54 protein-coding genes, 1 tRNA gene and 2 pseudogenes (1 of these 57 running past the window's edge) are annotated in these 55,472 nt (G+C 64.8%); 33 read left to right on the top strand and 24 right to left on the bottom strand.

From position 1 onward, the window contains the following. The 6 genes from CWO91_RS10005 to CWO91_RS43695 form a co-directional block, all read left to right on the top strand. Positions 1-220 carry the 3' end of an acetoacetate decarboxylase gene (locus CWO91_RS10005; RefSeq protein ID WP_130213316.1) on the top strand. Its footprint begins 581 nt before the window's first position, so only the last 220 of its 801 coding nucleotides appear in the window; the start codon falls outside the window, past its left edge; its stop codon occupies positions 218-220. A gap of 31 nt (positions 221-251) precedes the next feature. Further along, positions 252-1,427 (top strand): DUF3734 domain-containing protein, encoded by a 1,176-nt coding sequence (locus tag CWO91_RS10000; RefSeq protein ID WP_208753006.1) that lies wholly within the window; start codon positions 252-254, stop codon positions 1,425-1,427. 45 nt (positions 1,428-1,472) lie between these two features. Further along, positions 1,473-2,252, top strand: coding sequence for a 3-hydroxybutyrate dehydrogenase (locus CWO91_RS09995; protein ID WP_130213315.1), 780 nt, complete (start codon positions 1,473-1,475; stop codon positions 2,250-2,252). Positions 2,253-2,318: 66 nt separating this feature from the next. After that, positions 2,319-3,326, top strand: a complete 1,008-nt coding sequence (locus CWO91_RS09990; RefSeq protein ID WP_130213333.1) for an HlyD family secretion protein — start codon at positions 2,319-2,321, stop codon at positions 3,324-3,326. Next, positions 3,323-5,113: a DHA2 family efflux MFS transporter permease subunit gene (locus CWO91_RS09985; RefSeq protein WP_245471189.1), complete on the top strand. Its 1,791-nt coding sequence runs from the start codon at positions 3,323-3,325 to the stop codon at positions 5,111-5,113. Before CWO91_RS09990 ends, CWO91_RS09985 begins: the two co-directional genes overlap by 4 nt. Before the next feature lie 495 nt (positions 5,114-5,608). Next, complete coding sequence (locus CWO91_RS43695) at positions 5,609-5,968, top strand: hypothetical protein (RefSeq protein WP_208753005.1); 360 nt, start codon at positions 5,609-5,611, stop codon at positions 5,966-5,968. A 102-nt stretch (positions 5,969-6,070) separates the two neighbouring features. Here CWO91_RS43695 and CWO91_RS09975 read toward each other — a convergent pair. Beyond that, a tRNA-Leu gene (locus tag CWO91_RS09975) sits at positions 6,071-6,155 on the bottom strand. A 153-nt stretch (positions 6,156-6,308) separates the two neighbouring features. Here CWO91_RS09975 and CWO91_RS09970 point away from each other — a divergent pair. Then, on the top strand, positions 6,309-6,848 hold the full coding sequence (locus CWO91_RS09970) for a disulfide bond formation protein B (protein ID WP_130213314.1): 540 nt from the start codon (positions 6,309-6,311) through the stop codon (positions 6,846-6,848). A gap of 122 nt (positions 6,849-6,970) precedes the next feature. Here CWO91_RS09970 and CWO91_RS09965 read toward each other — a convergent pair whose 3' ends face one another. Further along, complete coding sequence (locus CWO91_RS09965; protein ID WP_130213313.1) at positions 6,971-8,056, bottom strand: AbrB family transcriptional regulator; 1,086 nt, start codon at positions 8,054-8,056, stop codon at positions 6,971-6,973. Positions 8,057-8,152: 96 nt separating this feature from the next. Beyond that, complete coding sequence (locus tag CWO91_RS09960) at positions 8,153-8,434, bottom strand: PsiF family protein (protein ID WP_130213312.1); 282 nt, start codon at positions 8,432-8,434, stop codon at positions 8,153-8,155. A 201-nt stretch (positions 8,435-8,635) separates the two neighbouring features. On the opposite strand from CWO91_RS09960, the gene CWO91_RS09955 reads away from it, so the two are divergent. Then, positions 8,636-9,127, top strand: a complete 492-nt coding sequence (locus tag CWO91_RS09955) for a hypothetical protein (RefSeq protein WP_130213311.1) — start codon at positions 8,636-8,638, stop codon at positions 9,125-9,127. Positions 9,128-9,173: 46 nt separating this feature from the next. On the opposite strand, the gene CWO91_RS09950 is transcribed toward CWO91_RS09955, so the two are convergent. Then, positions 9,174-9,722, bottom strand: coding sequence for a TetR/AcrR family transcriptional regulator (locus CWO91_RS09950; RefSeq protein ID WP_130213310.1), 549 nt, complete (start codon positions 9,720-9,722; stop codon positions 9,174-9,176). A gap of 115 nt (positions 9,723-9,837) precedes the next feature. On the opposite strand from CWO91_RS09950, the gene CWO91_RS09945 reads away from it, so the two are divergent. The 3 genes from CWO91_RS09945 (at position 9,838) to CWO91_RS09935 (ending at position 11,501) form a co-directional block, all read left to right on the top strand. Next, positions 9,838-10,266, top strand: a complete 429-nt coding sequence (locus CWO91_RS09945) for an acyl-CoA thioesterase (protein ID WP_130213309.1) — start codon at positions 9,838-9,840, stop codon at positions 10,264-10,266. Positions 10,267-10,269: 3 nt separating this feature from the next. Then, complete coding sequence (locus CWO91_RS09940; RefSeq protein ID WP_130213308.1) at positions 10,270-10,746, top strand: PaaI family thioesterase; 477 nt, start codon at positions 10,270-10,272, stop codon at positions 10,744-10,746. 98 nt (positions 10,747-10,844) lie between these two features. Next, the gene (locus CWO91_RS09935; protein WP_130213307.1) at positions 10,845-11,501 is read left to right on the top strand and encodes a DsbA family protein; all 657 of its coding nucleotides are present in this window, start codon (positions 10,845-10,847) and stop codon (positions 11,499-11,501) included. A gap of 78 nt (positions 11,502-11,579) precedes the next feature. Here CWO91_RS09935 and CWO91_RS09930 read toward each other — a convergent pair whose 3' ends face one another. The 3 genes from CWO91_RS09930 to CWO91_RS09920 all read right to left on the bottom strand — a co-directional run bounded on the left by CWO91_RS09930 (position 11,580) and on the right by CWO91_RS09920 (position 13,933). Continuing rightward, on the bottom strand, positions 11,580-11,786 hold the full coding sequence (locus CWO91_RS09930) for a hypothetical protein (RefSeq protein WP_027573305.1): 207 nt from the start codon (positions 11,784-11,786) through the stop codon (positions 11,580-11,582). Positions 11,787-11,868: 82 nt separating this feature from the next. Further along, positions 11,869-12,939 carry a phospholipase gene (locus CWO91_RS09925; protein WP_130213306.1) on the bottom strand — a complete coding sequence of 357 codons (1,071 nt, stop codon included), beginning with the start codon at positions 12,937-12,939 and terminating at the stop codon, positions 11,869-11,871. Positions 12,940-12,961: 22 nt separating this feature from the next. After that, complete coding sequence (locus tag CWO91_RS09920; RefSeq protein ID WP_130213305.1) at positions 12,962-13,933, bottom strand: S1C family serine protease; 972 nt, start codon at positions 13,931-13,933, stop codon at positions 12,962-12,964. A gap of 287 nt (positions 13,934-14,220) precedes the next feature. On the opposite strand from CWO91_RS09920, the gene CWO91_RS09915 reads away from it, so the two are divergent. The 6 genes from CWO91_RS09915 (at position 14,221) to CWO91_RS09890 (ending at position 21,524) form a co-directional block, all read left to right on the top strand. Beyond that, on the top strand, positions 14,221-15,639 hold the full coding sequence (locus CWO91_RS09915; protein WP_130213304.1) for a M20 family metallopeptidase: 1,419 nt from the start codon (positions 14,221-14,223) through the stop codon (positions 15,637-15,639). Between the two features lie 262 nt (positions 15,640-15,901). After that, positions 15,902-17,692, top strand: coding sequence for a peptide ABC transporter substrate-binding protein (locus CWO91_RS09910; RefSeq protein WP_130213303.1), 1,791 nt, complete (start codon positions 15,902-15,904; stop codon positions 17,690-17,692). A gap of 29 nt (positions 17,693-17,721) precedes the next feature. Next, positions 17,722-18,681 carry an ABC transporter permease gene (locus CWO91_RS09905; RefSeq protein WP_130213302.1) on the top strand — a complete coding sequence of 320 codons (960 nt, stop codon included), beginning with the start codon at positions 17,722-17,724 and terminating at the stop codon, positions 18,679-18,681. Further along, positions 18,647-19,564, top strand: coding sequence for an ABC transporter permease (locus CWO91_RS09900; RefSeq protein WP_130213301.1), 918 nt, complete (start codon positions 18,647-18,649; stop codon positions 19,562-19,564). Before CWO91_RS09905 ends, CWO91_RS09900 begins: the two co-directional genes overlap by 35 nt. Continuing rightward, the gene (locus tag CWO91_RS09895; protein ID WP_130213300.1) at positions 19,564-20,559 is read left to right on the top strand and encodes an ABC transporter ATP-binding protein; all 996 of its coding nucleotides are present in this window, start codon (positions 19,564-19,566) and stop codon (positions 20,557-20,559) included. Before CWO91_RS09900 ends, CWO91_RS09895 begins: the two co-directional genes overlap by 1 nt. Next, positions 20,556-21,524, top strand: coding sequence for an ABC transporter ATP-binding protein (locus tag CWO91_RS09890; protein ID WP_130213299.1), 969 nt, complete (start codon positions 20,556-20,558; stop codon positions 21,522-21,524). The genes CWO91_RS09895 and CWO91_RS09890 overlap by 4 nt, the downstream gene beginning before the upstream one ends. A 19-nt stretch (positions 21,525-21,543) precedes the next feature. Here CWO91_RS09890 and CWO91_RS09885 read toward each other — a convergent pair whose 3' ends face one another. The 10 genes and pseudogenes from CWO91_RS09885 to CWO91_RS09840 form a co-directional block, all read right to left on the bottom strand. Beyond that, positions 21,544-22,191 (bottom strand): HAD family hydrolase, encoded by a 648-nt coding sequence (locus CWO91_RS09885; RefSeq protein WP_130213298.1) that lies wholly within the window; start codon positions 22,189-22,191, stop codon positions 21,544-21,546. 110 nt (positions 22,192-22,301) lie between these two features. Further along, positions 22,302-24,205: pseudogene (locus CWO91_RS09880) on the bottom strand (sensor domain-containing diguanylate cyclase). 165 nt (positions 24,206-24,370) lie between these two features. Further along, on the bottom strand, positions 24,371-24,592 hold the full coding sequence (locus CWO91_RS09875; protein WP_130213297.1) for a dodecin: 222 nt from the start codon (positions 24,590-24,592) through the stop codon (positions 24,371-24,373). 110 nt (positions 24,593-24,702) lie between these two features. Continuing rightward, entirely contained in the window at positions 24,703-25,959 is a 1,257-nt protein-coding gene (locus CWO91_RS09870) for a glycosyltransferase family 87 protein (RefSeq protein ID WP_130213296.1), read from the bottom strand. A 264-nt stretch (positions 25,960-26,223) separates the two neighbouring features. Next, on the bottom strand, positions 26,224-26,781 hold the full coding sequence (locus CWO91_RS09865; RefSeq protein WP_018646514.1) for an HNH endonuclease: 558 nt from the start codon (positions 26,779-26,781) through the stop codon (positions 26,224-26,226). A 215-nt stretch (positions 26,782-26,996) separates the two neighbouring features. Then, entirely contained in the window at positions 26,997-27,974 is a 978-nt protein-coding gene (locus CWO91_RS09860; protein WP_130213295.1) for a peptidyl-alpha-hydroxyglycine alpha-amidating lyase family protein, read from the bottom strand. 169 nt (positions 27,975-28,143) lie between these two features. After that, positions 28,144-29,919 carry a flavin-containing monooxygenase gene (locus tag CWO91_RS09855; RefSeq protein WP_130213294.1) on the bottom strand — a complete coding sequence of 592 codons (1,776 nt, stop codon included), beginning with the start codon at positions 29,917-29,919 and terminating at the stop codon, positions 28,144-28,146. 148 nt (positions 29,920-30,067) lie between these two features. Continuing rightward, positions 30,068-31,651: an acyl-CoA synthetase gene (locus CWO91_RS09850; RefSeq protein WP_283810943.1), complete on the bottom strand. Its 1,584-nt coding sequence runs from the start codon at positions 31,649-31,651 to the stop codon at positions 30,068-30,070. Continuing rightward, a complete protein-coding gene (locus CWO91_RS09845; RefSeq protein WP_130213292.1) occupies positions 31,615-32,799 on the bottom strand; it encodes an ABC transporter substrate-binding protein in 1,185 nt (394 codons plus the stop codon). Before CWO91_RS09845 ends, CWO91_RS09850 begins: the two co-directional genes overlap by 37 nt. 33 nt (positions 32,800-32,832) lie before the next feature. Continuing rightward, on the bottom strand, positions 32,833-33,807 hold the full coding sequence (locus tag CWO91_RS09840) for an NAD(P)H-dependent flavin oxidoreductase (protein WP_130213291.1): 975 nt from the start codon (positions 33,805-33,807) through the stop codon (positions 32,833-32,835). A 177-nt stretch (positions 33,808-33,984) separates the two neighbouring features. Here CWO91_RS09840 and CWO91_RS09835 point away from each other — a divergent pair, with 177 nt between their 5' ends. Beyond that, on the top strand, positions 33,985-34,872 hold the full coding sequence (locus CWO91_RS09835) for a LysR family transcriptional regulator (protein WP_130213290.1): 888 nt from the start codon (positions 33,985-33,987) through the stop codon (positions 34,870-34,872). Here CWO91_RS09835 and CWO91_RS09830 read toward each other — a convergent pair. Next, positions 34,869-35,522 (bottom strand): DNA-3-methyladenine glycosylase family protein, encoded by a 654-nt coding sequence (locus tag CWO91_RS09830; RefSeq protein WP_130213289.1) that lies wholly within the window; start codon positions 35,520-35,522, stop codon positions 34,869-34,871. The genes CWO91_RS09835 and CWO91_RS09830 overlap by 4 nt on opposite strands. A gap of 179 nt (positions 35,523-35,701) precedes the next feature. Between CWO91_RS09830 and gluQRS the strand changes: the two genes are divergently transcribed. Further along, positions 35,702-36,571, top strand: a complete 870-nt coding sequence (gene gluQRS, locus CWO91_RS09825) for a tRNA glutamyl-Q(34) synthetase GluQRS (protein WP_130213288.1) — start codon at positions 35,702-35,704, stop codon at positions 36,569-36,571. Positions 36,572-36,661: 90 nt separating this feature from the next. After that, complete coding sequence (locus CWO91_RS09820) at positions 36,662-37,936, top strand: ATP-binding protein (RefSeq protein WP_130213287.1); 1,275 nt, start codon at positions 36,662-36,664, stop codon at positions 37,934-37,936. Here CWO91_RS09820 and CWO91_RS09815 read toward each other — a convergent pair. After that, on the bottom strand, positions 37,863-38,756 hold the full coding sequence (locus tag CWO91_RS09815; protein ID WP_130213286.1) for a YihY/virulence factor BrkB family protein: 894 nt from the start codon (positions 38,754-38,756) through the stop codon (positions 37,863-37,865). The two genes, CWO91_RS09820 and CWO91_RS09815, sit on opposite strands and share 74 nt — an antisense overlap. 510 nt (positions 38,757-39,266) lie before the next feature. Between CWO91_RS09815 and CWO91_RS09810 the strand changes: the two genes are divergently transcribed. The 6 genes from CWO91_RS09810 to CWO91_RS09785 all read left to right on the top strand — a co-directional run bounded on the left by CWO91_RS09810 (position 39,267) and on the right by CWO91_RS09785 (position 43,323). Next, positions 39,267-39,461 carry a twin transmembrane helix small protein gene (locus tag CWO91_RS09810; RefSeq protein ID WP_130213285.1) on the top strand — a complete coding sequence of 65 codons (195 nt, stop codon included), beginning with the start codon at positions 39,267-39,269 and terminating at the stop codon, positions 39,459-39,461. Further along, the gene (locus CWO91_RS09805; RefSeq protein ID WP_130213284.1) at positions 39,462-40,034 is read left to right on the top strand and encodes a cob(I)yrinic acid a,c-diamide adenosyltransferase; all 573 of its coding nucleotides are present in this window, start codon (positions 39,462-39,464) and stop codon (positions 40,032-40,034) included. A 125-nt stretch (positions 40,035-40,159) separates the two neighbouring features. Beyond that, the gene (locus CWO91_RS09800) at positions 40,160-40,909 is read left to right on the top strand and encodes an electron transfer flavoprotein subunit beta/FixA family protein (protein WP_130213283.1); all 750 of its coding nucleotides are present in this window, start codon (positions 40,160-40,162) and stop codon (positions 40,907-40,909) included. Next, positions 40,909-41,853 carry an electron transfer flavoprotein subunit alpha/FixB family protein gene (locus CWO91_RS09795; protein WP_130213282.1) on the top strand — a complete coding sequence of 315 codons (945 nt, stop codon included), beginning with the start codon at positions 40,909-40,911 and terminating at the stop codon, positions 41,851-41,853. Before CWO91_RS09800 ends, CWO91_RS09795 begins: the two co-directional genes overlap by 1 nt. A gap of 190 nt (positions 41,854-42,043) precedes the next feature. Beyond that, positions 42,044-42,925, top strand: coding sequence for a 3-hydroxybutyryl-CoA dehydrogenase (locus CWO91_RS09790; RefSeq protein ID WP_130213281.1), 882 nt, complete (start codon positions 42,044-42,046; stop codon positions 42,923-42,925). A gap of 203 nt (positions 42,926-43,128) precedes the next feature. Further along, positions 43,129-43,323 (top strand): putative motility protein, encoded by a 195-nt coding sequence (locus CWO91_RS09785; protein ID WP_130213280.1) that lies wholly within the window; start codon positions 43,129-43,131, stop codon positions 43,321-43,323. A 4-nt stretch (positions 43,324-43,327) separates the two neighbouring features. Here the strand turns inward: CWO91_RS09785 and tlpA are convergent, their stop codons facing one another. Beyond that, positions 43,328-43,993 carry a thiol:disulfide interchange protein TlpA gene (tlpA, locus tag CWO91_RS09780; RefSeq protein WP_130213279.1) on the bottom strand — a complete coding sequence of 222 codons (666 nt, stop codon included), beginning with the start codon at positions 43,991-43,993 and terminating at the stop codon, positions 43,328-43,330. Positions 43,994-44,094: 101 nt separating this feature from the next. Between tlpA and argH the strand changes: the two genes are divergently transcribed. The 3 genes from argH (at position 44,095) to lysA (ending at position 47,162) form a co-directional block, all read left to right on the top strand. Then, positions 44,095-45,492: an argininosuccinate lyase gene (argH, locus tag CWO91_RS09775; RefSeq protein WP_130213278.1), complete on the top strand. Its 1,398-nt coding sequence runs from the start codon at positions 44,095-44,097 to the stop codon at positions 45,490-45,492. A 93-nt stretch (positions 45,493-45,585) separates the two neighbouring features. Further along, positions 45,586-45,873: an LPS translocon maturation chaperone LptM gene (lptM, locus tag CWO91_RS09770; protein ID WP_130213277.1), complete on the top strand. Its 288-nt coding sequence runs from the start codon at positions 45,586-45,588 to the stop codon at positions 45,871-45,873. A 23-nt stretch (positions 45,874-45,896) separates the two neighbouring features. Then, positions 45,897-47,162: a diaminopimelate decarboxylase gene (gene lysA / locus CWO91_RS09765; protein ID WP_130213276.1), complete on the top strand. Its 1,266-nt coding sequence runs from the start codon at positions 45,897-45,899 to the stop codon at positions 47,160-47,162. An 88-nt stretch (positions 47,163-47,250) separates the two neighbouring features. Here lysA and CWO91_RS09760 read toward each other — a convergent pair whose 3' ends face one another. After that, a complete protein-coding gene (locus CWO91_RS09760) occupies positions 47,251-48,156 on the bottom strand; it encodes an NAD(P)-dependent oxidoreductase (RefSeq protein WP_130213275.1) in 906 nt (301 codons plus the stop codon). Between the two features lie 251 nt (positions 48,157-48,407). After that, on the bottom strand, positions 48,408-48,791 hold the full coding sequence (locus CWO91_RS09755; protein WP_028134137.1) for a carboxymuconolactone decarboxylase family protein: 384 nt from the start codon (positions 48,789-48,791) through the stop codon (positions 48,408-48,410). 169 nt (positions 48,792-48,960) lie between these two features. Between CWO91_RS09755 and CWO91_RS09750 the strand changes: the two genes are divergently transcribed. Next, on the top strand, positions 48,961-50,931 hold the full coding sequence (locus CWO91_RS09750; RefSeq protein ID WP_130213274.1) for a TIGR02302 family protein: 1,971 nt from the start codon (positions 48,961-48,963) through the stop codon (positions 50,929-50,931). Further along, positions 50,919-52,061: a DUF4175 family protein gene (locus tag CWO91_RS09745; RefSeq protein WP_130213273.1), complete on the top strand. Its 1,143-nt coding sequence runs from the start codon at positions 50,919-50,921 to the stop codon at positions 52,059-52,061. The genes CWO91_RS09750 and CWO91_RS09745 overlap by 13 nt, the downstream gene beginning before the upstream one ends. 213 nt (positions 52,062-52,274) lie before the next feature. On the opposite strand, the gene CWO91_RS09740 is transcribed toward CWO91_RS09745, so the two are convergent. Next, positions 52,275-52,649: a response regulator gene (locus CWO91_RS09740; RefSeq protein ID WP_025033579.1), complete on the bottom strand. Its 375-nt coding sequence runs from the start codon at positions 52,647-52,649 to the stop codon at positions 52,275-52,277. Between the two features lie 40 nt (positions 52,650-52,689). After that, a pseudogene (locus CWO91_RS09735) lies at positions 52,690-53,567 on the bottom strand (MJ0042-type zinc finger domain-containing protein). Between the two features lie 191 nt (positions 53,568-53,758). On the opposite strand from CWO91_RS09735, the gene ftsE reads away from it, so the two are divergent. After that, a complete protein-coding gene (gene ftsE / locus CWO91_RS09730) occupies positions 53,759-54,418 on the top strand; it encodes a cell division ATP-binding protein FtsE (RefSeq protein WP_020508614.1) in 660 nt (219 codons plus the stop codon). Then, the gene (locus tag CWO91_RS09725; protein ID WP_130213272.1) at positions 54,411-55,379 is read left to right on the top strand and encodes a cell division protein FtsX; all 969 of its coding nucleotides are present in this window, start codon (positions 54,411-54,413) and stop codon (positions 55,377-55,379) included. The genes ftsE and CWO91_RS09725 overlap by 8 nt, the downstream gene beginning before the upstream one ends. Positions 55,380-55,472: the final 93 nt, after the last annotated feature.

The following is a 55,472-nucleotide window of genomic DNA, read 5'->3' as shown; positions in this document are numbered from 1 at the left end:
GAAAGGCGCCTGGACCGGTCCGGCTGCGCTGGATCTGTGTTCGCATGCGCTAGCTCCCGTCGCCGAGCTACCAGTGCTTCAGGTCCTGTCGGCCAAGCACATCGTCGCCGACCTCACCCTCGGGCTTGGCACCGTGGTCCACGATTATCTGGCCCCGGGCGAGACGGTACGGCGCCACGGGGCGCGGTCCGGAATCCTGGCCGAGACGAATGCGGGTTGATCGAGGTCATTCAAAATATCGGAGTTTCAAAATGTTGAACGTGATGCGCGAGCAATCCAGTTCTGTTACGCCGCAGGCCAAGCCGCTGCCATACGATGTCGTCGCCCTGGTGCTGCAGGGTGGCGGAGCGCTGGGGGCCTATCAGGCCGGTGTCTACGAGGGCCTGCACGAGGCCGGTATCCGGCCGAACTTGCTGGCCGGCATTTCGATCGGCGCACTCAATGCCGCCATCATCGCCGGCTCGCCGGAAGCCGAACGCGTGGCACGGCTGCGCGAGTTCTGGGAGACCATCTGTGCCCGTTCGATCGAGTGGCCCGCCGGCGAAGGGTTGGCCAATGCCTTGCCCTTTGCGTTCGACATCAAGTCGGTGCGCAACGCGATGGCGGCGACGAGGGCCCTGGTCCAGGGTCAGCCCGGCTTCTTCAAGCCGCGCTTCCCGTCGCCGCTCTGGTCACCGTTCTCGGGCGATGCCGCAACCAGCTTCTACGACACGGCACCATTGCACCAAACGCTCGAGCGGCTCGTCGACTTCGATCGGTTGAACTCGAGTGAAGTGCGCGTCAGCGTCGGCGCGGTCAACGTTCGCACCGGCAACCTGACCTATTTCGACACCGCCGAACGCCGGCTGGGGCCGAAGCATTTTATGGCGTCCGGCGCGCTGCCGCCTGGATTCCCCGCCGTCGAAATTGAGGGCGAGCACTACTGGGATGGCGGCGTGGTGTCCAATACGCCTCTTTCCCGGGTGTTGTCCGGCGAGCCGTGTGACACGCTGACATTCCAGATCGATCTCTGGTCGGCCAGGGGCCGCGTTCCCTACGACATGATGGAAGTGTCGAGCCGGCAGAAGGACATCCAGTATTCGAGCCGCACACGCGCCGTCACGGACCAGGCGCTGCGGATGCAGAAGATGCGCCAGGCGTTGCAGCGGACAATTGCGAAGCTGCCGGAAAGCGCCAAGGACGATCCTGAAATCCGCGCGATCGCGGAGATGGCCCGCCATCGCTCCTACAACATCGTCCACTTGATCTATCAGACCAAACTCCACGAGGGTCATTCCAGGGACTACGAATTCGGACTGAGCGCGATGCGCGCACATTGGCAGAGCGGGTTGGACGACATCCGCCGCACATTGGCCGATCCAAGCCGTCTGGACCCGCCGTCACCGGAACTTGGCATCATCACCCATGACGTTCATCGCCGCGATTGAGCTCCCGGCAGATTTTCATCTCTCAAAGCATCGAAAGGAATTCTCATGAGGGGCAAGGTAGCGATCGTCACCGGATCGACCAGCGGTATTGGGCTGGGGATCGCCAGAGAACTGGCAAGGCTCGGCGCCGATCTGGTGTTGAACGGCTTCGGCGATGCCGGCGAGATCGAGGCGATTCGCAAGGGCATCGAACGCGACCACGGCATGCGTGCCGTCTACGACGGCGCCGACATGTCGAAGGGAGACGCCGTGCGCGGATTGATTGCCTCGACGGTCGAGAAATTCGGACGCCTCGACATCCTGGTGAACAATGCTGGCATCCAGTTCACGGCGCCGGTGGAAGAATTCCCCGCGACCAAGTGGGACGCAATCCTCGGCATCAATCTGTCAGCCGCGTTCCATGGCATTGCGGCAGCGGTGCCGCAGATGAAAAAGCAACGCTGGGGGCGGATCGTCAACATCGCCTCCGCGCACGGCCTTGTCGCTTCAACCCACAAGGCCGCCTATGTCGCGGCCAAGCACGGGCTGGTCGGTCTGACCAAGGTGGTTGGCCTCGAGACCGCCGGAAGCGGCGTGACCTGCAATGCGGTTTGTCCCGGCTGGGTGCGAACGCCGCTGGTCGAAAAGCAGATCAGCGACATCGCGGCGCAACGCGGCATCACTCAAAAGGAAGCCGCCGAAGAGCTCCTGTCCGAGAAGCAGCCGTCTCTGGATTTTGCCTCTCCGGAGCAGCTTGGAGGCACAGTCGCGTTCCTGTGCTCCGCCGCGGCAGACCAGATTACGGGCACCGCAATCTCCGTAGATGGCGGCTGGACTGCCCGGTGACCGCGAGTGAATGGGCATAAGCGTTAATTGCAGGAGAGTGTCGTGGCGCATCTCAACAAGAATAAGATGGTCGGCTTGGTGCTATGCCTCGGCGCCGTCGCGATCGTGGCCGGGGGCTGGGTTTATGCACGTTCAAACGAGACGTTCACCGATAACGCCTACATCCGCGGGGACGTGACCTCGCTCGCCCCAAAGGTTGCGGGCTACGTCATCGCCGTCGAGGTCGAGGACAACCAGACCGTCCGGGCGGGTGACATCCTGTTCCGGATCGACGATCGGGACTACCGTGCACGGCTTGCGCAAGCAGTGGCCAATGTCGAGGCTGCGCAAGCTCGCCTCATCAATGTCGACGCTGAGACCCGACTTCAGCATGCCCTGGTCCGGCAGGCCGAAGCCCAGAGGCGTTCGACCGTGGCCGAGATGAATCTGGCGACCAAGGCCTCCGATCGCCGCCGTGAACTTATCCGCACCAGCGCTGTCAGCCAGGCCCAGGTCGATGAAAGCGATGCGGCGCTATCGAGAGCCGAGGCGGGCGTATCCGCGGCGTCGGCAACGGTGGAGGCCCAGCAGCAACGCATCGCCGTCCTTGCCAGTCAGCGCGAGGCGGCTGTTGCCGCCGTGGCGCAAGCACAGGCCGCACGCGATCTCGCCCAAATCGATCTCGACCACACCGTCGTGCGCGCGCCGGTCAGCGGCGTTATCGGCAATCGTCAGGTCCGTATTGGCCGGCTTGTGGCGCCGGGCGCCTCCCTGCTTGACATCGTTCCGGTCAACGATGTCTGGGTCGTGGCGAATTTCAAGGAAACACAGATCGAACATATCCAGCACGGTCAGCGTGTCCACATCACGATCGACGGCTACCCGAACCAGACGCTTGAAGGCGTGGTGGACAGCTTTGCGCCAGGCAGCGGGTCTGCCTTCAGCCTTCTTCCCACCGACAATGCGACAGGGAACTTCATTCGCGTGGTTCAGCGCGTCCCGGTGAAGATCCGGTTTGCCAGCAATCCATTGGCCGGCCGTCTCGTGCCCGGTCTGTCCGCGCGTGTCGAGATCAATCTGGGAAGCGGCTCATGACCGCGACGATCGCCGCCACGCCGAGCCGCGACAGTGCTGCGACAGGAACCCTTCTCGTCGCAGGCATCGTACTTGCCACACTAACGGAAGCGATCGCCGGCACTGTCCTGTCGCTCGGGCGCAACGATATCATCGGGGACACCTATGCAACGCCTGATGAGTTCGCCTGGCTGGACGTCGGATACACCGCCCTGAAGCTAATCGGCTTCATGGTCGCCCCTTGGCTGATGACGCGTGTCAATCCGCGCAGCTTGATCATCGGTTCAACGCTTGTGATGGGCACGGCATGCGCCATCGCTGCCATCACGGCTCGGTTGGACTTGCTGGTCGCGCTCCGCATTGTACAAGGCTTCTCCGGCGGCACCTTGCTTGTCGCGGGCCAGGCCACCATTTTCCTCGCCTATCCGCGATCCCACCAGCCGATCCTTCAGGCTCTGTTTGCGATGGGGTCGGTCGTCGCTCCCGCGACGATCGCCCCGGCTCTCCAGGGATGGTTGGTCGACAGCCAGTCCTGGACATGGATTTTCTTCAGCGTCGTTCCGGTGGCCCTAACCGCAGCCGGACTCCTGTTGATCGCGGACGGCCCGAGGCCCGGTACGGCCGCGCGCCGTCCGTTTGACTGGATCGGCCTCTCGCTGATCTCGGTCACACTTTTCTGCTTCACCTATGTCCTCAGCCAGGGCAGTCGGTGGCTCTGGCTCGAAGAGCCTCGCATCCTATGGCTGACGTTGATCGGCGCAGCCACCCTGCTGGCATTTCTCGGGCAACAAGTGATGGCCAAAGGCAGAGGCCTTCTCGATTTTACCTTGTTCAAATCGGAGGATTTTTGTTTCGCCTTCATCGTCAGTTTTGTCGCCGGCGCCGCATTGTTCGGGAGCGCGTTCCTGATTCCGTCGTTTGCCGTGTCCGTCCTCGCGTTCAGGCCTACCGACGCCGGCCAGCTTTTGCTGCCAAGCGGCGCACTTTTCGTCTGCTCGCTCCTGATAGCCGCCTTCCTCATGCAGGTGCGCCGCGCACCTCCGGTCGCCACAGTGCCGTTTGGAATACTGCTGATCATGGTTGCGATGTGGATGTTGTCCGGCTCGACCAGCGAAAGCGGCGCGGACGACATGATGGCAGCCATCCTGTTGCGCGGCTTGGGCCTCGGTTTCCTGTTTCTGTCGATCACGCTGATCGCTTTCAGCAACCTCGACAACCGCAACCGTGCGTCCGGCATAGGTCTTTTCAATACAGGTCGCCAGCTTGGTGGCCTCATGGGAGTCGCCGGATTGCAGACCCTGATCGACCATAACGTCACCGCCAATGTCGCGGTGCTCGGCGCCAGCGTCACCACTGGCGTTCCCGCGGTTATCGAGCGGCTGACGACGACGACAGCCTTGCTCGCTGCAAGAGGAATGGACGGGGCTGCCGCCAGCCGGGCTGCCACGAGCCTGCTGGGCCGGGTCGTCACAGGACAATCCACCGTGATCGCCTTCGACACGGCGTTCAATGCAGTCGCCCTGCTTTTTGTAATCGCCGCACCTGTGCTGGTCACGATCAAGATCGGATTGGCTCGATACGCGAAAATGCACGATGCGAGATATCATCAGCTGAGGAGCCGTAACATGAGACATCCCATGCCGAACTCCGCTCGATCGAACAATGCTGAATTGAGGCCAGATACCCGAGATCCTGCTGGCGATCAGGAAAGCGTCGCTTCACAGCGGGGTGATCGTCAAGGGGAAGCACTGAAGGCGCTGTTGGTTCCGAAACAACCACCGTCGCCGCCGGTGGCGGAGATGGCTTAGTCGGCCGCTGCGTCCAGGTCGAGGCAACATGGCGCTGAGGCTTGGGGCGCAGCGGGCGCACGAGAGAAGCGGATGTTGCGAGCCCCCGCAACCACCGATTCTTACGATCGGCGCAGGCGACCGTAAGGGCCGCCTTTCGCGTTTTGGAAACTATTTCGCAGAGATCGGCCTCCAGGATTTGAACCTAGGAGGGGGCCGGGCTCCGCGCTTCCGCGATCCAGCGAACCTCCGCCGCAGGACCAAGCACTCACGCCACCATCACTAAGGACAAACAGCGGTTCGTCGTGTCGGTGGTTGCGTATGTTTCCCTCCCTAGGCACCAACACTCCCACCGATATTCGGGTGCGCTCAGCTCAACGTTCGGACCGCAGTGCATCGACGACTGTCACATGAGCTTGCCATCGATCGAACCGGGCAGGATCACCCACGCCTGAAGACAGTGACTCATGCCCGCGTGTCGCGCTTGATCGGCTTCACCTTCTTGGGATCGAGCCAGTGGTCGATCCGATCAGCCCAATGCTGAATCAGCTTTGTGCGCGAGCCGATCAGCGCGAGCGGTCCGTGCTTCTTGTAGAGCCTTTCCACAGTCGAATTATCGAGATGCGCAAGCTGCAACTCGACGACATCGCCATCCCACGCCTTGGCGTCTTTGATCTCTTCGCGGTGAGACAGGGTCGAGAAGGTGGTTCGGAATCTGTGGGCACAATGATCAGTCTTGGTGTCAATGCCAAGCAGCCGCAAGCGCTTGTTGATCGTGTTGTTTGGCTCAATTCTTTCGTTCGGAATAGCGGAAGTTCGCCGAAAAACATTTGTTCTCCCGATACCAACAAAAATGCCAACAACACGGACAGCTGAAGCGGATTTTTACCCGTGTTTTCAACGGGCCGCGACAATTCTACTGAAAATATGGAAGTGAACCAGCGGCGTAAGTTATTGTTATCATTGGAATTTTCAGCTTGGTGCCCCTGGCCGGAATCGAACCAGCACTCCTTGCGGAACTCGATTTTGAGTCGAGCGCGTCTACCAGTTCCGCCACAGGGGCCTTCGGTCGGCCCAAGGGACGTCGCGAAGCGGGCGGACTATAGCCATGGACAGGACGGGGTCAACCCGCGCCAAAGTGATCCCCGCCGTTCTCGACAGCCGCATGGGCCGGAGTTAGAGGCTTAGACGCGCGACCCATCGGAGAGAGGCTGCCGTGACGACCCGGAGTGCTGCCATACCAGCGTTCAAGCCGGCCAGCGCCGGTCCCGCGCTGACCGCCTCACTGCTCGTCACGCTGATCGCCGCCGCCACGATCGCGGGGGCCTGGTTCTTCCAGCTCGTGCTTGAGATTGTGCCCTGTCCGCTCTGCCTGGAGCAGCGCTACGCCTATTATCTCGCGATCCCGCTCGGTGCCCTCACGGCGCTTGCGGCCAGGAGCGGCGCGCCGCGGCCGCTGCTGCTCGCTGCGTTGGCGATCCTCGCGCTGGCGACGCTCGCCAATGCCGGTCTCGGCACCTATCACTCCGGCGTCGAATGGGGATTTTGGCAGGGGCCGACCGACTGCTCCGGTCCCGTGGTCAATCTCGGCAACGCCGGCGACCTTTTCTCGCGGCTCGACACCGTGAAGGTGGTCCGCTGCGACGAGGTGCAGTGGCGCTTCCTCGGCCTCTCGCTTGCCGGCTACAACGTGCTGATCTCGCTCTTGATGGCAGCGATCGCCGCATGGGGATTTGTGCGGACGGCGAAGCGCTAGGTAGCTGCCGTAGGGTGGGCAAAGGCGCGCTCTTCGCGCGCCGTGCCCACCATTCATCGACGCTCACACCAGTCGCTGGTGGGCACGCTGCGCTTTGCCCACCCTACGAGAGCTGCGCCGCGTCAATCATCCACATCATCTTGCGTGCGCCCGAACAGGTGCACGATGCCGGGTGTCGCGATCGTCACGAAGACGAAGCGCGACAGGTGATGGGCGCCGACGAAGATCGGGTCGATGTGCAGCGTCAGGGCCAGCGCCAGCATCGCGTCCATCGCGCCCGGTGCGAAGGCGACGACGACATCGGAGAACTTCACCGGCGTGGTGAGCGCGACGATGCCGACGAAGAGGGCGGAGACGGCGATGGCCACCGTAAACGATCCGAGTGCCGCGTTGATATGGCCGGCGAGCGTCTTGATCCGCATCCGCGCGAAGCGGCTGCCGATCAGGGCGCCGATGCCGACCAGGGCCACGCCGCGCACCCAGTCCGGCAGGCCGCCCTCGACCCAGCCGGCGCCATGCAACACGCTGGAGGCAATCATCGCACCGAACATCCAGCTCGCCGGAAATTTGATCAGCCGCAGGAGCAGCGCCGCAGCGAGCGAGGCCGCGGCCAGCACCAGGAGGCCGAGCGGCGAGGCGATCGTCGTCGTCAGCGACGGGGCGGCGGAGGGCGCCACGCCCGTGATCGCCAGCACCATCGGCAGTGCCGCGGTGAGGATGATGACGCGCATGGTCTGCACCACCGCGATGCCCGGCAGGTCGGCGCCGCGCTCGACCGCCAGGATCGTGATCTGCGATAGCGCGCCGGGACTGCCGGCGAGGAAGGCCGAGGTGCGGTCCCAGCCATGGACGCGCTGCAGGTAATAGCTCGATCCGAAGGTCGAGCAGAAGGTCGCGAGCGCAAGCAGGCCGATGGTGACGGGATAGGCGCTGACCTGCTGGATCAGATGGCGCGAGACCACCGAGCCCAGCGAAATGCCGAGCAGCACCAGCACGGTCTGGGTCAGGATCGGCGGCAGCGCCAGCTGGCGGCCGGCGATTGCGGCGATCCCGACCGCGATCATCGCGCCCGAAATCAGCCCGCCGGGAAGGCCGGCGAGTAGAAACACGAGGCCACCGGCGGTGCCGATGACAAGCGTCTCCATCGTGCTCAAGACGTTGGCACGGCTCGGCCACTCGAACGGCAGGGAGGCGACGATTTGTTTCACGCCACCTTATCGCAAATCAGCGAGAGACGCACAATTGCAGGCTCGTCATGCCGCAATGCGCATGCCTCTCGCTGCTCGCGGAGGATCGGGGCGGACTTACTTCTTGTCGGCGGCAGGGGCGGCGGGCGCGGCGGTGCCGGCCTTCGCTTCCTTCATGCACTCGCGGCGAAATTTCTTGCGCTCCTTGCCCTTCAATCCCTTGGCGTCCGCCTGCTTGGAGCATTCGAGCGATTCCGCCGAGCGCTCCTTCGGCGCCTTCTTGTCGGCGGTGGCAGCAGTGTCGGTTTTGGCGGCCGGCGCGGCGGCCTGGGCGAAGGCAGTGCCGGTGGCGAGCAGGGAGACGAGAGCGAGGGCGGCGAGGCGGGAGGTGAAGGTCATGTGTTGCACTCTTCTTGGGAAAATTGCGAAGGTTTGGGAACGTCGGCTCGCCTTGCTGAACGCGACATGAATGAGTTGAGCGACGGGATCACTATATTTTGCCGGCGCAACTCATCGCATCCTTGTCGCAAGCGACCGACACGCTAGGATAGCAATCCTCGTTTCGCTTCCCTCGAGGAAGACCAAGGAGGAGACCCAGGGATGACCATTCAGACAAAATTGTTGTGTGCGATTGCAGCGTCAGGTGTCGCGGCATTGGTGGCGAGCGCGCCGGCGCAGGCACTGACCGCGCAGGAGTGCAGCGCAAAATATCAGGCGGCCAAGAAGGACGGCTCGCTCGGCACCATGAAGTGGAATGACTTCCGCAAGGCCCAGTGTGGTGCAGACGCAACGCCTGCCGCGGCGCCCACGGCGGCTGCTCCGGCTGCGCCCGCCGCTCCTGCCGAGCCGAAGCAGGCGAAGAAGGAGGCCGCGCCCGCCGCCGCGCCGGCGCTGCCGACTGGACCCGCGATCTATCCGAACGCGGTCGATCCGAAATACGCCAAGGAGACCCCCGGCAAGGCGCGGCTCCACACCTGCGTCGATCAGTACAATGCCAACAAGGCCACCAACGGCAATGGCGGCTTGAAGTGGATCCAGAAGGGCGGCGGCTATTACAGCGAATGCACCAAGAAGCTGAAGGGCGCTGCCTGAGCTTCGAATTGATGCACCGGCCGGAGCAACGCTCCGGCCGTCTTGTCTAGTCCAACAGCTTCTCGGCCGATTTCGCCACGAGCTGCGACCGCTTGCGCGGGCTGCGCTCGACGAACAACAGGCTCTGGCCGAAGATGAAGCAGTAGAACAGGAAGGCCTGCGCCTCCGCCTCCTCGGCCGCAAGGCCGGTCGCGCGATAGAGCTGGGCGACGTGCTTGAGCCGCGCCGCGTCCACGCTCGCTACTGCCGCCGCCGCGGCCTCATCCGAGCGGGCCCATTGCCGGATCGCGAGCTCGATCGCCATGGCTGCCGGATTGAGCCGCTCGGAATAGAGCTGGATCACCGCCTTCAGTCGCTCGCGGGGCTGTTGTCCGTCGAGACTCGTCTGCTGCGCGATCGCCGCGATACGTCCCTCGCGCCAGCGCTCAAGAATGGCTTCGAGCAGTGCGGCCCGGTCGGCGAAGCGGCGATAGAAGCCGCCCTTGGTGACGCCGAGATTCTTGGCGAGCACCTCCACCCGCACGCCCTCGACCCCCGAGCGGGCGAGCTCGGTAAATCCTGCCTCGACCCAGACATCGCCCTTGCCGTCGCTCATGAAGGTAGCCTCGCCGGATTCTTGATACGGTGCCGTATTGCTAGCGCGACGGAGCTCTGATACGCTACCGTATCAATCCGCAAAGGCGGAAGAAAAGGACAGGGAGCGACTTGCGATGGAGCAGGAGGCGACCTATCGCGGCACGGTCTATCCGTGGCAATGCGACCACGTCGGCCACATGAACATCATGTGGTATGTCGGCAAATTCGACGAGGCCAACTGGAATCTGTTCGCCCGGCTCGGACTGACGCCGAGCTATCTGCGCAGCTCCGGCCGCGGCATGGCCGCGGTGCAGCAGAACATCGCCTACAAGCGCGAGCTGCTCGCCGGCGACATCATCGAGATCCGCAGCCATCTGCTTGAAGTTCGCGAAAAGACGGTCCGCTTCCGGCACGACATGGCGAATGCCGAGACGTGCGAACTCGCGGCGACCTGCGAGATCACCGGCGTGCACATGGACCGCCAGTTGCGGAAGTCCGTAGCGTTCGCCGATGCCATCCGAGAGATCGCCGTGAAGTACCTTTCCGTGCGGGCGGAGGCGTGAATCATGGTCGCATTCGAGCCGAAAAACCCGGATTACCGCGCGGCGGCCACGGCGATGTTCGCGGCCCAGCCGACAATGCACACGCTCGGCATCTCGATTGTCCAGCTCGCCCCGGGCGAGGTGGAGCTGGCGATGCCGCATTCGGCTGCCTTCACGCAGCAGAATGGTTTTGTCCATGCCGGTATCATCACCGCAGGCCTCGACAATGCCTGCGGCGTCGCCGCCTTCACCCTGATGCCGCGTGACGCGGACATCCTCACCGTCGAGTTCAAGACCACGCTGCTCGCACCTGCTAGGGGCGAACGTTTTGTCTTCAAGGCCGAGGTGGTCAAACCCGGCCGCACGCTCACCTTTTGCGAGGCCAGGGCCTTTGCCGAGCATGAGGGCAAGGCGACGCTGATCGCTTCCATGACCGGCACGCTGATGGCGGTGCTGCCGCGCGCTGCGGCTCCGCCAGCGCCGGCCGCGATCCGCGCATAGCATGGCGATGACATCGCGCCCGCGACGCTCTATATCAGCCGTAACAATTCCCGGTCCCGAATCGTATTTGCGGCGATGGGACCGAAACGGGACGAGCTATGGCAGGATCTGGGAATAAGGGCCTTGTGACGACGCGGCGCGCGGCGTTGACGTTGATAGGGGCGGGCGCCTTGGCGGCGGGCGGGACCACTTTCGGGCGCGCCGCCGCCGCCGACGAGGTGCTGACCGAAACCAAGGTGCTGCGCGATCCCGACACGCCGGTTGCCGGCAATCCCGACGGCAACATCACCATCGTCGAATGGTCCGACTACAATTGTCCCTATTGCCGCAAGCTCGAGCCTGAGCTGCGCCAGGTCGTCCAGGACGACGGCAAGGTGCGGCTGGTGATGAAGGATTGGCCGATCCTCGGGCCGGTCTCGGTCACGGCGGCGCGGACCGCGCTCGCCGCCAAATTCCAGGGCAAGTACCATCAGGCCCACGACGCCATGATGGGCGTCAGCTCGCGCCTGACCGAGCCGCGCATCAATGAGCTTCTTGCTGGCGCCGGCGTCGACATGGACCGGCTGAAGCGCGATCTCGCCGACCATGCAAAAGACATCGACGCCATCCTCAAGCGCAACAATGAGCAGGCCGAAGCCTTTGGCTTCCGCGGCACGCCATCCTTCATCGTCGGCAAGTACCGCGTACCGGGCGTGCTGAGCATGAACGAGTTCGAGCAGGTCATTGCCGACGCACGCAAGGCCAAGATGAACTGAGCCGAGCGATAGTCAGCACGCAACACAAAGGCGCCGCCGCGGAGTTCGCGACGGCGCCTTGGTCATGATGCGGCCTCGTTACTTCGACGAGATCCGGACCCAGTCCTTGTGCGCGCGGTCGCGCAGCGCGTCCCAATCGGCTTTGGCGACATCCCAGTTCACGATGGTGCGATTGGTGATCGCGACCTCGCCATTGGCGACCGACGACGTCTGCATGGAATCATAGACGTAAACGCCGCCCGCGAGCAGCAGCGCGCCCAGGATCATTCCAAAAAAAGTCTGCATAGCGAACCTCCGGTGACCGGCGATAACGTCGGCCCGGAGCGATGGTTCCCGCGGCAGTACGGCACAGATAAGGACGGATCGTTCATGTCCCATTCAGCCATTCCAGCAGCTCCGCGTTGATTTCGCGCGGATAGGTGTGACTGAGGTCGTCGATCTCCCGATAGGTGACGTCGGCGCCAGCGGCAGAGAGCGCCGCCTGCGTCTGCCGCGCGGTCTGCACCGGAAACATCCAGTCGAGCTTGCCGTGCGTGATGAAGACCGGCAGGCGCTGGACGCGCGCGGCGTCCGCCATCTCCGCCATCAGCGGATGGAAGGTCGCCGACACCGGCGCAAGATGCGTGAAGGGTGAGGCGCCGTCGAGGCCGGTGACGTAGCAGAAGGTGCCGCCGTCGCTCATGCCGGTCAGCAGCATCCGCGAGGTATCAACCTTCCACCGGCTGCGCACGGTCCCGAGGATGCGCATGAGGTTCGGCGTGTCGCCATCGTCGCCCATCAGCGCCCAGGTCGGGCCGGTTGCGGTCGGCGCCACCAGGATTGCGCCAAGGCTGCGCGCATCGCGCAACCAGCCCCACAGGAAACCGCGCCCGTTGCCGCTGCCGCCATGCAGCGCCATCACCAGCGGCATGGCGCGATCGGGCGTGTAATATTCGGGCACATAGACCGAGAAGCCGCCGCGGCTGCCGGGCTCGTTGTGATCATGGAAGATGCCGGTATTTTCGCTCGCGCCGACTTCGAGCCGCGACGACAGATCGGCATCTTCGCGATTGGCAGCGTTGAGAAAGAAGCTGCTCACCGGCGGAAACTGGAGCGCCAGCGGATAGAGCGCCTCCTGTGCGCGCGGCAGGTGGCGTAGCGCGCGAAACACGGCGACGAGGTCGCCATTGCCGCGCTCGACCTCGCGAATGCCGGCAAAGGCGGCGAGTGTCTCGTCGCAGGCGCGATCGAGCCGACCGCGTAGGTCGGTGAACCGCTCAGGCCAGTCGCCGATCGCCGCCCGCGCCGCTTGCAGCGCCTCGTCAGGCGCGCCGATCGCGTTCATCACCGACGCGAAGGCCGGCGGGTGCAGATGCCGCTGGAAGAAGCCGAGAGCCTCCAGCGCATTGAGCAGTGGCGGCAGCACGGCCACGATGTCGTCCACGACGGCCTCGGTCATCCCCGCTTCCTCAGGCCTTGCGTCAGTGCAGCTTCGGCGCCTTCAGGAGCTTGAAGCGATCGGTCGAGGTCACCGTGACGTCGAAGGTGACGCCTTCGTGATGCACGGTCAGCGGCACGTCGACGCCGGCGGCGCCGAGCGCCCACATCTTCTTGTAGAAGCCGGTCTGGCTCGTGACCTTGTCACCGTCCACGGCGAGGATGACATCGCCGGTCTTGAGCTCGGCGCGCGCGGCCGGACCGTTGGCGGATATCCCGATCACCACCACGCGGTTGTCGATCTCGGTCGAGAAGAGCCCGAGCCACGGTCGCGCCGGCTTGTTGACGCGGCCGAACTTGCGCAGGTCGTCGAGGATCGGCTTCAAGAGGTCGATCGGCACGATCATGTTGACATGCTCGGCCTTGCCGTCGCGTTCGCGCTCAAGTTGGAGCGAGCCGATGCCGATCAACTCGCCGCGTTCGTTGAGAAGCGCGGTGCCGCCCCAGTTCGGATGTGCGGGATAGGTAAAGATCGCCTCATCCAGCAGATATTCCCAATAGCCGGCGAATTCCTGCTTGGCCACGATCTGGCTCGCAACCGAGCGCGTGCGGCCGCCGGCGCCGCCGACCACGACGCGGTCGCCGATCCGCGTCTCCGCCGAGGTGCCGAGCGGCAGAGGTTCGACGTCGAGCTGGCCGAGCGCCTGTACCAAGCCGAAGCCGGTGACGGAATCGAAACCGAGCGCATGCCCTTCGACCACACGCCCGTCGGCGAGGTGCAGCCATACGGATTCCGCCTCGGTGATGAGGTAGCCGATGGTGAGCACCAGCCCGTCGTCGATCACGACGCCGTTGCCGGCGCGCTCGGTGCCCAGCGTCTCGGCGCTGAAGGCGTCCGGCGGGATGATGGCGTGCAGGCCGACGACGGAGCCGAGCGCGCGGTCGAGATCGAAGCGGTAATCGCTCGCACGCGGCTGATTGGCCGGCGGCACTCTCCATTCGGTCAGGGTGGACATGGAGTTCTCCTGGCTGAGAGCATCGCTCCGCCGTGGCCGGCGGAACGACGCGCGAAGCACGCATAATTTAGGCTGGAGGACGCCGTCTTGAAAGCCTCGTTCCCAACTATTCCAGAGAACGCCGCGTGAAATCTTCGAAAGGCTTAGCGACGGTTCATGCACAGACGGCAGGCGGCCCCTCGATCCGGCAGCCCCCGCATGGCTGGTGTCTGGCGAGGTGCTAGGCGCCGTGCAACGAAGCTGCTAACCATTGCCGCTTCGTTTGACCAGGAATCACGGATCGAAGCATGGATAACCGCAGCGACATCTGGCGTGGCGTCGACACGATCAAGGCGCGTTTCATCGACCTCAGCGACAAGGTCTGGGGCACGCCCGAGGTGTGCTACACCGAGGCGCGGTCAGCCGCCGAGCATCTCTCCGAGCTGCGCCATCAGGGTTTCCGCATCACCGAGAATGTCGCCGGCATCCCGACTGCGCTGATGGGCGAGTGGGGCGAGGGCGGTCCGGTCATCGCCTTCATGGGTGAATATGACGCGCTGCCGGGATTGAGCCAGGAGGCGGGTGTTGCCGAGCACCGTCCGATCGAGACCGGTGGCCATGGCCATGGCTGCGGTCACAATCTGCTCGGTTCCGCCGCGCTGCTCGCCGCGACCGCGGTGAAGGACTGGCTCGCCGAGAACAAGGTGCCGGGCCGCGTGCGCTATTACGGCTGCCCCGCAGAGGAAGGTGGCGCGGCAAAGGCCTTCATGGTGCGCTCCGGTGCGTTCGAAGATGCCGATATCGCCATCACCTGGCATCCGCACAGCTTCTGGGAAGTGGCGGTGACGCCGTCGCTTGCCAACACGCGCGCGGATTTCATCTTCACCGGCCGCACCTCGCATGCGGCGGCCTCGCCGCATCTCGGCCGTTCTGCGCTCGACGCGGTGGAATTGATGAACGTCGGCGTGAACTACATGCGCGAGCACATGCCGAGCGACGCGCGCGTGCACTATGCCTTGCTCGACACCGGCGGCATCGCGCCCAACGTGGTGCAGGCCCATGCGCGCGTGCGCTATTCGATCCGCGCCCGCGATCTTCCCGGCATGAACGAACTGGTCGAGCGCGTGTCCAAGATCGCGCAGGGCGCGGCGCTGATGACCGAGACCAAGGTGGAAATGAAGATCATCTCCGCAGTCTCCAACATCCTGCCGAACGCGCCGCTGGAACAGGCGCTGCACCGGGTGATGGAAGAGCTCGGACCGCCGCATTTCGACGACGCGGACAAGAGCTTTGCCGGCCAGATCCGTGCGACGCTGAGCGACAAGGACATCTCGTCGGTCTACTACGCGATCGGCATGGAGCCGACCGATCGGCCGCTGGCCGACTTCCTGGTGCCGCTGGATGCCAAGCGCAACCCGCTGGTCGGCTCGACCGATGTGGGCGACGTGAGCTGGGTGGTCCCGACCGTGCAGGTTCATGCACCGACGGTTGCAATCGGCACGCCCTTCCACACCTGGCAGGTGGTAGCACAGGGCAAGAGTCCGCATGCGCACAAGGCCATGGTGCAGGCGGCCAAGGCGATGGCCGGGCTCGGCATCAAGGCGCTGACGGAACCAGAGCTGATCAAGTCTGCCAAGGCGGATCTTCAGAAGCGGACGGCCAAGACGCCTTACATTTGTCCGTTGCCGGACCGCGTCGCGCCGCCGCTCGATATGTCCGTGGCGTAGAATTTCGCCTCGATACTTCGTCTGATCCGGCGAACAAATTTTCCGCAGTGCAGCGCGCAATCCAGCAGGTTTTGATGCTGGATTGCCGCACGGATGGGCTGCGGAACGCAATTTTGCCCAAGGGACAGCCAGAAGACCGTTTGCATACACACGGTCCTAGTTGACGTGCACCCCATTCGGTGTGCCATCTACTGCCAGCCAAATGGGCGGCCGCGCATGGCGGCCCGCCTTCATCACTATCGGAACCAGACGGGGGACAACCATGCTGGATAAAGAACTGCGTTCGATGATCGGTCAGGTGAAGGACGGGCGGATGGATCGCCGCGTCTTCATCAAGCGCATGGCCGCTGTCGGCCTCACCGCTCCGCTGGCCAATCAGCTTCTCGCGCTCGGCGGCGTTGCGATGGCGCAGAGCCCCGCGGTCTATAAGCCAACCAAGCGCGGGGGCGGCGGCCCTCTCAAGCTGTTGTGGTGGCAGGGGCCGACGCTGCTCAATCCACATTTCGCCACCGGCACCAAGGACCAGGACGGATCGCGCCTGTTCTACGAGCCGCTCGCAAGCTGGGACGCCGACGGCAATCTCAACCCGATTCTCGCCGCAGAAATTCCCTCGGTTGCAAACGGCGGTCTCGCCGCAGATGCCAAATCGGTGGTCTGGAAAATCAAGCCGGGAGTTAAATGGCACGATGGCAAGCCGCTCACCGCCGACGACTTCGTATTCACCTGGCAATATGCCAGCGATCCCGCCACTGCCGCCGTTTCGATCAGCACCTATGGCGAGATCACGGTCGAGAAGGTGAGCGATCTCTCCATTCGCATCCTGTTCAAGACTCCGACACCCTTCTGGGCAAATGCCTTCGTCGGCGCCTATGGCTGCGTCATCCCCAAGCATCTGTTCGCGGACTACAAGGGTTCGAAGTCCCGCGAGGCGCCGAACAATCTGGCTCCGGTGGGCACCGGTCCCTATAAATTCGTGGAATTCAAGCCGGGCGACGTGGTCCGCGGCCAGCTCAATCCCGACTACCATATGCCCAACCGTCCGCATTTCGACACGATCGAGATGAAGGGCGGCGGCGATGCCGTCTCCGCGGCGCGGGCGGTGATCCAGACCGGCGAATTCGATTTCGCCTGGAATATGCAGGTCGAAGACGACGTGCTGCTGCGTCTGGAGAAGGGCGGCAAGGGCAAGACGGTCTACGCCACCGGTGGCGACATCGAGTTCATTGCGATCAACTTCACCGATCCGAACACCGAGGTCGATGGCGAACGGTCTTCGATGAAGACCAAGCACCCGATCCTCTCGGATCCGAACGTGCGGAAGGCACTCGCTCTGCTCGTCGATCGCGAGTCCGTCAAAAAGGCGATTTACGGTCGCGCCGGCCGTACCACCGCCAACTACCTCAACGGCCCCGAAAAATTCGTCTCGAAGAACACGTCGTGGGAGTTCAACATCGAGAAGGCGGCGAAGATGCTCGATGACGCCGGGTGGAAAGTCGGAGCGGACGGAATCCGCGAGAAGGACGGAAAGAAGTTCAAACTCCTGTACCAGACCTCGACCAACGGACCGCGCCAGAAGACCCAGGCGATCGTCAAGCAGGCCTGCCAGAAGGCCGGCATCGATGTGGAGCTGAAATCGGTCGTCGCCTCGGTGTTCTTCTCATCGGACGTTGCCAACCCCGACACCTACCCCAAGTTCTATGCCGACATCGAGGAGTTCCAGATCCCGATGACGCAGCCAGATCCGGCTCTGCACATGCGCCGCTACATCTCCGCCAATGTGGCCACCAAGGAGAACAAGTGGCAGGGGCAGAATTTCCCGCGCTACGTCAACAAGGACTATGATGCCGCCATTGCGGCGGCTGAGACCGAGACCGATCCGGTCAAGCGCGCCGCGCTCTACATCAAGTGCAACGATCTACTTTGGCAGGACACCGTGTTCATTCCGGTGATGCATCGCCTGAAGGTGGAAGCCGCGGCCAACACGCTGCGGCCAGCGCTGAGCGGCTGGGCGAACGAGACGGACAACATCCAGGATTGGTACCGGGAGGCGTGAGGGACGGCCGCTAAGAGGATCCATCCCTGATGAGTCAGTATGTCCTGCGTCGCTTGCTGATCGCGATTCCGAGCCTGCTCGGCATCTCGGCAGTGCTGTTCTTTGTGCTGGCGCTGGCTCCCGGCGACCCGTTCTCCGAACTAGCGACCAATCCGAACGTGCCACCCGAAGTGCAAGCCGCACTTCGGGCCAAATTTGGCCTGGATGATCCGATCTATCTTCGTTACCTGCACTGGCTCTCGGCCATGACGCACGGCGACTGGGGTTTTTCGTTCGTCAGCCGGATGAACGTCGATACGCTCATCCTCCAACGCCTTCCGACGACACTCTACGTGATCGGCTCGGCGCAGATCCTGGCGCTGCTGGTCGCAATTCCCGTCGGCGTCTATGCGGCGACCAAGCCTTATTCGATATTCGACCAGGTCGCCAACACGCTCGCCTTCGTCGGCTTCTCGCTGCCGACCTTCTTCACCGGCATCCTGTTCATCCTGATCTTCTCGGTCACGCTGGACTGGCTGCCGTTCGTCTACACCACCGACATCAATGCCACCGGCATCCGCTGGGTGCTGGAGATGATCCGGCAGGCGATCATGCCGGTGGCGGTGCTCGGCCTGTTCCAGGCGGCGTCGATGACGCGCTTCGTGCGCTCGGCAATGCTCGACGTCATCAGGCTCGACTACGTCACCACGGCGCGGGCCAAGGGGCTCGGCCAGGCCACGGTCATCGTCAAGCACGTGATGCGCAACGCCATGATCCCGGTCGTGACGCTCATTGCGTTGCAGATGCCCGCGGTGTTCGGCGGCGCCATCGTCACCGAGCAGATCTTCCGCATTCCCGGCATCGGCTCGCTGCTGATCTCCTCCATCCTTTCCAACGACACGCCGGTGGTGATGGCCGTCACCTTCGTCTTCGCGTGCCTCGTGGTGCTGTTCAACCTCATCGCGGACGTCCTTTATGGCTGGCTTGACCCTCGCATCTCCCTCCGCTGAGCGGGGCGTCTACTCGCCCTGGCGCGAGACGTGGCGGCGTTACAGCCGCCACCGGCTCGCCGTGATCAGCGCCTTCCTGCTCCTGATCCTGGTGCTGGCGGTGGTGGTCGGCCCGTTCATCTGGCGCATCAAGATCAATGAGATCGACATCGTCGCCGGCCTGCAGGGGCCTTCGCTGGCGCATCCCTTCGGCACTGACGATCTCGGTCAGGACATCCTCGCCCGCATGATCTATGGCGGCCGGATCTCGCTCGCGGTCGGGCTCGCCGCGATGCTGGTCTCGGTCTTCATCGGCATGCTGATCGGCGCGCTCGCCGGCATGTCGCGCGGCGCGCTCGGCCACGGCCTGATGTGGCTCACCGACCTCTTCCTGTCGCTGCCGCAACTGCCGCTGCTGCTGCTGCTCATCTATCTCTTCCGCGACGGGCTGAAGCAGTTGTTCGGACCAGAGGGCGGCATCTTCATCCTGATCGTGCTCGTGATCGGGGGCCTTCGCTGGATGCCGGTGGCGCGCCTGGTGCGTGCGCAGTTCCTGTCGATCCGCGAGAAGGAGTTCGTCGAAGCCGCGCGCGCGCTCGGCGCCAGCCCGGTGCGGCAGGTGGTGCGCCATATCCTGCCCAATGCGGTCGGCCCGGTGATCATCGCCGGCACCATCGACGTCGCCGCCGCGATCATCGCGGAATCGACGCTGTCCTTCCTCGGCCTCGGCTTCCCGCCTGATACCCCGACCTGGGGCCGGCTGCTGTTCGACGCCAAGGACTTTCTCGACATCGGCCCGCATTGGGCGCTGTTCCCGGGCGGCGCGATCTTCATCGCGGTCGTCGCCATCAACTTCATCGGTGACGGCCTGCGTGACGCGCTCGATGCGCGACGGGTGATCTGATGGCGCCGCTGCTCGAAATCAAGGGCCTGAAAACCCACTTCTCCACCGACGACGGCGTCCTCCAGGCCGTCGACGGCGTCGACATCTCCATCAACAGGGGCGAGACGCTCTGCGTCGTCGGCGAGTCCGGCTGCGGCAAGACCGTGACGGCGATGTCGATCCTGAAGCTGATCGCGATGCCGCCGGGCCGGATCGCGGCGGGCCAGATCATCTTCGAGGGGCGCGATCTCGTCCCGCTGACGAGCAATCAGCTCGATGAGATCCGCGCCAAGGAGATCGGCTTCATCTTCCAGGAGCCGATGACCTCGCTCAATCCGGTGCTTACCATCGGCGAGCAGATCGCCGAGAGCCTGCGGCGGCACGAAGCGGTCACCAAGAAGCAGGCGCTCGAGCGCACCATCGAGATGCTGAAGCTGGTGCAGATCCCGAACGCCGAAGGCCGGGTGCACAACTATCCGCACCAGTTCTCCGGCGGCATGCGCCAGCGCGTGATGATTGCGATGGCGCTCGCCTGCAAGCCGAAGCTGATCATCGCCGACGAGCCGACAACCGCGCTCGACGTCACCATCCAGGCCCAGATCCTCGACCTGCTCCAGGACATGAAGGACCGCTTCGGCATGGCGGTGATGCTGATCACCCATGCGATGGGCGTCGTCGCCGAGACCGCGCAGCGTGTCGTCGTGATGTATGCCGGCAAGGTGGTGGAGGAGGCGCTCGTCGATGACCTCTTCGGCGATCCCCGCCATCCCTATACGCAAGGTTTGATCCGCTCGATCCCGCGCATCGACCTCGACAGCGAGCACAAGACGCGGCTGGAGGCGATCGGCGGCTCGGTGCCGATCCTGATCAATCCGCCGGTCGGCTGCCGCTTTGCCCCGCGCTGCAAGTTTGCCATGAAGGTCTGCACGGAGAAGGAGCCGCTGCTGCGCGAGATCGCGCCCGGCCATCGCATGGCCTGTCATCTGGGAGATACAAATCTGGGAGGCGCGGCATGAGCGAGCCCTTGCTCCGCGTCAGCGGCCTGAAGAAACACTTCCCTGTGCTCGGCGGCCTGTTGTCGCGCCAGGTCGGCACCGTCTATGCGGTCGACGGCGTGTCGTTCTCGGTCAATCGCGGCGAGACGCTTGGTCTCGTCGGCGAGTCCGGCTGCGGCAAGTCGACGACGGGACGCTGCGTGCTGCGCCTGATCGAGCCGACCGACGGCGAGGTCACCTTCGACGGCCAGGACGTGCGCAAGCTCGGCGGTAACGATCTGCGCGCGATGCGGCGGAACATGCAGCTGGTGTTCCAGGATCCGTTCGCCTCGCTCAATCCGCGCATGACGGTCGGCGCGATTCTCGGCGAGGCCTTCACCATCCACAATCTCGCGTCGTCCGCGAAAGAGCGCGAGGAGCGCGTCGCGGGTCTCCTGGTCAAGGTCGGGCTCAAGGCCGAGCACATGCGGCGCTATCCGCATGAATTCTCCGGCGGCCAGCGCCAGCGCATCGTGATCGCGCGCGCGCTCGCGGTCGAGCCGAAGCTGATCGTCTGTGACGAGCCGGTCTCCGCGCTCGACGTGTCGATCCAGGCGCAGGTGATTAACCTGTTGGAAGATCTCCAGGCCGAGTTGAACCTCACCTATCTGTTCGTCGCGCACGATCTCTCTGTGGTCGAGCACATCTCCGACCGCGTCGCGGTGATGTATCTCGGCCGCATCGTCGAGCTGGCGAAGGCGAGCGACCTCTACCGCAATCCGCAGCATCCCTACACCAGGGCGCTCCTATCCGCGGTGCCGGTGCCCGATCCCAAGCTCAAGCGCGAACGCATCCGCCTCAAGGGCGACGTGCCGAGCCCGATGAAGCCGCCATCCGGCTGCCACTTCCACACCCGCTGTCCGATCGCTCAGCCGCGCTGCGCGGAAAGCGCGCCGGAGCTGAGAGAAGGGGCGGGCGGGCATTTTGTCTCGTGCCATCTGGCTTGATGCCGGCGGAAGGCCGCGATCATTCGTGAAGCAGGCCGAGCTCCGAAAGGGCCTGCCTGAAGCTCTCCACTGACGTGTGGTGATGCGCCAAGAGACCCGCCTCGCGTGCGCCGGCGACATTGGCCATGAGATCGTCGACGAACAGGGCGGCCTCCGGCCTCACGTTGAGCTCCGACAGACAGAGGCGGTAGCAGCGCGGGTCCGGCTTCGCGGCCTTGAACTGGGCCGAGGTGTAGATTCGGGAGCCGAACAGCGGGCGCAATTCCGGCAACAGCGTGTCGATATGGTCAGCGACCAGCGCGCTGTTGTTGGTCAGGACGGCAATGTCGACGGTCTTACGCAAGCTGCCGGCAATCTCCAGCATCGTGCGTTTGGCCTGCATTGAACGGCGCCGCGCCTCGACCCATTCGTCGAGCGAGAGCGGATAGCCGATGCGCTCGCCGAAGCCCCGCAAATAGTCGGCGGCGTCGAGAACCCCGCAATCGCCGAGCAGCTCGAATCCGCTGTCCCAGATCGCCTTGTGGATGAACTCGCTGGTCGATCCCGCAAGCTCCGCCAGACACGCGACACGTTTTCCCCTGTCGTAGTCGCACAGGACATTGTCCATGTCGAACAGGACGAGCTTGATCCCATTGGTCACAGCAGCACTCTCGGAGTGGCCGAACATCGGCCGTGATCCGAGTCATATCTTGCCCGAACCCGGGCGACAAACGCGGAGCAAAAACCAGCCGATGCGAGGCCCGACGTCGGCGAGTTTCGAGGGCGAAATCTCCGACGTCACGCGCTCTTCGCGGTCCAGGGGACCACCTGTCCCGACATCACCAGCCTGTCACGGCCGCTGTCCTTGGCGGCGTAGAGCGCGCGGTCGGCGGCAGCGACCAGCGTGCTGCAGTCCATCGTGGTCTGGGACGGAAGAGCAGCCGCGCCGCCGACGCTCGCAGTCACCAGCCGGGAAGGCGGATTCTGCGCGTGCAGCATGGCGAGATCGAGCAGCGCCTGGCGGATTCCTTCGCCGACCTCGGCGCAACCATCCGGGCCGGTGTTCGGCAACAGCACCGCGAATTCCTCGCCGCCGTAACGCGCCGCGAGGTCGGCCGGACGCCTCGCGTAGGTGGACAGAATCCGGCCGAGCGCGCGCAGGCAGGCGTCGCCCGCCAGATGTCCGTAATGGTCGTTGAACTTCTTGAAATGATCGACATCGATCAGCAGCAACGAGAGCTGCGTGCCGTCGCGCCGCGCACGCGCCCATTCGTCGGCAAGGCGTTCGTCGAATGCGCGCCGGTTGGCGAGACCGGTGAGACCGTCGGTCGTTGCCAGCGAGGCGAGCTTGTCCTGAAGGTCTTTCTGCTCGGTCATGTCGCGCACCACCGCGACGACGCCGTCGATCGCGCCGCTGTCCGACGCCAGCGTCACGTGCAGCGCCGCCTCGGCCCAGATCTCGCCCTTATCGCGATGATGCTGGCGATAGACGAACCGCGCCTCCTCGGCCTCGCCGTTCCTCAGCGCGGTGATGGCCTGCCGGACCCGTTCAATGTCGTCCGCGTGAATGCCGGCGAGCGCCGAAGTGCCCAGCAATTCCTCCGCGGACCAGCCGGTGATCGCGCGCATGAGGGAGAGACGTAGAGCACCCGGTTGTCCAGTCCGATACGGGTCACCATGTCGCTGGATTGCTCGGCCAGCAGGCGGAAATTTGCTTCCTTGGCGACCAAGGCCTGGGCCATGCGCTGCCGCTGCACCAGCTGACGGACCAGGTAGGAGCCGATCAATGCGATCAGCACAACGAGGCCAAGGACAAAGGTCATGCGTGTGGTCGCTGCGCGCCGCCAGGAGACCAGCACGTCGTCTTGCGACTTGCTTGCCAGCACCATCAGGGGATAGCGGCTACTGCGCTGGTAGTAGCTCAGCCGCTCCACGCCATCGATCGGCGACCTGAAATAGTAGACCGCCGCGGCGGGGCGGCTTTTCCAGCTTCTGAACAAGGGCGCATTGGACAGGTCGCGTCCGACGAAGGCGCCGCTCTCGTCGCGACTGCGCGCCAGCATGATGCCGCTATTGTTGAGCAGCGATACCGAGCCGTTCGGCCCGAAGTCGAAGCGCTCGTAGAATTTGACGAAATAGCTGACGTCGATCGTGAGCAGGACAACGCCGGCGAAGCCGCCGTCGGAATCGTTGATCCGGCGCGACGCGGTGATAATCCATTGGCCGCCGGCTTTGCTCTTGACGGGCGGTCCGATCAGCGTGTCCGTCGCCGGCGAGTCGCGATGGTGACGGAAATAGTCGCGGTCGCTGTTGTTGAGCTTGGAGAAGTCGAGGTGTTCAGTCGTGGCAAGCCACCCGCCGGTCGCGTCGCAGATGAAGATGCCGCGGATGCGGTCCGATGATTTGCGTGTCGGCAGATAGGCCTGGAGTTTCGCAATCGCATCCGGACCCGTCCCGTCGATTTCGAGCCGATGGACCAGCCCGACCAGGATCGTATCGGCGAGTTCGAACGTATCGTCCGCGTGCTGGATCAGCGAATGCGCCAGATTGGTGACGTCGATCTCGGCGGTCCTGAGATCGGCATTACGCGCTTCCCATTCGCGCCAGGCGCTCAAGCCGAGGACCTCAATGCAAATCAGCACGATGAACCCCGCCGCCCAGAGCGGAAGGCGCGACTTGCCGAGTTCGCGGCTCGTCACCATCAGGCTTGCTCCATTTCGGCGCAAACCTCTCACTTTGGCCTTAACGGCCTATTGCAACTTCTGCGATGATTTTGTGCGTCCGTATTCAACCGGAGGGAGTTGACGATATCTTGATTGACACTCCTCGGCAGTTGTTAACCACTTCGTCGCAGCGTGACAGCTGCGTCATTCCTCCAGCGTGAAGCCGACGCGCAGCGTCACCTGATAGTGACGAACAGTGCCGTTCTCGATGTGACCCCGTGTCTGCACCACCTCGAACCATTTCATCTCGCGAATGGTCTTGGCGGCGCGGCCGATCGCGTTCTTGATCGCATCCTCGATCGACGTCTCGGATGATCCGACCAGTTCCAGGATCTTGTAGACGTGATCATGTTCGGCTGTGGGCATGATGAGCCTCCTCGGTTGCGCCGCGGCACGCGGCGCAGCGTGCGCTCTCATCTGAACGAGCGCCGGCCGGTCCGGTTCCGTCCCGCGCGATGGCGTCACGCTCGGGTAGGCTATTCCGCGGCCTGCGTCACGATGGGGGCAGACTGCAGTCCACGCCACAGCAGCCGCAGCAACAGGGCCAGCAGCGCCATCATCGCGAAGCCTCCGATCGAAGGCGTAAACTTGTCATCCAGATCCGCTTCATTGCCGAACTGCGCCGCGAGCCTTGCCGATTGCAGCATTCCATAGGCGCCGGCAAGCAGGATCAGCCCGTAGACGAAACTGCGCTCGCGCACGTTTGCCACTTGTGCCAGGTCGGGGAGCATCAACGCGAGGCCAATCCCGATGATCGGCAGGTCATAGTCATAGGCGTACGGGCTGATCATCACCGAGACCATGGCGACGACACCGAGCGCAAACGAGGGCGACATTCTGCGCGCCGCTCCAAGCCAGAGGGCAAGCACGATCGCAGACAAGGCGAGGCTCGCCGCAGCTGCCTGTGCCCAGAAGGCAATGGTCGGGGGTACGCCGGCCCGACTGAGCGCAGCGTAGGTTGAGACCATGCGGAACAGCGGATAAACGCCGCGGTCGAGGAAGATCGCAGATTCCCTGATTGCGCCTAGCCATGCGGCCCAAATCTGCCATCCGAACGCCAGCGTGCAGACGAGCGAGCTTGCGAGCACGACTGCTGCGGCGGTTGCAAGCGCCGTCCAGCGGCGCGTCGCAAGCATGTAGAGGCCCGCGGCGATAGCCAGGTGTGGCTTGATCACCATTCCTCCGAGCGCAAGACCAGCGATGATCTGGCGCCGCTCCACGTTGAGGCAAACGATGCCGATCAGCGCGCCGGTGAGAAAGCCATTCTGGCCGCAGCCGACCGTGATCGCCAGCGCGGGAAACAGCACGACCAAGACGTGCGCGAAATTGTTGCCGGCGATGGCCCGAATCGTCAGGAGATAGGCAGTGAGCGTCGCGGTGATAAAAAGCAGATAGGCGATGCCGGCCGGCAGGAGCGCAAAGGGAGCCACCAGCAGGTCGAATTGCGGCGGATAAGTCCAGGGCATGAAGCTAGTCGAACCGTTGAACGCCTGCTGAAGCTGGACCAGCGTCTCGAACCGGTAGACGAGATCGAGCTGACCGTGCCAGATCTGCCGCGCAACGATGTAGAAGGCGTCGAAATCGGACAGTTCGCGGACTTGCCAGGCGCTCCAGCGGCCGAACCTGAACGTCTTGAACAGCACCATCACCGCGAGCGTCGCGAGCACGAAGCGGACATAAATCGTTCGCTTCGACGGTGAGGATTGAACCGCTTCCAGCGTTTCGGCAAACATTGGTGACGACCTCGAACCTGACAGATCGCGGCCTGGCACGCGGTTCCGCGGATCCCATCCAAACTGCCACCAGAGGTTTAAGGGACGGTAACGACTGCTGCAGAATTTACGCCAGGCCCCGGAAGGCAGCTGGCAGCCCATGTATGGAGCAGGCGGGAGATAGGGATGTTCGGTGGTCGTCGCGGCGCGTGGAACACGGATAACGCCGCGGGTAAATTAGTTCGTGCTCGATAGGACCAGCGCCTTCAAGCACCCGAAATGCCTCTACGGATCCAGCTCGGTATCCCAGTAAAGATAGTCCAGCCAGCTGTCGTGCAGATAGTTCGGCGGAAACAGGCGGCCGTTGCGGTGGAGCTGGTGCACGGTCGGCGCGAACGCGCTCTGGCGCGGAAACATTTTTGCTTGCGCCGGCGTGAGATTGCCTTTGCGCAGATTACAGGGCGAGCATGCCGCGACCACGTTCTCCCAGGTGGTCTGGCCGCCTTTGCTGCGCGGGATAATGTGATCGAAGGTGAGGTCTTCGGGCGAGCCGCAATATTGGCAATTGAAGCGGTCGCGGAGGAAGACGTTGAAACGGGTGAAGGCGGGATGGGTGGTCGGCTTGACGAAGGATTTGAGCGAAACCACGCTCGGCAGTTGCATCTCTAACGTCGGACTTCGAACCGCCTGGTCGTAATGCGCGACGATGTTGACGCGGTCGAGGAACACAGCCTTGATCGCGTCCTGCCACGACCACAGAGACAGTGGGTAGTAACTCAGCGGCCGGAAGTCCGCATTCAGCACCAACACCGGCCAACTGCCTTGCGAGACATGTGCGTTCAAGTAACGCTCCCGGCCTCCAATGTACGCTGCGAAGCAGCATGTACTGACATACTACATGCAGCGTGACGGGATTGTGAAGCCCGTTGAGCGACTTATTCAGTCGCGAGCAATGCGGCGGCGGGGTGGCAAAAGCGCCCAAAAAGCCGCGATTCCGGGGAGAGCCATGCGGCGGGCCCGGAACCGCCTTCACCGGTGCGTCGTGGCCGCCGTGGCAGCTACTCCCGCACCCGCTCCAGCTTCTGCAGGCACCGCGTCGCGCGCACCGCGGCCGGCATCTCCTCGTCCGGGAAGCTGGTCTTCCAGTCGGTGACGCCGACCTCGCCGACATAGATGTCGCCCTTCGAATCCAGCGCGATGCCGTGGGGCGCCAGGAATTTGCCGCTGGCGACGCCCGGACCTTCCTCGCCGCCGAGCCGGGCAATACGCTTGCCCTTGGCGTCCACGATCGACAGCCGCGGACCGAGATTGGGCACCTTGCGATTGACGGCCATGCCGGGGCCGAGCTCGCCGATCACGAAGGTCGGGCTCTTAGCCCCGCCGCAGCAGCACAGCGCGCAGGGCCGGTGCAGATTGTTCCACTGCGTCTCGTACTTGCCCTCGCCGTTGAACACCTGCACGCGGTGGTTCTCGCGGTCGGCGACATAGACCCAGCCGTCGGCGTCGGTGGCAATATTGTGTACGATGTTGAACTGTCCGGGATCGGTGCCGGGCTCGCCCCAGCTCTTAAGCAGCTTGCCGTCAGGCGTGAACTTGTGCACCCGCGCATTGCCATAGCCGTCGGAGACGTAGATCTCGCCCTTCGGCGACAGCGCGGTGTGGGTGCAGCGATGGAAGGGATCGCCGCTCATGAATGGCGCCGGCTTTTCGGGGATGCCGATCGTCAGCAGCACCTTGCCATCAGTGGTGCATTTGCGCACCGTGTGGTCGCCGTCATCGGTGCAATAGAGATTGTCGTCCGCGTCGATATGCATGCCATGGGCGCGCGAGAACTGGCCTTCGCCCCAGCTGCGCAAAAAGTTGCCCTCACGGTCCAGCACCACCATCGGATGGGCGCCGCGGTTGAAGACGTAGATCTGGTCCTTGCTGTCGGCCGCGACGGAGGCGACGTCGGTGAGCTGCCAGCCGTCCGGCAGTTTTGCGAAATTTTCGACGACGCGGTAGCGGTGTTCGCCGGTGCCGAGAATGGCTGGCATTGGTCAGTCTCCTTTTTCGTAGCGGCGATGCGCGATCGTCTCCACACCGTCATTGCGAGCCAACGGGTCCGCGCGAAGCGCTGCCCGATGACAGGCTCCGCGAAGCAATCCAGACCGTCTCTGCGGAAAGATTCTGGATTGCTTCGCTGCGCTCGCAACGACGAGAGGCTTAAGCTGTGCTCACCTCACGTCCCAAAATCCCTTCCTCGATCGCCTTGATCTGGAGCGCGAGATATTTCGAGTTGATCCGGCACTGAGCGAGGCTGCCGGCGATGAACCAGAGACCCGGCTGTTTCGTGCGTGTGTACATGTTGCGCAGCTCGAAGCCGTCGCCAAAGCCCCAGACCGGACCGACGCGGTCGGCGATGGCGTCGCCAAACAATTTCCGCACCAGGTATTCCTGCGGCTTGTAGCCGGTGGAGAGTACGATGAGATCGGCCGGAATGATCGAGCCGTCCTTCATCCGCGCGCCCTCGGTAACGAAGCGCTCGACGTCGGAAAACTGCTTCAGCTTGATCGCGCCATCGATGATCAGGTTGGAGCAGCCGACGTTGAAATAATAGCCGCCGCCGCGGGTGAGATATTTGAACTGCCAGCCGGTGCCGGCCTCGCCGAAGTCCAGCTTGAAGCCGACGCGCCGCAGCCCGTCGAGCAGCTCCTTGTCGAGCTCCTTCGACTGCTCCGTCAGCGTCACATGGGTCTTCCTTGCGAGCGGTGTCGGCATCGAGGCCGCGATCAGATCGTTGTCCTCGAGCGTGCCCTCATTGTAAGTCGCGTAGGCCAGTTGTGCCGAGGGCTCGATATTGGTGACGAGCGTCGGCGAGCGCTGCATCAGCGCCACCTCCGCGCCGCTCGAGTAAAGATCCTGCGCGATGTCGTGGCCGCTATTGCCGGTGCCGATCACGATGGCGCGCTTTCCCGTCCAGTTCTCGCCGTCCTCATAGCGGCTGGAATGCACTAGCGTGCCCTTGAAATCGGCGATGCTCGGAATATCAGGCACGTTGGCGATGCCGCTGACGCCGGTCGCCATCACGACATGGCGCGGATGCATGGTCCGCTCGCTGCCGTCGGCGCGCCGCAGTGTCACGGTCCAGTGCCCCTTCGCCTCGTCATAGACGCCGGCCTCGAATTCGGTGCCGGTCCAGAAGTTGAGCTCCATGGCCTCGACGTAAGACTCGAACCAGTTGGCGAGCTTGTCCTTGGGGATATAGGTCGGCCAGCTCGGCGGAAACGGCATGTAGGGCAGATGATTGACCTGCACTTGGTTGTGCAGGGTTAGCGCATGGTAGCGCTTGCGCCAATTGTCGCCGATCCTCATCTCGCGATCGACGATCAACGTATCGATATTCATCTGCTTCAACCGCGCTGCAATGGCGAGCCCGGCCTGGCCGCCGCCGACCACCAGCACGGCGGGGTCGCGATCGGCGTAGTCACGCGCGGCGTTGCGCTGGTCGAGCCAGTTCGGCCCGCGAAAATCGCGCGAATAGGCCCGACCACGCGGCCGCGACGTGCCGAGCTGCTCCTCGAACCCCTTGAGCTCGTCGAGCGCGGTGAGCAGCGTCCACGCCTTCAAGCGGTCGCCATCGGCAGTATCGGGAACGAGCCGCACGATACCGCTGCCGCGTCCGATCGCGGTCTCGAAATTGAAGATCGCCTCGATAGTGTTGGTGCCGGCGCGCGTGACCCAACGTGGCGGCGCGCGGTTTGGCGCGATCTTGAAGCTGGTCGGCGCCGCCTTCGGCGCGAGGATGGTCAGCTCCTGTGCGATCGCATCGCGGCCTGCGATCGTCTGCAGGTTCCAGCTCAGCGCCAGCACATCGCGCCAAAAGCTGTCGGCGAGGAAAAGGCGACCCAGCGTGGGGGGATCAGGCTGACCCAATGTGCGCTCGAATTCATCGAGCCAAGCCTGCGCGGAGACGGAAATATCCTTCGTCCTGTCCAGCATGCGCGACCTCGTGGCCGTCTTCGCGGCGCTCCCTCTGATCGAAACTATACGGTTTCGCAGGCCGCCAAAAGCCGAGGACCCGAGCAATGCCAGCATATGGCCCTGCTCGGACGGAATATGCCGGACGATCCTTCAGCCCTGGATTCGGCTAAGATCCGCCCGGACTCCGCTCCGCCCAATAGGGATCGCGCAGCTTGCGCTTGAAAATCTTTCCGGTCGCCTCGCGCGGCAGAGCGTCCAGGAATTGGACCTCCTTCGGCACCTTGAAGTTGGCCAGCCGCTCGCGGAGAAAGGCCTGTACCGCGGCGGCCGAGAGTTGCGCGCCTATCTCGGGCTCAATGCAGGCGCAGAGCCGCTCGCCATATTCCGCGTCCGGAATGCCGAACACGGCGCAATCGCGCACGCCGGGCATCGCGATCAGCACGTTCTCGATCTCGGCGGGATAGATGTTGACGCCGCCGGAGATCACCATGTCGCGCTTGCGGTCGCACAGGAACAGATAGCCGTCCGGGTCGAGATAGCCGACGTCGCCGACGCTGACGAGTCCGTCCCGGCCTGCCTCCGCCCGTGCCTGCGCCTTGCCGTGATAGTCGAAATCAGGCACCGCGGTCTGGCGCATGTAGATCTCGCCGACCTCGTTGACACCGCAGACGCTGCCGTCCTCGCGGAAGATACTGACGATGCCGCCCTCGATGGCGCGGCCGACCGTGCCGGGCTTCTTCAGCGCTTCCTCCGCCGAGTGCCACACCGGGATGCCGGTCTCGGTGGAGCCGAAATATTCGTTGATGACGGGCCCCCACCAATCGATCATGGCCCGCTTGACCTCGGGCGGGCAGGGCGCGGCGCCGTGGACGACGAAACGCAGCGACGAGAGATCGTAGCGCTGCCGGACCGCCTCGGGCAGGCGCAGCAGGCGGACGAACATGGTCGGCACCATGTGGATATGCGTCACGCGGTGACGCTCGATCAGCGCCAGCAGCTCTTCGGCGTCGAACCGCGGCTGCAGGATAATCGTGCAACCGTTCCGGAACGCCATCATGCCGTAGGAATGCGGCGCCGAGTGATACATCGGCCCATTGATCAGCACGACCTGATTGTCCCGCGGCTTGATGCCGTAGGCGATCGCGCCGACGCGTTCGGAGGCGGCCGCCTGCTCCGGCTGCATCGGCATGCGCCGCACGCCCTTCGGCATGCCGGTGGTCCCCGAGGTGTAGATCATCGCGGCGGCGCGGCGCGGCGGCTCCCGTGATTCCGGGTGAGTGTCGCGCCAGCGGTCCCAATCGGTCAGACCTGCCGGGACCGCCGCCAGCTCGGGGGGAATGGCGAAGGTCGCTGCGAGCTCGGGCGGCGTCGCGACGACGAGGAGGCGGACATCCGCCGGCACGCCGCCGCGGATCTGCGGCAGCAGATCGGCATGGCAGACCAGGATCTTGGCCCCGCTATCGGTCAGGATGTAGCGGACCTCCTCGGCCTTCAGGTGCCAATTGATCGGCACCACCGGACTGCCGAGCGCAGCGGAGGCCGCAACCACCTCGAACAGGGCGAAATCGTTGCGCAGCATCATGGCGACCGGTGCGGCCTCGGCAAGACCCATGGTGCGGAATCCGCTCATCGCCCGCCTGACGCGGGCCTGGATGTCGTCATAGCCGATCCGGCGTTCGCCGCTGATGATCATGGCGTGTCCTCCCGTTCGACCTAGCGATCGTCCAGCACGTCGCCGAAGCCGACCCAGCTCTTGCCGTTGAAGCGGCGGAGCTGAAGCTGCTGGAACGGCAGATAGTCGTCCGGGCCGGTCGAGACCGACATGCCGGGGAGCAGCAGCGGCAGCTTCACCTCCTTCAGCGAGGCCGCCTGACGCATGATGTTGTCGCGGCTGACATCGTTCTTGCAGGCCCGGAGCACCGTCATCAGCAGCGTCGCATAGTGATAGCCGGCCGCGTAATTGGAGTTGGAGAGGTCCGCGGTCGGCATGTATTGCTTCATGAAGGCGAAGTATTCCTTCACACCGGGATCGCTGGCCCATTGCGGGTCCATCGTGTCCTTCTGATTACTCGACGAGATCAGGCCGACCGCGTTGTCGAGCCCGGCCGGCTCCAGGAACGAGATCGAGGAGGCGGAGGTCGGCACGAAGAACAGATCGGGCTTCCAGCCGATCTCGGCGACGCCCTTGATCATCTGCGAGGTGAACTTGCCGAGCACCACGCCGAACAGCACGTTGGCACCCGAGGCCTTCAGGGTCGACAGCTGCGAACTGATCGTCGGCGCGCTGGTCTCGTAGCTTTGCTCCGCGACGATCATGCCGGCGGCCTTGTCGCCGAGCGCGCGCTTGAAACCGGCGACGTAGTCGCGGCCGAAATCGTCGTTCTGGGATAGAATCGCGATCTTCGCGTCGGGCTTGGTGCGCAGCACGTGCTTGGCATAGACCACGCCCTCGGACTCGTAGGCCGCCATGCCGGGCATGGTCCACGGATATTTCTGCGGATCGGCCCATTTGGTGGCACCGGAGAGCACGAACAGCTGCGGCACCTTCTTGCCGTTGAGATAGCGCTGCACGGCGCTGTTGGTGGCGGTGCCGAGCGAGCCGAACATCATCAGCACCTCGTCCTGCTCCACCAGCTTGCGGGTCTGCTCAACCGTCTTCGGCGGCGAGTAGGCGTCGTCCAGCGTGATGAACTTGACCTTGCGGCCGTTGATGCCGCCTTCGGCATTGATCTTCTCGAAGAAGGCTTCCTGCGTCCGTCCGATCGCGCCGAAGCCGGATGCCGGACCGCTATACGGGAGGGTTTGCCCGATGCGGATCTCGTCGCTGCCTTCGGCATGAGCGCTGCCGGCGGCAAGCGTCAGCAACGACATGCCAATCAGAGCGGCTGCCAGCTTCATGATGTCCTCCCGTATGATTGTCAGTCCGAAACGTCAGGCGCTGGCGCGCAGCAGGAAATCCCGTCGCGCCTGATCGAATTCCGCCTTCATCCGGTCGACCAGCTCGGCGACTTCAGGCGCATCGGTGATCTGGCCTATGCCCTGACCCGATCCCCAGATGTCGCGCCAGGCCTTGGACTTCATGTTGCCGCCGGAGCCGAAATTCATCTTCGTCTTGTCGGCGATCGGCAGATTGTCCGGATCGAGTCCGGCGGCGGCGATCGAAGGGCCGAGATAGTTGCCGTGCACGCCGGTGAACAGGTTGGTGTAGACGATGTCGTGGGCGGCATGCTGCGTCAGCGCGGACTTGTAGGCTTCCTCGGCGTTGGCTTCCTTCGTCGCGATGAAGCGCGTGCCCATATAGGCGAGATCGGCGCCGAGCGTCAGGGCGGAGGCGATGGCGAAGCCGTCGCTGATTGCGCCCGACAGCAGGATCGTGCCTTTGAACCATTGCTTGACTTCACGCACCAGCGCGAAAGGCGAAAGCGTTCCGGCATGTCCACCTGCGCCGGCGCAGACCAGGATGAGGCCATCGACGCCTTGCTCTGCGGCCTTGCGCGCGTGCTTGACGTTGATGACGTCGTGGAACACGAGGCCGCCATAGGAATGCGCGGCCTCGACGATCTCCGACGGCGGTCGCAACGAGGTGATGATGATGGGTACGCGGTGCTTCACGCACGTCTCCATGTCCTTCATCAGCCGGTCGTTGGAGGCGTGGCAGATCTGGTTGACCGCGTAGGGCGCGACCTTCTTGCCCGGATGGAGCGATTTGTATTCGCCAAGCTCGTTCTCGATGCGGCTCAGCCACTCGTCGAGCTTCTCGACCGGACGGGCGTTGAGCGCCGGAAACGAGCCGACGACACCGGCCTTGCATTGGGCGATCGCCAGCTCGGGCCCGGAGACGATGAAGAGCGGCGAGCCGACCACTGGCAGCGCGAGCGAATCCTTCAAGAGTGCGGGCAGCGCCATGATGTCCTCCCGAAACGCCGACCGCCGGCGGGCGGATGACGAGGCGTTTCCCTGTTGATTGTCGCGGGCGGGTTTGCCGCCCGTGGCTTATTTGCCCTCCATTATAAGGCTTGGACTGCGGGCTCCCATCGTTCAATATTGAACAGACTGCTATCCAAATATGAACAGGGGCTGCCGGTGGACTGGGACCTTTGCAAGACCTTCGTCGCGGTCGCTGATACCGGCAGCTTCACCGCGGCCGCCCGAAGGCTGCATACCAGCCATCCGACCGTCAGCCGCAAGATCGCGGCGCTGGAAGCCCAGCTGGGCACCAGATTGGTGGCGCGCGCCGCCGACGGCTTGGCGCTGACGGCAGATGGGCGGACACTGCGCGAGCATGCTGAGGCGATGGCTGCGGCGGCGCTGCGGGCGGAGAAGGCCCTCTCGGCGGGAGGGCATGAGGCGCGCGGCACCGTCAAGCTGTCGATCGGTGCGACGCTGGCCTCGCATTGGCTGATGCCGCGCCTACCTGCCTTCCTGCGCGCGCACGATCACATCCAGCTCGAGATCATCACCCACCCGTTTCCGGCGAGCGTGCGCCGGCGCGAGGCGGACGTGGTGTTGCGGCCTGTCGACAGCGGCGAGGAAAACCTGGTCGGCCGCAAGATCGGCCGTCTCGGCACGGGGTTCTATGCCTCGCACGACTATGCAGCCGGGCGTTCCTTGCCGGAACGGCGCGGCGAGTGGAAGGGGCACAGCGTCATCGGCTTCGCAGATCAGGCGTCCAATGCGCAGCTTGCGCGCTGGAGCAACGTCGTCACCCGGCAGGCCAGGGTGGTGATGCGCTGCTCGTCGCAGGGCGACATGCTGGCGGCGGTCCGCGCCGGGATCGGAATCTCCGCGCTGTCGTGCTTCGTCGCCGGAACCTATTCCGATCTCGTGCGCGTCGCCCCGCAGAAGCTCGCCAGCGTTGCGGACCTGTGGCTGCTGGCGCATCCCGACCTCGTCGAGCTTCCCGCGGTGCGCGCCGTGGTCGACTTCGTCGCCGAATGCGCCCGGGCCGATCGCGCGATGCTGCGGGGCTAGCCCGATCCAGCCAGCACGCCCTCGCGCTTCTTCACCGCGCGATAGTAGCTCCACCACAGATGCGCCGCCGCGCCGCGCAGCGGACGCCAGGGTTCGGCGAGCGGCGCCATCTGCTTCTCCGTCGGCCGCGTCTTCAGGCCGAGACCAAGCTTGATCCCCTCCTGCACGGCGAGGTCGCCGGCCGGCCAGGCGTCGCCATGGCCCAGGCAAAACAGCAGATAGACGTCGGCAGTCCAGGGGCCGATGCCGGGCAGCGAGATCAGCGTGTGATGCGCGGCGTCGGCATCCTCTTCGGCGAGCACTTCGAGGTTCAGCCGTTGCGCCGTGATCTCGCGCGCAAGGTGTTTCAGCGTCTTGATCTTGGCGGCGGACAGGCCGAGTCGCCCCAGCCGGTCGGTGCGGGCGCGGCGGACCGCCTCATGGTCGAACGGATCGAAGGCGGCGGCCAGCCGCCCCCAGATCGCCGCCGCGCTCGCCGTCGAGAGCTGCTGCCCGCACACGATATGGGCAAGCCCCACAAAACCCGGCTCGCGCCGCCGCAAGGCGGGCATGCCGGCGATTTCCAGCACGGGCTTGAGGCGCGGATCGCGCTTGATCAGCGCATGGACGGCCTCTTCGAGATCGGACTGGGATTCGAGGTGGATGGTCATTACTTGCTCAACTCGTCATGCGCGGGCTTGCCGTCTCTGCTAGAGCTACGCTGGCCCAATACCGTAAAGTCCGCCGAAGCCTTCGGCCTAGGCGGGACCCGCGCATCCATCTCCTCACAAGAGTCCTGGAAGATGGATTGCCGGGTCAAGCCCGGCAATGACGAATACACCGAGAACTCATGCCACCCGTTTTCCGATTTGCCCCGAGCCCAAACGGCTTCCTGCATCTCGGCCACGCCTATTCCGCGCTGCTGAACTTCGAACGTGCACGCGAGACCGGCGGGCGGCTATTGCTGCGGATCGAGGACATCGACGCGACGCGCTGCCGACCGGACTATGAGACGGCGATCTACGAGGATCTCGCCTGGCTCGGAATCTCCTGGGAGACACCGGCGCGGCGACAGTCCGAGCATCTTGCCGACTATCGTGCCGCGCTGGAAAAGCTCTCTGCGCTCGGTCTCGTCTATCCCGCCTTCGAAAGCCGCGCCGAGATCGCAAAGCTCATAGCCGCGCGCGAGGTGGATGGGCCATGGCCACGCGATCCCGATGGCGCGCCACTTTATCCCGGCGACGCCAAGTCGCTGCCGGCCGGCGAGCGCAAGCGGCTGATGAGATCCGGTGTGCCTTACGCGCTGCGGCTCGACATGGCGGCTGCCTGTCGGCGCGTCGCCGGCCTAACTTGGAACGAACTCGGCGCAGGGCCCGATGGCGAGCGCGGCATCGTGTCGGCGCGACCGGAAGCCTGGGGCGACGTGATCCTCGCCCGCAAGGAGACGCCGACCAGCTACCATCTCTCCGTGGTGGTCGACGACGCCCTCCAGGGCGTCAGCGAGATCGTGCGGGGCCAGGACCTGTTTCACTCCACATCGGTACACCGCCTGCTGCAGGTCCTGCTTGGCCTGGCGGAACCGGCTTATCGCCACCACGCTCTGATCCGCGACGGCGAGGGGCGGAAGCTGTCGAAATCGAGCCGCTCGACCGGCCTGCGGGAATTGCGCGCCGCCGGCGCCACACCGGCCGGCATCCGCCGATCGGTGGGATTAGGTTAAGTTTCTCTGGGGGTTAGCCAAACGCCGCCGTGACTCCGGGTGTTCCGCCGTGCCATGCTTGCCCGAGAGCCCGGGGTTCGAAGGGGATCTATGGCGGCGAAAACGCGCCCAATGCGCACCACGCGAACGTCCAGGCGACCGCCTCGGAAGCGGTCCGGGGCGGCCGGCCGGTTGCGTAAGCGCAGCACCAAGGTGGTCGCGCCTGACGTGGTCCAGGCCGCGCTCGCCGCCTTTGCCCATGAGGTCCGCACCCCCCTGACCGGTATTCTGGCGATCAGCGACCTGCTCGCGACCTCCGATCTCGGCGAGCGGGAGCGGCGCTGGGCCGACACCATCAAGGCCGGCGCCGAACATCTGGCGAGCCTTGCAACCCTGTTTGTGGACGCTGCCCGGACAGGAAAGGGGGGAAGCACGCTGCGGCAGGACCTGTTCGATCTCAGGACGCTTGCCCGCAGCGCCGGCGATTCGCTGGCCGGCCGCGCCGCGGCCAAGGGTCTTCAGGCCCAGGTCGACATCTCCGAGAAGTTGCCGGGACTGGTGGTCGGCGATCCCGTCCGCCTGCGCGCTGCGCTCGAAAACCTGATCGACAATGCCGTGAAATTCACCGATCAGGGCGGCGTGGCGCTTGCGGTGGCGCCCTGGCGCCCCGTCAAGGACGAGCGCAAAGGCAAGGCCAAGGATAAGGATAAGGGCAGGGTCGGCATCGCCTTCGCGGTGTCCGACAGCGGCATCGGCCTTACCATGGCCGAAATCAAGCGGCTGTTCCGCCCGTTCACTCAGGCCAATGTCACCATTGCCTCGCGCTTCGGCGGCGCCGGTCTGGGTCTATCCTCGGTGAAGCAGCTGGCGCGCGCGATGGGCGGCGACATCACGGTCGCTCCGCGCCGCGGCGGCGGCGCCACGTTCACGCTGACGGTGTCGCTGGATGCGGCGGGATCGGGCAAATCGCGCAAAGGAAAGAACGGTAGCGAGCCCGAGGCGGTGGCTGCCCTCCGCGTGCTGAGCGTCGAGGACAATCCGTTCGGCCGCGTGGTGCTCAACACCATTTTGACCGAGCTCGGCCATCATGCCGAGTTCATCGGTCGCGGCGAGGATGCGGTCGGTCGGCTGGCGCAAGGAGGGTTCGACGCGGTGCTGATGGACATGGTGCTGCCGGGCATCGACGGCGTCGAGGCCATCAGGCGGATCCGCACGCTGCCGACGCCGCTGGCTCAGATCCCCATCATCGGCGTTTCCGGTCGCGGCGAGGACGAGGCAGCTTCGCGCGAGGCCGGTGCCGACGCCTTCCTGGTCAAGCCTGTGTCTCCGCGGGCTTTAGCGACTGCGCTGCTTGAAGCGACACGCCGTGAGGCAGCCGCGACTTGATGATCGCGGCGTTGAGTTCGCCGCCGTAGACGAAAATCGCGGCGATGAAATACAGAAACACCAGCGCGATGATCACCGAGGCCAGCCCCGCATACATCGTCACGTAGTTATTGGCGAAGCGCGCCAGATATTGGCCGAACACGATGCTCGAGATCAGCGACGCCACGATGGTGAAGACGATGCCGGGCAGGATCTGGAGGAAACTGCGGCGTCCCGCTGGCAGCCAAGCGTGCAGGATGAGCAGCGCCACCACCAGCGCGCTGACGGTGATGCCATAGCGTAGCCAGGTGAGAATGCTTTCGTTTGACTCGACGAACAACGGAATGTGGCGCCGTGCCGCCTCGATGATCAGCGGACCGAGCACGATCAGGAATGCCATGGCGAGTGCGGTGAAGGCTGCAATCAACGTGTAGGCAATCGATTCCAGCCGCAGCCAGTACCAGCGCCGCATCTCCACCACCGCATAGGCGCGGTTGAGCGCGACGCGGAGTGCCTCGACGCCGTTGGAGGCGAAATAGACCGACAGCGCCGCGCCGATGGTCAGGATACCGGTGCGGGTCGTAGTCAGCACGTCGTGGACCTCGCCAGAGATCGAATCGGCGACCTGCTTGGGCCAGACCTGGAGCATCAGGCTGGCGGCCTGATCGGCGAGTTCCTTGGAGCCGAAGAAGCCGGCGAGCGAGGTCAGCACGATCAGGAACGGGAACAGCGCCATCAGCGTCGACAGCGCGATGTGGCTCGCGATCGCCCAGCCATCGTCAGCGAGGAACGTGTAGAACGCGTCCATCACGACGACGTAGATGTAGCGGATCGCTTTCATGCGCGACCTGTATTGGCTGTCGACTCACTCCTACGCTCGCAGCGTCGTTCGCCTCGCCCCGCTTGCGGGGAGAAGCCGACGCGCGTGGCAGCGCAATGGCGCGCCAGAGCGCGGCGGGTGAGGGGAAGCCTCCGCAAGGATGGTGAGAGTGGGATTCGCGGAGAGCCGCCCTCACCCGAAGTCGATCTGCGATCGAATTCGACCTCTCCCCGCAAGCGGGGCGAGGTAAAAGGCGGCTGCATCAAATCCAAGATCATCGAGCTAGCTTCTGATATTATTGGCCTAAAAGCCAGATCGCGCAGGCGATAGCCTGTCCCTCTCCGGCGTCATTCCGGGGCGCGCGCAGCGCGAGCCCGGAATCCATTTAGCCGCAGCGCACCTGGAGCGATGGATTCCGGGCTCGATGCTCCGGGCCGCGCGTCGCGCGGTCCCGTCGCATTGCCCCGGAATGACGCCGGTGGCTGCCGCGGCACCATGGCGCATCGGCAACCACGGTGTTATCTACCCCTAATGGCATCTATCTTGAGTACTTTCATCCTGCCGATCGCGGTCGGCGCCGTGGCGCTCGTGTTGCTGCTCGGGCTCATCAATATGATGCGCGGCGGCTCGCCCAATATCTCGCAGAAGCTGATGCGCTGGCGCGTGCTGCTTCAGTTTGTGGCGATCATCCTTGCCATGCTCGCAGTCTGGGCCATGGGGCGCTAAATGGTCACGTTGAACCGCATCTACACGAAAACCGGTGACGACGGCACGACGGCGCTCGGCTCGGGCGAGCGTCGTCCGAAATACGATCTGCGCATCGAGGCCTATGGCACCGTGGACGAGACCAATGCCGCGATCGGCGTGGTGCGGCTCCACACCTCGGATGTGCCCGAGCTCGACGCGATGCTTGGCCGTATCCAGAACGATCTGTTCGATCTCGGCGCCGATCTTGCGGTGCCCGAGCGTGAAGGCAAAGCGGAGCGGCTGCGGGTGGTCGAGAGCCAGGTCGAGCGGCTCGAGCGCGACATCGACGCACTCAACGACAAGCTCGCGCCGCTGACTTCCTTCGTGCTGCCGGGCGGCACGCCGGCCGCGGCCCATCTCCATGTCGCGCGCACAATATGCCGCAGGGCGGAACGGGTGATGGTGAAACTGGCTGCTCAGCCCGGCGAGCCGGTCAGCGCGGCTGGCATCCAATATATGAACCGCCTGTCGGACTTCCTGTTCGTGGCCAGCCGAACCGCTAACGGGAATGGCGCCGGCGACGTGCTCTGGGTTCCCGGCCAGAACCGCTGACCCATTGAGCGGGCGCATTTCTAAGGTCTAAAATTTGGCTCGTTCGCGCGTTGACCGGGCCTGATCAGGCCTTTAGGTTCCGCGCCAGTTGATACCCCCCTCCCAAATTGAGTGAAAGAGGATCGATGAAGGTCTTAGTGCCGGTAAAGCGGGTGGTCGATTACAACGTCAAAGTCCGCGTCAAGAGCGATGGATCGGGCGTTGAACTCGCCAACGTCAAAATGTCCATGAACCCGTTCGATGAAATCGCAGTCGAGGAAGCGCTCCGCCTGAAGGAAGGCGGCAAGGCGACCGAGGTCGTGGTGGTCTCGATCGGACCGGCGCAGGCGTCGGAGACGATCCGCACCGGTCTTGCCATGGGCGCTGACCGCGGCATCCTGGTGAAGGCCGAGGGCAATGTCGAGCCGCTCGCGGTCGCCAAGATCCTGAAGAAGGTTGCTGAAGAAGAGCAGCCGGGCCTGATCATCCTCGGCAAGCAGGCGATCGACGACGACTCCAATCAGACCGGCCAGATGCTGGCCGCGCTGCTCGGCTGGTCGCAGGCGACCTTCGCCTCCAAGCTCGAGGTTGAAGGTTCTGACTTCAAGGTCACGCGCGAAGTCGACGGCGGTCTCCAGACCGTGAAGCTGAAGGGACCGGCGATCGTCACCACCGATCTGCGTCTCAACGAGCCGCGCTATGCCTCGCTGCCCAACATCATGAAGGCCAAGAAGAAGCCGATCGCGGACAAGACCGTCGCCGATTACGGCGTCGACGTCGCCGCGCGTCTCGAGATTCTCAAGACGACGGAGCCGGCGGGCCGCAAGGCGGGCGTCAAGGTCAAGGACGTCGCCGAGCTGGTGTCGAAACTCAAGAACGAAGCCGGGGTGCTCTGATGACGACGCTTCTGATTGCCGAACACGACAATGCTTCGTTGAAGGACGCGACCAACAAGGCCCTGACCGCGGCTGCCGCGCTCGGCGCGGACGTCGAGGTGCTGGTGGCCGGCCAGAACGCCAAGGCCGCGGCGGATGCCGCCGCCAAACTTGCCGGCGTCAAGAAGGTGCTGCTCGCCGATGGCGACCTCTACGCGCACGATCTCGCCGAGCCGCTGGCCGCGCTGGTCGTCTCGCTGGCGTCTAGCTATGACGCGATCGTCGCGCCCGCGACCTCGCGCTTCAAGAACGTGATGCCGCGTGTCGCAGCCCTGCTCGACGTCATGCAGGTCTCGGAGATCATCAAGGTGGTCGCGCCCGACACCTTCGAGCGTCCGATCTATGCCGGCAACGCCATCCAGACGGTGAAGTCGAAGGACGCCAAGAAGGTCATCACGGTGCGGACCTCCACCTTCGCCGCAGCAGGTGAAGGCGGCAGTGCGCCGGTCGAGAACGTGGCGGCGGCCGCCGATCCGGGCCTGTCATCGTTCATCGGCGAGGAGGTCGCCAAGAGCGACCGTCCCGAGCTGACCTCGGCCAAGATCATCGTCTCCGGCGGCCGCGCCATGCAGAGCCGGGAAAACTTCGCCAAGTACATCGAGCCGCTCGCGGACAAGCTCGGCGCCGGCGTCGGTGCCTCGCGCGCGGCGGTCGACGCCGGCTATGCGCCGAACGACTGGCAGGTCGGCCAGACCGGCAAGGTCGTGGCCCCCGAGCTTTACGTCGCCGTCGGCATTTCCGGCGCGATCCAGCATCTGGCCGGCATGAAGGACTCCAAGGTGATCGTCGCGATCAACAAGGACGAGGATGCGCCGATCTTCCAGGTTGCCGATTACGGCCTGGTGGCCGATCTCTACCAGGCGGTTCCGGAGCTGACGGCCGAACTCGGCAAGCTCGGCAAGTAAAACGAGCCAAAAACACCGGCCGGAGCTATAAACTCCGGCCGGTGTTGCTTTTTTGAGGCGTTTTCTTTGGCGTGGGGCCGCCTTCGAAGCGATCCAATCTAGGTTTCGAGCCAAGGTTCTGATTAAATCGGACTCCCGGCTCAAGGGGATAGGCAGGCGCGACATGCGCGCCGTTCCGGTGGATGACATTATGGCGGCAGTGATCAAGAAGGTCGGCGTGATCGGCGCGGGTCAGATGGGCAACGGCATCGCGCATGTCGCGGCGCTGGCCGGCCTCGACGTGGTGCTCAATGACGTCTCGGCCGACCGCCTCAAGTCGGGCATGGCCACCATCAATGGCAATCTGGCGCGGCAGGTCTCCAAGAAGGTCGTCACCGAGGACGACAAGGCCAAGGCGATGGCGCGGATCAAGCTTGCCGAGAAGCTGGACGACCTCGCCGACTGCGATCTCGTGATCGAGACCGCGGTCGAGAAGGAAGAGGTCAAGCGCAAGATCTTCCACGAGCTCTGCGCCGTGTTGAAGCCGGAGGCGATCGTCGCCTCCGATACGTCGTCGATCTCGATCACCCGGCTCGCCGCCGCCACCGACCGGCCGGAGCGCTTCATCGGCATTCACTTCATGAACCCGGTGCCGCTGATGGAGCTGGTGGAGCTGATCCGCGGCATCGCCACCGACGATGCGACCTTCGAGGCGTCCAAGGAATTCGTCGCCAGGCTCGGCAAGCAGGTCGCGGTCTCCGAGGATTTCCCGGCCTTCATCGTCAATCGCATCCTGCTGCCAATGATCAACGAGGCGATCTACACGCTGTACGAAGGCGTTGGCAACGTCGAGGCGATCGATGCCGCGATGAAGCTCGGCGCGCACCATCCGATGGGCCCGTTGGAGCTCGCCGATTTCATCGGGCTCGACACCTGCCTCTCCATCATGCAGGTGCTGCACGAGGGGCTGGCCGACTCCAAGTACCGTCCGTGCCCGCTGCTGGTGAAATACGTCGAGGCCGGCTGGCTCGGCCGCAAGACCCAGCGCGGCTTCTACGACTATCGCGGCGCCAAGCCGGTTCCGACAAGGTAAGGCAATGGTGCCCCGGACGCTGCGCAGCGCTTCTTCAGCGATGCGCTGCAGAGCCGGGGCCCAGAAGCGTGCACACTAAGGTGTGGGTCCCGGCTCTGCGGCGCGTCACTTCGTGCCGCACCTTGTCCGGGACACGAGACTTCTCCGCTCACCTCTCGTTAACCCCTCGCGCCTAGGTTACGGCCGGTAAGAGGGTTCGCGTAATGGACATGATGGCGATGGTCAGCACCATGCTGGCCGCTCAGCAAGGCGCGCTGCAATCGAATATCGCGGCGACGCTGACCAGGCAGAACATGGACATGGAGAAATCCACCGTCCTGACGCTGCTGGGCGCCGGTCAGCCCTCGCTCGCCAATGTCGGCCCCGGCGTCGGCGGCAATCTGAACGTGACGGCCTGAAATCTTAAAGCGACGCGGCGGCCTTGCCCGTCGCGGCGCGGATCAGCTTGAGCGCATCCTCGCTCGCCCATTCCGCCGGCCCCGCGATCGTCGCGATCTCGCAGCCTTGCGGGTCGACCAGCACCGAAGTCGGCATCCCCAGCGCCCGGCCTATCGCCTTAAGATCTTGAAAAACCTTGGCTTTATGGTCGTTGAAATAGCCGAGCCGGGTCAGATTGGCCTCTTTCAGGAAGGTCTTGGGCTTCTCCGGGTCGCGGGTGTCGATATTGATCGCCACCACCTCGAAATCCGGGCCCGACAGCTTGCCCTGAAGCTCGTCCAGCGCCGGCATCTCCTTGCGGCAGGGCACGCACCAGGTGGCCCAGAGGTTCACCAGCAGCGTCTTGCCGCGGAAATCGGACAGTTTCTTCGGCTTGCCGTCGGCGTCCTCGAAGGCGAGGTCGGGCAGCTTCAACGGAGCGCTCGCCATGGTCAGCGCCGCCACCTCGCCGTGGGCGAGCGGCGCGATTTTCTGCGCGGTCGCCACCGCGGACCGGCAGGACGGATCGCCCGACGGCGCTCGGCTCAGGCCCAGCCCGTACAGCGCGGCGAAACCGGCCAGACCCCCGATCGCCACGGTGGCGATGACGAGGGGGATCCGGCGCGTGGCGGAGGGCGACTTGTCGAGCATATCGTTTGTCATCCGGTCGCAGATATGGCTATCAGGGGCCTCTTAATACGGCTGGCGGCGGCCAGCAAACGTGCGGCAAATCAAGGCGTGAGCAGGGGATCATGAGCAACAAGATGTGGGGCGGCCGGTTCTCGGAACGTCCCGACGAGATCATGGAAGAGATCAACGTCTCCATCGACGTTGATCGTCACCTCTTCGCCCAGGACATTGCCGCGTCCAAGGCCCACGCCGCGATGCTCGCCAGCCAGGGCATCATCACGGCCTCTGATGCGAAAAATATCGGCAAGGGTCTAGACACGATTTTGTCAGAGATCGGCAAGGGCGGCTTCGCGTTCAAGCGCGCACTCGAGGACATTCACATGAATGTCGAGAGCCGCCTGTCCGAGCTGATCGGCCCCGCCGCCGGAAGGCTGCACACGGCACGCTCGCGCAACGACCAGGTCGCGACCGATTTTCGCCTGTTCGTCCGCGACGTCATCGATGAGACCGATGCGGCGCTCGCCGTGTTCCAGCAGGTGCTGGTGGAGCGTGCGCTGGAGCACGCCGCGACCGTGATGCCCGGCTTCACGCATCTGCAGACCGCGCAGCCCGTCACCTTCGGCCACCACCTGCTTGCCTATGTCGAGATGGCCGCGCGCGACCGCGGCCGCTTCCAGGACGCGCGCAAGCGGCTGAACGAATCCCCGCTGGGCGCGGCCGCGCTCGCCGGCACCTCGTTTCCGATCGACCGCCACGCCACCGCGAAGGCGCTCCTCTTCGACCGGCCGATGGCGAACTCGCTCGATGCGGTGTCCGACCGTGACTTCGTGCTGGAGACACTGTCGGCGGCCTCGATCTGCGCCGTGCACATGTCGCGCTTTGCAGAGGAGATCGTGATCTGGACCTCGCCGCTGGTGGGCCTGATCCGGCTCAGCGACAAGTTCACCACCGGCTCGTCGATCATGCCGCAGAAGCGCAACCCGGATGCCGCCGAGCTCGTGCGCGCCAAGACCGGCCGCGTCATCGGCGCGCTCAACGGGCTTCTGATCGTGATGAAGGGCCTTCCGCTCGCCTATCAAAAGGACATGCAGGAGGACAAGCAGGGCGCGATGGAGGGGTTTGCCGCGCTGTCGCTGGCGATCCGCGCCATGACCGGCATGGTCCGCGACCTCGTGCCCGATGAAGCGAAGATGAAGGCGGCCGCCGGCGAGGGTTACGCTACCGCGACCGATCTCGCCGACTGGCTGGTGCGGACGCTGAAGATGCCGTTCCGCGAAGCCCACCACGTCACCGGCCGGATCGTGGCCAAGGCCGCCGAAGGCGGCGTCGCGCTGCACGAGCTGCCGCTGAAGGAGATGCAGGCGATCGAGCCGAAGATCACCAAGGACGTGCTCGGCGTGCTCTCGGTCGAATCGTCGGTAAAGAGCCGGACCAGCTTCGGCGGCACTGCGCCGAAGAACGTGGCGTCGCAGGCCAAGGCTTGGGCGAAGCGGCTGCAAAAAGAGCGAAAATCGGGCTGAGGGCAAAATTTCGCTGATGTTTCATGGTCATCCGGCTCTCGCCAGAGCGCGCCAATCTCTGTATGGTGCGCGCCGCGTAGTGGGGATTTCGTCGTGACGTCAAAGTTTCGCCCGGCCGGCTCGGGGTGGGCCATCATTGTCCTTAGCGTGACGGCGCTGGCGCTCGCCGGCTGCGGCCGCAAGGGCCCGCTGGATCTGCCGCCGACGGCCTCCAATGCACCCAACGGCGCGGCGCCGACCGACACCGAGACCGAAGCCCAGAGGACGCCGAGCGTGTTCAATCCCACCTACGGGGTGGATGCCGCGCCCGCGGCGGCCAAGGGCAGGAAGAAACCGTTTATTCTCGACCCGCTCCTGGACGAACCTCCCGGCAAGCAATAAGCCGGGACAACCGAGCCTGCGCCATGAACCATTTCGACTATCGCAACGGCGTGCTGCACGCCGAGGCGGTGAACCTGTCCGAGCTGGCCGCAACCGTCGGCACGCCGTTCTATTGCTACTCGACCGCAACCCTGGAGCGGCACTACCGCGTCTTCACGGATGCCTTCGCCGGCGAGAAGGTGCTGGTCTGCTACGCCATGAAGGCGAACTCCAACCAGTCGGTGCTGCGCACGCTGGCCAAGTTAGGCGCCGGCGCCGACGTCGTCTCCGGCGGCGAGTTGAAGCGTGCGCTGGCCGCGGGCATCCCAGCGGCTAAGATCCTGTTCTCCGGCGTCGGCAAGACCGAAGACGAGCTGCGCGCCGCGCTGGCCGCGGACATCCTCTGTCTCAACGTCGAATCCGAGCCCGAGCTCGAGCTGTTGTCGCGGCTTGCGACCGAGATGGGCAAGACCGCGCGGATCTCCGTGCGTGTCAATCCGGACGTCGATGCTGGCACGCACGCAAAAATCTCCACCGGCAAGTCCGAGAACAAGTTCGGCATTCCAATCGCCCATGCCCGCGAGGTCTATGCCCGCGCCGCGAAGCTGCCGGGGATCGAGGTCACGGGCACCGATGTCCATATCGGCAGCCAGATCACCGACCTCTCCAAGATGGAGACCGCATTCCGGATCCTCTCCGAATTCGTGCAGACGCTGCGCGCCGACGGCCACAACATCAGCCATGTCGATTTCGGCGGCGGCCTCGGCATTCCCTATTACATGGACCGCGAGGCGCCGCCGGCGCCCGATGCCTACGCCGCCATGGTCAAGCGCGTCAGCCACAATCTCGGCTGCACGCTGATGTTCGAGCCGGGGCGCATGATCGTCGGCAACGCCGGCATCCTGGTCACCAAGGTCATCTACGTGAAGCACGGCGACGGCAAGAATTTCGTGATCATCGACGCCGCCATGAATGATTTGATCCGCCCGACGCTGTACGAGGCGCATCACGACATCCTGCCGGTGACGCAGCCCGCCAAGGGCGCTGCCACCATCATGGCCGATGTCGTCGGTCCGGTCTGCGAGACCGGCGACTACCTCGCGCTCGACCGCACGCTGCCGACGCCGCAGCCGGGCGACCTGCTCGCCATCATGACCGCCGGCGCCTATGGCGCGGTACAGGCCGGCACCTATAACACGCGGCCGCTGGTGCCCGAGGTGCTGGTGAAGGGCGACCAATACGCTGTGGTGCGCCCGCGCATCGAGGTCGAGCAGCTGATCGCGATGGACACGCCGGCGCCGTGGCTGTGAGGCGGTGAGGGTGCCACAAACTCAGTGTCGTCCCGGCCCCCGCGCGCAATTGCGCACTAGGCCGGGACGACGAGGAGAGTGTGGGGCGCTACTTCCCCGCCAACCCGCCCTTCGCTCCGACCACCACCCCCGCCTTCCGCTCGATCGGCTTGATGGCCGCGGTGAAATCGGATTCTGCGCCTTCGGCGCTGATCACCGTCTCCCACAACCGTCCGACCGCATCCGCGACTTCCATCGACAGGCCGAGCTGCTTCATCTCCTCCAGCGCCAGCCGCACGTCCTTCACCATCAATCCAGTGGCGAAGCCGAAATCGAACGTGCGCGGCAGCACCGAGCGCGGAAACTTGTCGCGGCTCGCGGTGTTCATGCCGGAGCCCGCATTGATGACGTCGATCATCACCGCCGGATCGAGCCCCGCCTTGACGCCCATCACCACGGCTTCCGACGTCGCCACGATCGCGGTGGCCGAGAGGAAATTGTTGGCGAGCTTCATGGTCTGCGCCGCGCCCGGCTTCTCGCCGATGAAGAACACTTTTCCGATCACGTCGAGCGCGGGCTTCAGAAGTTCGAACTCCGCCTTCGGCCCCGAGACCATCACCGCCAGCGTGCCTTTCTCGGCGCCGCCGACTCCGCCGGACACGGGGCAGTCGATCTGCACGATGTCGCGTTTGGCCAAGAGGCCGTGGATCTTCGCAGCCATCGCCGAGCCGATGGTGGAGAGATCGATGAAGCGTTTCGCGCGCTTGCCTTCGATCACGCCATTCGCGCCCGTCGCGACCTCGAGCGAAGCCTGTAGCGAGGGCAGGCTCGCCATCACGGTTTCGACCTGGTCGGCGACGTCCTTCGGCGATGTCGCTGGCGTGGCGCCGCGCGCCACCAGCTTTTCGACGACCTCCTTGCGCATGTCGAACACGACGAGCTTGTGTCCCGCCTCGATCAGTCGCCGTGTCATCGGGAAGCCCATGTTTCCAAGCCCGATGAATCCGATGTCCATGGTGTTTCCTTGTGGTTGTTGTTCGTTGTTGTGAAAGATGCGCACTCCACCCTCGGTATCGTCCCGGACCAGCGCGCCTTAAGCGCGCGCCGATCCGGGACCCATAACCACAGGCAGGAATTGTTGCGCGAAAGCGGTAACTCCGAGTCCCCGCAACCACATCGGCCTGTGGCTATGGGTCGGCCTGTGGCTATGGGTCCCGAATCTGCGCTTACGCTTGTCCGGGACGACGGCGGAGGGCGGCTTGCCGCTCACGCTTTCCCATCGATCTCCGCAAACACCTCGCGCGCGATGCGGAAACTGTCGACGGCGGCCGGCATGCCGCCATAGATCGCGACCTGCATCAGGATCTCGCGGATCTCCTCGCGGGTGACGCCGTTGGTCAGCGCGCCCTTCAGATGTGCGCGGAATTCGTGCTGGCGGTTGAGGATCGCGATCATCGCGATGTTGAGCATGCTGCGGGTCTTGCGCGGCAGTTCCTCGCGGCCCCACACCGTGCCCCAGCAATATTCGTTGAGCATTTCCTGGAACGGACGGTTGAAATCGTCGACGTTCTTGAGGGCATTGTTGACATAGGCCTCGCCCAGCACCGCTTTGCGGACTTCCAGGCCCTTGTCGTGCATCTTCTTGTCCATGGCGTTTCCTTCGTTTTCCTCGGGATGGCGCCGCGGAAATTACGGGGTCGAGCCGGGCCAGTCACGTCCTCGTGTTATGCGGGAAAAGGGGTGTCTCCCGTCCAGGAACGGATGCCTCAGTGCTGCCGTTGTGATAGGCTTCTCTCTACCGGGCAACCTGGAGAGCTGATTGAACGGCGTCACCCCCGACCCGTCAGACCCGATCCGCGATGGGGACGCTCTGTCGCGGCTGAAGCTGGCGCAGGCCCTCGATCGGGCCATTTATGCCATCGCGTGGGAGCGTGCCTGGCCGAACCTGGCGCGGCTTCTGACCGTCGTCGGCCTGTTCCTGGTGGTGTCCTGGGCCGGCCTCTGGCTGTCCGTGCCGTTCGTCGCCCGCGCCATTGGTCTCGTCATTTTCGCCGGCATCGCGATTGCCGCCCTGTTCCCGTTGATTCGCTTCCGCTGGCCGAGCCGTGAGGAGGCGCTGAGCCGGCTCGATCGTGGCTCCGGCATCCGTCACCGCCCGGCCACCACGCTCACGGACACGCTGACCTCGCAGGACCCGGTTGCCAAGGCGCTGTGGCAGGCCCAGCGCGAGCGCACGCTGGCCTCACTCAAGCGCATCCGCGCCGGTCTGCCGCATCCGCGGCTCGCGCTCCACGATCCCTGGGCGCTGCGCGCGCTCGTCATGGTGATGCTGGTTGCGACCTTCTTCGCTGCCGGCGACGAGCGTGCGATGCGGCTTGGGGCCGCCTTCGACTGGAACGGCGTGCTGGCTCCGACCAATGTTCGGGTCGATGCCTGGGTGACGCCGCCGCTCTACACCGGCAAGCCGCCGATCATCCTGTCGGCCGCCAACAAGGAAGCCGCAGCACTGCCTGCCAGCGGCCCGCTTGCCGTTCCCGCGGGCTCGACCCTGATCGTACGTTCCTCCGGCGGCAGCCTGGATGTCGCGGTCTCCGGCGGCCTCAAGGAGGTCGCCCCCACGGAAGCCGCGCCCAAGGGCACCAACGAAAAGCACTTCGCCATCGCCGCCGACGGCACCGCGCATGTCCGCGCGCCCTCCGGCCAGCCGCAATGGGCCTTCGCGGCAACCCCGGACCGTCCGCCGACGATCGCGCTCGCCAAGGACCCCGAGCGCCAGGCGCGCGGCGCGCTCCAGCTCTCCTACAAGATCGAGGACGATTACGGCGTCACCGGCGCCGACGCGCACATTGCGCTGCGCCCCGCCGACACCAGGGATAACGTCAAGGACGCCGGCAAGAATGGCGCCAAAGAGAACAGCAAGGACGCCGACGCCAAGGGCGCGGCGCGGCCGCTGTTCCAGCCGCCGCAATTCCCGCTGGTGCTGCCGAACGCGCGCACCCGTAACGGCGTCGGCCAGACGGTGAAGGACCTCAGCGAGGATCCCTATGCCGGCGCCGACGTCACGCTGACGCTCACCGCCAAGGACGAGGCCGGCAACGAGGCACGCAGCGAGCCCTTCAACATGCGTCTGCCCGAGCGTCTGTTCACGAACTCGCTCGCGCGCGCGCTGATCGAGCAGCGCCGCATCCTCGCGCTCGACGCCAACAGGAATTCCGAGGTCTACACCGCGCTCGACGCGCTGATGATCGCGCCCGAATTGTTCACGCCGGATGCCGGCTGCTATCTCGGCCTCCGCAATCTGGCGTCCCAGCTCGAGGCGGCCCGCACCGACGACGCGCTGCGCGAGGTGGTGGCGAGCATGTGGGCGTTCGCGGTCACCATCGAGGACGACGGCGTCGCCGGCAGCGTCAACGCGGCGCTGCGCTCGGCGCAGGACGCACTCAAGGCGGCGCTGGAACGCGGCGCCAGCGAGGACGAGATCAGGGTACTGACGCAAAAGCTCCGCGAGGCCATGGCCGGCAAGGTGCGCGACCTCGCCCGGCGCGCCGAGCAAAATCCGCTCGGACCGCGGCAGCCGTTCCCCGCGGAGGTCCAGCTCATCCTCGACAAGGCCGTCGAGTTGCGACAGAAGACCCAGCATGCGACGCCCGAGCAGCTCGAGGAGCTGGCGCAGCAGCAGGACGCACTTCGCCAGCAGCTTCAGGCCTATCGGAAATCGGCGAGCAACCGGGCCAAGGCGGGCAACGACGGGGCCAACCAGTTTACGCGAGACCGGAAATGCGGAAGCTAGCACGCGTGCCAGTCTTCAAGGCGATGTCGATCGCCTGCCTCGCCTTCCTGTTGGGCGGCGTCTCGCCGGTCGCGGCCCAGCTGGATCAGGATCCCGATGCGCTGCTCGACAGCGCCGAGAAGGCCATGCAGGATTCCGGCGACAGCCTCAGGCAGAAGGAATCCGGGAAGAGCCTGAACAACCAGTCCGACGCCATCCAGAAGCTCGAGGAATACAAGCGGGCAACGGAACGGAGCCAATCCTCCAGCCGTGATCGCAACGTCATCACGCAACGCGATCTCGACGACCTCCTGAGGCAGATCGAGAAGGCGGCGCGCGAAGGCAATCGCGAGGCGGCCCAGCGCATGCTCGAGCAGCTCGCGCAGATCATGGAAAATCTCCAGATGGCGCAGCCCGGGCAATCCGGCGACAGCGACATGGAGCAGGCGCTCAACGAGCTCAGCGACATGATCCGCAAGCAGCAGCAATTGCGCGACAAGACGTTCAAGCAGGGCCAGGATTCCCGGCGCGAACGCTCGCGCGGCAAGCAGCAGGGCGACCAGTCGATGTCGGACCTTCAGCAGGACCAGCAGGCGCTGCGCGACCGCCTGAAGAAGTTGCAGGACGAGCTCGCCAAGCGCGGCCTCGCGCAGAAGGGACAAAAGGGTCAGAAGCAGCAAGGGCAGAAGGGGCAGCAGGGTGAGCCCGGCCAGAATGGCGATCAGGACGGCGACCAGGGCGATGACGACAGCAGTCTGGACGATGCCGACGGGGCCATGGGCGATGCCGGATCGAAGCTCGGCGAGGGCAATGCCGACGGCGCCGTGGATTCGCAGGGTAAGGCCCTCGAGGCCTTGCGCAAGGGCGCGCAGAAGATGGCCGAGGCGATGCAGCAGGGCGATGGCGACGGGCAGGGCGATGGTCCCGGCAATAGGGCCGGCCGTCAGCAGAGCGGCGCCAATCAGACCGATCCGCTGGGCCGCCCGCTTCACGGCCGTGATCTGAGCGACGACTACACCGTCAAGATTCCCGGCGAGATCGACGCCCAGCGTGTCCGCCGCATCCTCGAAGAGCTCCGCCGACGCTTAGGCGATACCTCGCGTCCGCAGATCGAGCTCGACTATCTCGAGCGCCTGCTGAAGGATTTTTGAGCGGTCGGTGAGTTAGCCTCCGGGACGTCCAACAATTCTCGGTGTCGTCCCGGCGAAGGCCGGGACCCATAGCCACAGGGTTGGGTTTGGCGAAGACTCGGAGTTACCCATTCGCGCTACGACCACTCCCTGGGAGTATGGGTCCCGGCCTTCGCCGGGACGACGCCGTGGATGCGGACGGAGCTTGCGTTACAGCCGCGGCTTGAACTGCCGCTACCCCTTCTTCGCCGCCAGCGCGTCCGCCACCGCGGTGCGGATGTCGGCGACCGAGAACGGCTTGGTCACGACGTCGTGCACCAGCGCGTTGAGGTTCGAGGCGCGCTCGCGCTGGTCGGCAAAGCCGGTCATCAGCAGGATGGTCAGGTCGGGGAAATCGCGCGCAGCGGAGAGGGCCAGTGCGATGCCGTCCATGACAGGCATCTGGATATCGGTGAGCAGCAGGTCGAACGCGCCGTCCTCGCGGGTCAGGATCTCCAGCGCCTCGGCGCCGTCCTGCGCGGTGACGGTCTCGTGGCCGTCCATGGCGATGGCGCGCGCCACCAGCGTGCGCATCGAATCCTCGTCGTCGGCGATCAGGATTTTCGGCATGAGAGCAAACCTTGGGACCAACTCCCGCTTGCGAGGCTGATTATACGCTGCCGCCGGCAATGTCGCGGCGGTTGAAGAAGCGAACGTCGATATTGCGGCCCTCGGGCGGCGGCGAGGCCAGGCGCGAGCGGAAGAAGGCGCGCTCGCCGGGCCGCAGCAGGGTCTGCTCCAGCACCGTGTTCCAGGCGTAGATCTCGGCGCCCTGCGCGTCGCGCACGGCGAAGCGCAGGCGCGGGATGTCGAGCGGCTTCTTGCCTTCGCCGACGATCACGCCCTCGATCACCAGCACCTGCTTACCGTCGACGGTTTCGCTGGACAGCTTGACGTCCTTGAAGGCCAGTCCGCGCAGATTAACCTCGATCCCGACCATCTTGTAGAACGCCGCCGTCTGCGGCAGCAGCCGCACCATGTCGCCGCGCCAGATCACCAGCGCCAGGACGAGCGCGCCCATGGCGGCGCAGGCGGTCGGCAGGCCGAAATAGGATTTTCGCGGCGCCGTGGCGGCGGCCGGGCGGCTGACCCTCGCGCCGCGGCGACGGAACAGGCCGCGGAACCAGGACTGATGCTGCGCGCCGGCGACGTCCTCCTCGGCGCCCGGGCCGCCGCTGACCACTCGTCCTCGATCTCCTTGGTGTCCTCGCTCGGCCAGTCGCTGGCGATCGAGGGGCTTTCGACCATCGGGGTGTCGGCCGCGCTGTCGTCCTTGGCGTAGGAGTTCCACTGCTCGGCGAGGTCGGACTGGTCCTCGGCCTGGCTGGCCGCGGCCATGGCCGGGACGGACGCCTCCTCGATGGCATCCTCAGCATGGGCGACCCACGTCTCCTTGCAACGGGAGCAGCGCACCGTTCGGCCGTTCGCGCCCAAGCTCGCGGGCTTGATGGCGTAGGATGTCGTACAATGGGGGCAGACGATATGCATGGACGAGCCTTGATGCATGAACGAGGACTTGGACTGGTCTTGACGATGCCACGGTCGCGGAGAACCGGGCGGCCCTTATGCTACCGGGCGAGCGTTAACGAACCGGAAACCATAACGGTCGCAAAACCCGTTAATCGCGTATGGCGGGGCACAGCCGTGCGGCCCGCGCCCCCTCTCGAACGGAGCTGAGCTTGGTTCGGTTCGAAAATGTCGGATTGCGTTACGGTCTGGGGCCGGAGATCTTGCGCGACCTCAGTTTCCAGATCCCGGCGCATTCGTTTCAGTTTCTCACCGGACCGTCCGGTGCCGGCAAGACCTCGTTGTTGCGCCTGTTGTTCCTGTCGCATCGGCCGACGCGGGGCCTGGTCAATCTGTTCGGCCACGATATCTCGCGGCTCGGCAAGGACGAGATCGCCGACCTGCGCAAGCGCATCGGCATCGTGCTCCAGGATTTCCGCCTGCTCGACCACATGACGACCTATGAGAATGTCGCGCTGCCGTTCCGCGTCATGGGCCGTAGCGAGTCGAGCTATCGCAAGGAGGTCATCGATCTCCTGCGCTGGGTCGGCCTCGGCGACCGCATGGATGCGCTGCCGCCGATCCTGTCCGGCGGCGAGAAGCAACGCGCGGCGATCGCGCGCGCGGTGATCTCGCGCCCGCAACTGCTGCTCGCGGACGAGCCGACCGGCAGCGTCGACCCGACGCTCGGCCGCCGCCTGCTGCGGCTCTTCATCGAGCTCAACAAATCAGGCACGGCCGTCATCATCGCGACTCACGACATCGGCCTGATGGACCAGTACGAGGCGCGGCGCCTGGTGCTGCATCAGGGACGGCTGCACGTCTATGAGTAGGACCGACGAGCGCGGCGTGCTGGTCGACCTCGGGCAGGAGCGTCCGCAGCTTCCGGCCAAGGCACGCAATATGTCGCCGATCGTGCCGCGTGCCTCGATCCACGGCCGCGCGCTGGTCGCCGTCGTCGCCATCATGACCTTCCTCGCCTCGATGACAACAGGCACGGTGCTGCTGGTCAGCGCTTCCGCCGCCGAATGGCAGTCGGAGGTCGCCAGCGAAATCACCATCCAGGTCCGTCCGCTGGCCGGCCGCGATCTCGAACGCGACACCGCGGCGGTGACGGAGGCGATGCGCGCGCAAGCCGGCATCGTCGAGGTCAAGCCGTTCACCAAGGATGAAAGCGGAAAGCTGCTCGAGCCCTGGCTCGGCACGGGCCTGTCGATGGACGATCTGCCGGTACCGCGCATGATCATCGCGCGCGTGCAACCGGGCACGCCGCTCGATCTCGGCGCCCTGCGCGCACGCGTCACCCAGGTGGCGCCGAGCGCGAGTGTCGATGATCACCGTGCCTGGATCGAGCGTATGCGCTCGATGACCAATGCCACCGTCCTCGCCGGCATCGGCATCCTCGCGCTGGTCATCATCGCCACCATCATCTCGGTGTCGTTTGCGACCCGCGGCGCCATGGCGGCGAACCGCCCGATCGTCGAGGTCCTGCATTTCGTCGGCGCCGGCGACCGTTACATCGCCAACCGCTTCCTGCGCCATTTCCTCAGGCTCGGCCTGGAGGGCGGCGTGATCGGTGGCGGCGCCGCCATGCTGGTGTTCGGCTTCTCCGAGTCGATCGCCGGCTGGTTCTCCGGCACCCCCGTCGGCGACCAGTTCGCCGCGCTACTCGGCACCTTCTCGCTACGGCCATCCGGCTACATCGTGCTCGCGGTCCAGGCGGTGCTGATCGGCGCCATCACCGCGGTCGCGTCACGCCAGACACTGTTCGCGACCCTGAACGATGTCGATTGAGATTTCTTCGCCTCTCCCCGCTTGCGGGGAGAGGCCGGAATGCGCGCTGAAGGCGCGGATTCCGGGTGAGGGGGACTCTCCGCGAGTCCAACT

This window comes from Bradyrhizobium genosp. SA-3 (assembly GCF_004212635.1).
Taxonomy (GTDB): domain Bacteria; phylum Pseudomonadota; class Alphaproteobacteria; order Rhizobiales; family Xanthobacteraceae; genus Bradyrhizobium.
Note: the sequence above shows the minus strand (reverse complement) of the source record. Positions and strands in the feature narration are given on the sequence as shown.

Bases quoted from the DNA above. Each gene is read 5' to 3' on its own strand.
- CWO91_RS09925 (WP_130213306.1), bottom strand. From the start codon at position 12,939: ATGACCGAGGCCGTCGTGGACGACATCGTGGCCGTGCTGCCGCCACTG.
- CWO91_RS09930 (WP_027573305.1), bottom strand. From the start codon at position 11,786: ATGCAGACTTTTTTTGGAATGATCCTGGGCGCGCTGCTGCTCGCGGGC.
- CWO91_RS09905 (WP_130213302.1), top strand. From the start codon at position 17,722: ATGAGTCAGTATGTCCTGCGTCGCTTGCTGATCGCGATTCCGAGCCTG.
- lysA (WP_130213276.1), top strand. From the start codon at position 45,897: ATGAACCATTTCGACTATCGCAACGGCGTGCTGCACGCCGAGGCGGTG.
- CWO91_RS09740 (WP_025033579.1), bottom strand. From the start codon at position 52,649: ATGCCGAAAATCCTGATCGCCGACGACGAGGATTCGATGCGCACGCTG.
- CWO91_RS09935 (WP_130213307.1), top strand. From the start codon at position 10,845: ATGGCAGGATCTGGGAATAAGGGCCTTGTGACGACGCGGCGCGCGGCG.
- CWO91_RS09845 (WP_130213292.1), bottom strand. From the start codon at position 32,799: ATGAAGCTGGCAGCCGCTCTGATTGGCATGTCGTTGCTGACGCTTGCC.
- CWO91_RS09990 (WP_130213333.1), top strand. From the start codon at position 2,319: ATGGTCGGCTTGGTGCTATGCCTCGGCGCCGTCGCGATCGTGGCCGGG.
- CWO91_RS09900 (WP_130213301.1), top strand. From the start codon at position 18,647: ATGGCTGGCTTGACCCTCGCATCTCCCTCCGCTGAGCGGGGCGTCTAC.
- CWO91_RS09995 (WP_130213315.1), top strand. From the start codon at position 1,473: ATGAGGGGCAAGGTAGCGATCGTCACCGGATCGACCAGCGGTATTGGG.
- CWO91_RS09940 (WP_130213308.1), top strand. From the start codon at position 10,270: ATGGTCGCATTCGAGCCGAAAAACCCGGATTACCGCGCGGCGGCCACG.
- CWO91_RS09795 (WP_130213282.1), top strand. From the start codon at position 40,909: ATGACGACGCTTCTGATTGCCGAACACGACAATGCTTCGTTGAAGGAC.
- CWO91_RS09790 (WP_130213281.1), top strand. From the start codon at position 42,044: ATGGCGGCAGTGATCAAGAAGGTCGGCGTGATCGGCGCGGGTCAGATG.
- CWO91_RS09810 (WP_130213285.1), top strand. From the start codon at position 39,267: ATGGCATCTATCTTGAGTACTTTCATCCTGCCGATCGCGGTCGGCGCC.
- CWO91_RS09890 (WP_130213299.1), top strand. From the start codon at position 20,556: ATGAGCGAGCCCTTGCTCCGCGTCAGCGGCCTGAAGAAACACTTCCCT.
- CWO91_RS09885 (WP_130213298.1), bottom strand. From the start codon at position 22,191: ATGTTCGGCCACTCCGAGAGTGCTGCTGTGACCAATGGGATCAAGCTC.
- CWO91_RS09820 (WP_130213287.1), top strand. From the start codon at position 36,662: ATGGCGGCGAAAACGCGCCCAATGCGCACCACGCGAACGTCCAGGCGA.
- CWO91_RS09830 (WP_130213289.1), bottom strand. From the start codon at position 35,522: ATGACCATCCACCTCGAATCCCAGTCCGATCTCGAAGAGGCCGTCCAT.
- CWO91_RS09785 (WP_130213280.1), top strand. From the start codon at position 43,129: ATGGACATGATGGCGATGGTCAGCACCATGCTGGCCGCTCAGCAAGGC.
- CWO91_RS09815 (WP_130213286.1), bottom strand. From the start codon at position 38,756: ATGAAAGCGATCCGCTACATCTACGTCGTCGTGATGGACGCGTTCTAC.
- argH (WP_130213278.1), top strand. From the start codon at position 44,095: ATGAGCAACAAGATGTGGGGCGGCCGGTTCTCGGAACGTCCCGACGAG.
- CWO91_RS09805 (WP_130213284.1), top strand. From the start codon at position 39,462: ATGGTCACGTTGAACCGCATCTACACGAAAACCGGTGACGACGGCACG.
- CWO91_RS09955 (WP_130213311.1), top strand. From the start codon at position 8,636: ATGACCATTCAGACAAAATTGTTGTGTGCGATTGCAGCGTCAGGTGTC.
- CWO91_RS09945 (WP_130213309.1), top strand. From the start codon at position 9,838: ATGGAGCAGGAGGCGACCTATCGCGGCACGGTCTATCCGTGGCAATGC.
- CWO91_RS10000 (WP_208753006.1), top strand. From the start codon at position 252: ATGTTGAACGTGATGCGCGAGCAATCCAGTTCTGTTACGCCGCAGGCC.
- CWO91_RS09860 (WP_130213295.1), bottom strand. From the start codon at position 27,974: ATGCCAGCCATTCTCGGCACCGGCGAACACCGCTACCGCGTCGTCGAA.
- CWO91_RS09725 (WP_130213272.1), top strand. From the start codon at position 54,411: ATGAGTAGGACCGACGAGCGCGGCGTGCTGGTCGACCTCGGGCAGGAG.
- CWO91_RS09760 (WP_130213275.1), bottom strand. From the start codon at position 48,156: ATGGACATCGGATTCATCGGGCTTGGAAACATGGGCTTCCCGATGACA.
- CWO91_RS09870 (WP_130213296.1), bottom strand. From the start codon at position 25,959: ATGTTTGCCGAAACGCTGGAAGCGGTTCAATCCTCACCGTCGAAGCGA.
- CWO91_RS09800 (WP_130213283.1), top strand. From the start codon at position 40,160: ATGAAGGTCTTAGTGCCGGTAAAGCGGGTGGTCGATTACAACGTCAAA.
- CWO91_RS09950 (WP_130213310.1), bottom strand. From the start codon at position 9,722: ATGAGCGACGGCAAGGGCGATGTCTGGGTCGAGGCAGGATTTACCGAG.
- CWO91_RS09910 (WP_130213303.1), top strand. From the start codon at position 15,902: ATGCTGGATAAAGAACTGCGTTCGATGATCGGTCAGGTGAAGGACGGG.
- CWO91_RS09920 (WP_130213305.1), bottom strand. From the start codon at position 13,933: ATGTCCACCCTGACCGAATGGAGAGTGCCGCCGGCCAATCAGCCGCGT.
- tlpA (WP_130213279.1), bottom strand. From the start codon at position 43,993: ATGCTCGACAAGTCGCCCTCCGCCACGCGCCGGATCCCCCTCGTCATC.
- CWO91_RS09840 (WP_130213291.1), bottom strand. From the start codon at position 33,807: ATGGCGCTGCCCGCACTCTTGAAGGATTCGCTCGCGCTGCCAGTGGTC.
- CWO91_RS09985 (WP_245471189.1), top strand. From the start codon at position 3,323: ATGACCGCGACGATCGCCGCCACGCCGAGCCGCGACAGTGCTGCGACA.
- CWO91_RS09875 (WP_130213297.1), bottom strand. From the start codon at position 24,592: ATGCCCACAGCCGAACATGATCACGTCTACAAGATCCTGGAACTGGTC.
- CWO91_RS09915 (WP_130213304.1), top strand. From the start codon at position 14,221: ATGGATAACCGCAGCGACATCTGGCGTGGCGTCGACACGATCAAGGCG.
- CWO91_RS09755 (WP_028134137.1), bottom strand. From the start codon at position 48,791: ATGGACAAGAAGATGCACGACAAGGGCCTGGAAGTCCGCAAAGCGGTG.
- gluQRS (WP_130213288.1), top strand. From the start codon at position 35,702: ATGCCACCCGTTTTCCGATTTGCCCCGAGCCCAAACGGCTTCCTGCAT.
- CWO91_RS09855 (WP_130213294.1), bottom strand. From the start codon at position 29,919: ATGCTGGACAGGACGAAGGATATTTCCGTCTCCGCGCAGGCTTGGCTC.
- CWO91_RS09960 (WP_130213312.1), bottom strand. From the start codon at position 8,434: ATGACCTTCACCTCCCGCCTCGCCGCCCTCGCTCTCGTCTCCCTGCTC.
- CWO91_RS09895 (WP_130213300.1), top strand. From the start codon at position 19,564: ATGGCGCCGCTGCTCGAAATCAAGGGCCTGAAAACCCACTTCTCCACC.
- CWO91_RS09745 (WP_130213273.1), top strand. From the start codon at position 50,919: ATGCGGAAGCTAGCACGCGTGCCAGTCTTCAAGGCGATGTCGATCGCC.